Below are 49,624 nucleotides of genomic sequence, written 5' to 3' on the forward strand. Positions count from 1 at the left end.
CCACGGCCGGGAGGGCTACGGCGCCCAGGGCGCCGCGAGGGTCCAACCGCTGTCCGCCGTCAGCGTCTGCGGCCGGTTGAAGCCGGAGTCACCGCTGCCGGAGGCCACGAACACCTGCGACTCGAAGTGCCGCAGGTACGAGCCGGGCAGGTTGAGCGACTCGAACGTCACGCCCGTGCCGCCCACGCCCGGTCGGGCGCAGAACGTGGCGTCGTCGCGGAACAGCGCCGAGCCGTCGTTCGGCGAGTTCCGCACCCGGCTGGAGGCGTGCCGCAGGAACTGGTTGGGGAAGTTCACCGACTCGAACGAGTAGCACGACGAGTCGGCGAGGCCGCGCCGCACGGTGTACGTGGCGTCGGCCTTCAGCGTGGCGCTGCTGCCGCCGCCCACGATCTCCGTGTAGGCGAGGCTGTCGGCGTGCCGCAGGTAGCGGTCGGTGTGGCCCCACGTGGCGACCCGCAGCGACTGGCGCACGTTCGTGGCCAGTTGCACGGAGCTGCGCCACAGCGCCGGGTCGGTCGTGCCCCACGTCGAGTCGGCGGCGAAGCCGGTCGCGGAGTCCCAGGCGTTGGGGCCGCCGCTGCGCGCCAGGTAGGCGTTGTCCGCGTAGTGCCGCAGGTAGGAGCCGGGGAAGTTCAGCGACTCCAGCGACGTCCCGCCCGCCGCGAGGCCGGGACGGGCGCACCACGTGGCGTCGGAGTTGAACGAGCCACCGGTGCTCGCCTCCACCCGCACGCGGCTGTCGGCGTGCCGCAGGTAGCGGCCGGGCAGCGTGACCGACTCGAACGAGTAGCAGCGCGCGTCGGCCAGGCCCGCCACGGTCCGGAACGACGCGTCCTGGCGGTCGCCGTCGGCGCTGGCCGCGCTGATGACGTCCGTGCGCCCCACCGAGTTGGCGTGCCGCAGGTAGCGGTCGGTGAAGCCCGGAGTGGTCACCCGGAACGACCGGACGTGCCCGAGGGTGAAGTCCACCGGGGAGTTGAGGTTGCGCGAGGCGTTGATCAGGTCGCCGTGCGCGGCCCGGAGCTGGTTGGTGTCGACCTTCTGCACCTGGCGGTCGTAGGTCAGCAGGCCGTTGTACTCGCCCTCGACGTCGGTGATCTCCGTGTAGACGTAGGCGGAGACGCCCTTGGTGGTCATCAACTGCTTCACGTCGCGGACCATGCCGGTGTAGCGGTCGTTGAGCTGCGCCGCGCTGAACACCTGCTCGTAGGCGAAGTACTGGCCGTTCGGGCTGTACTCGTGACCGGGGTTGCGCAGCCCGATCCCGCCGAACTCGCCGAGCACGGAGACGCGGGTCGACGACGGTCGTGGCGCGTCCGGTCCGGTGTAGATGTGCCAGTCGATGATGTCCCCGGTGCCGGGATCACCCTTGGAGGCGCAGCAGTTGAAGCCGCTGTGGGCGTTCACCAGCCGGGTCGGGTCGTAGTTCTTCAGGTCGGTGGTGACCCGTCGGGTGTCGGCCAGGTTCCACTCGCCCCAGCCCTCGTTGAACGGCACGTAGGTGATGACGGCGGGCGAGAACCGGTGCTCGTCGACGATCTCGCGGGCCTCGGTCTCGAACTGCGCGATCTGCGCCGCCGTGCGGTTGGCGTCGAACGCCGGGGTGGACGGGACGTCCTGCCACACCAGCAGGCCGAGCCGGTCCGCGTGGTAGTACCAGCGCGCCGGTTCCACCTTGATGTGCTTGCGCACCATGTTGAAGCCGAGGTCCTTGTGCTTCTGGATGTCCGACGCCAGCGCCGCGTCGGTCGGCGCGGTGTACAGGCCGTCCGGCCAGAAACCCTGGTCCAGCGTGCCGACCTGGAACACGAACTCGCCGTTGAGGGTCGGGCGCAGCACGCCGTCGACGAGCTTCGTGCCGACCTCGCGCATGCCGAAGTAGTTCACCACCTGGTCGACGGTCGCCCCGGACCCGTTGCGCAGCGAGACGCGCAGGTTGTAGAGGTACGGGTCATCGGGCGACCAGCGGCGGGCGTTCGGCACCGGCACGGAGAACTCGGTGAACCCGCCGGTGGCGCTGCCCACCACGGACGTCCCGGCCATCGCCTCGGCCAGCACGGTGTGCCCGGCGGTGTTGCCGCGGGTGAAGACGCGGACCCTGGCGGTGTTGTTCGACAGGTTCGGGTAGACGTCGACGGAGAACACCGACGTCGCCGCAGTGGGTTCCAGCCACACCGTCTGCCAGATGCCCGACGACGGCGTGTAGAAGATCCCGCTGGGGTTGTTGACCTGCTTGCCGATCGGCTGCTTCTCACCGCGCCCGTCGGTCGGGTCGTAGACCCGCACGACGATCTCGTTCGTGCCGCCGTTCAACTGCGGGGTGACGTCGACCTCGAACCGGTCGTAGCCGCCCTTGTGCGTGGTGACCTGGGTGCCGTTGACCCAGACCGTCGCCTCGTAGTCGACCGCGCCGAAGTGGAGCTGCACGCGCCTGCCGTTCCACGCGGGCGGCACGGTGAACGTGCGCCGGTAGAACATCAGGTCGCGGTTGTCGTTGCGCATGATGCCCGACAGCGCCGACTCGATCGGGTACGGCACGAGCACGCGTTCGGGCAGCGTCTGCCCCAGCGGCGGCGCCGCGTTGCGGTTCACGTTGCCCGCCCCGTCGGTCGCGGGGTTGAGGAACTGCCACTCGCCGTTGAGCGACTGCCAGTCCGTGCGGAGCATCTGGGGGCGCGGGTAGTCCGGCAGCGGGTTGGTCGTGGACACCTGGTTGGTCCACGGGGTGGTCAGCGGCGGTGTCTTCGGCACGACGGCGGAAGCGCTGGTGGCGGTGGTGGCGACGAGGCCACCGGCCAGGGCCAGCACAGCCACCGCACAGGCGGCGAGGCGGCGCATCGAACTCCTTCAGGGCAGGGAGGCGCGCGGAAGCAGCACACCACCCCGGCTCGACGGCTTCGGTGACGTGCGGAGTCCGTGCGGTGGAGAACGTCGGGAACACAGGGGAACGCGGGCCTGCACCCCGCCTCGGAGCAGCACCTCCGTGGCGAGTGTGGCGAACGTAACATGAGACATTGCCAAACGGAACAACTCAGAAACAATCATCAATCAACAGGTGGAATGGGACGTACCCGACGGATCGCCGAACCCTCACAGCCCGGCCCGGTCGAGGAGGTCGCGCATGGCGTCGGACGGGAGGGCTGGATTCGTGGAAGCGGCCTCGGCGACCTCCTGGTCCTCGTCGGCCAGCAGGGTCAGCAGCACCGGGACGGGGAGGTTCCGGTGGCGGGCGACGGCGCCCCGGACGGACGCGTCGGTGTCCCTGGCCAGGGCCGTGAGCACATCGGCGGGCAGGTCCGGCCCCCGTGCGGCGAGGGAGCGACGACGGGGGTTCTCGGCGACCGCCAACCTGGTGAACGCCTCCGGCGGGAAGTTGGGGTGCTCCACCAGGAGCGGACGGTGCTTGAGCGCCTCGCCGTGCTCCGCGACCAGTGCTTCGAGCACGGCACCGGGGGTGTCCGATCGCTGCGCAACGGTCCGTCGCACCTGGACGTCCTCGTGCGAGTGCAGGCGTCGCACCACGTCCTCGGGCAGATCGGCGGACATCGCGGCGCACAGCCGGAAGCACGGGATCGGCGAGTCGAGGTGGGCGACGCGCTCGGCGAGCGGGAGGTGCGCCTCGGCTGTCAGTTCGGCGTAGGACGCCACGGCCTCGCGGGTGGCTTCGTCGGCCAGCAGGCCTGCGTGCAGGTCGACGGGAGCGGGTGGGTGCGGGTACCCCGCCGCGGCCTTCCGGACGCCCGCGTCGGGATCATCCAGCAGCTCTCGCCGCAACGCCTCGGGCATGGCGACCCACGAGTTCGCGACAGCAGCGCGCCACAGGGGATCGCCGTCACGGGCCTGGCCGACGAGCCCGCCCGGACCCGCGTGCTCCGCGAGTTCGTCGGGCGTGACCCGATCTCCGACGCCCACGCTCTGTTCGAGGAAGTCGTCGACGCCGCTGACGGCAGGGCCAGGATCCGGAGCAGGACGTCGGGGATGGCCGTGTCGTGCCTGGGGTGTGTCAGGGCGAGACCCTGACCATTCGCGGAAACACCGACAGGGGGTTGTCGTGTACGCCCGCGATCGTGGGTCGGGTCGGGAAGTGCCCGGCACGACGTGAGGGGAACGGCATGCCTGCTGTGAACGGGATCGGGTGGTTCGAGGTCGGGACTGATGAGCCGGAGGTCGCGCGGCGGTTCTACGGGGAGGTGTTCGGGTGGACGGTCGCGCGGGACGACAGCAAGAGCACGGATCCGGCGTACCAGGTGTTCAGCACGGGTGATCCGAACGGGTTGCGGGGTGGGCTCTTCGACACCAAGGGGGCGATGCCCGGTTACGCGGTCTTCACCGTGCTCGTGGACGACGTGGCGGCGGCGTGCGCGCTGGCCGAGAAGGCGGGTGGGAAGGTGCGGCGGGCGCCGGAGGTCAACCCGGTCGGGGTGACGTTCGCGCACCTGCTCGACCCGGCGGGCAACCACTTCGCGGTGTTCACGCCCCCAGCGTGAGCCGCTGGAGGACGCCGTAGCGGATGTCGAGGTCCTCGCCGCGCAGCGGGCGCGGCGGGGGCACCTCGGTGGTGGCCGAGATCGACGTGATCCGGTCGGTGCGGAACGCCCGGCGCGCGTCGCGCAGCCTGCACCAGCCCACCAGGTACCAGTGGGTCTCCTTGCCGACGTACCCGAGCGGCTCGACCTCGCGCGTCGTGACGACACCGTCCCGGTCGGCGTAGCCGATGCGCAGCACCCGGCGGGCGGCCACCGCGTCGGCGACCGCGTGCGGCACCGGCGGCGCGGCGGCCCCGTCGCCCAGCAGGTGGAAGCGCCCCGCCAGGTCGTGGGCCGCCGCGGCGTCGTCGGCCCGCATCGCCGCGACGAGCTTCCGCAGCGCCGAACCGGCCGTCACCCGGAACGGCGTGTCCTCCATGCGCCGCAACGCCAACGCCATCGCGACGGCCTCGTCCGGCGTGAGGTTGACCGGCGGCAGCGTGCGCGCCTTGTCGACGCAGTAGCCGCCCGTGCGACCGGGCTCGGCGTAGATCGGCACCCCGGACTGCTGCAACGCGCTGATGTCCCGCTCGACCGTGCGCGCGCTGACCTCGAAGCGGTCGGCGAGCCAACGGGCGCTCCTGGGCCGGGGCGCGACGGCCCGCAACTCCTCGACCAGCGCGTAGAGGCGATCGGTGCGGTTCACGCCGACCAACCTAGTCCCACGCGGCCTTGGCACAGGTCGGAGAGGTTGTTCGGCACTTGGTTGATTATCCGCGCGAGGGCGAACGTGAACAACGGTGCGCGGCTAGAACTGTTGCTCGCACGATGCGACCGGTTCACATTTCCCACAGATGGAGTTGATGGATGTTTTCCCGAAGGCGTACCAGGGTTTTCCTGCCCTTCATCGCCACAGCGACACTCCTGACCACACTCACCTCGCCCGCCATAGCCGAGGACGCGGTTCCTCTTTCCGCGTCCCAGGCACACGATCTCGTCAGCAGATACCTTGAAGATCGCGCGTTCAGGGTGACGAAGGAGGCGGACAGGGCAGGATCGAACGCCGCCCTGACCGCGGTCCCGTTGACCGCCGACATGAAGCAGCGCCTCGACGTCCAATCGCATGACCTGGACAGCGTTCGGGACTACACAGCACGCGGCCCGGTGCGCGGCTACGTGGGATTCGACGTCGACGTCGCCATCGACCGGATCACTGCCGCCAAGCCGACCGAGGTCGACGTGCAGGCCACCGAAGTCACCAAACTATTCTTCGGGCACGGCGACCCCAGGGCGCCGCAATTCGAAGGATACCGACTCCAACACGACTTCACGTTCATCAAGGTGAACGACACCTGGACCCTCGGCAACGCTAACCCGCACCTCAAGACAGGTCCTCCTCCACCCACCCAGGCCGGCGCACCGAAGAATCCTTCCGGCACCGTCCGGGTCGAAGAAAAATCAACCCCTCTCCCACCGGCGGGCGTCACGACCGCACGACAAGCACGCGCCGTGCCGAACGCGGACAAGTCGGGCACGTTCGGGAAGAACGCGAGCATCACGCCGTACGCGTACAACTACCAGGCCATGTGGGACTACGCGATTCGCTGGTTCCAGAAGCCCTACAACTCCTGGTACCGCGAATTCCCGAACGACTGCACCAACTTCATCTCCCAGATCATGGCCGCAGGCGGCTGGCAGCAGACATCGGGTTTCGCGTCGGACAACTCCAAGTGGTGGTACGACATCCACACCCAGACCTATAGCTGGGCCGGAGCGCACAACTGGGGACTCTTCGCGCAGGTGTACTCGCACCGCACCTCCCCGCTGGACTACGTCTACCAGATGCTCCAGACCGATGTCCTCCAGGTCGACTGGGATCACCCCGACGAGCAGCCAGGGGAAGAAGAAGGAAATATCGACCACACCATGTTCGTCAACGCGATCCTGGGTGAACCAGGGGCCGCGGAAGAAGTGTTCCTGGCCTATCACACCACCGACCGGTGGAATGTCGCCTTCTGGAGCACGCTGCTGCCGCAGACCGAACCGAGGGACGTGTGGTACGCCCACCGCACCTAGAGGACGTCCGACAGCGCGGTCACACCAGCACGGCCACCAGCGCCGTGATCAGCAGTCCGACGTAGGCGACGGCGTGGGCCCTGTCGGGGATCGGGGGTAGCAGTCTCCGCGACAGGGCGATGGTCGGCAGGGAGCCCGCCAGCAGGGCGGTCGCGGCGATCGGGTCGACCACGCCCGTCGGGCCGGGGGCGGTCAGGTAGATGGCCGTGGCGATGACCGCGACCGGCAGGCTGAGCGGGTTCGCCATCGCGGTGGCCTCGGTCATCGGCAGGCCGCGGCGGCGCAGCAGCGGCACGGTCATCACGCTGCCGCCCACGCCGAGGAAGCTCGCCACCACGCCGATGCCAACGCCGCCCGCCGTGGTCGTGACCCGCCCCAGCGGTCGGGGCGTGCCGCCGTGCAGGAAACCGCGCCGCAGCACGCTGTCGAGGATCGTCACCACCAGGTACGCCGCGAACAGCGCGTGCAGCAAGGAGTCCGGGGCCGCGGTGGCGGCGAGCGTGCCGATGACCGCGCCGACGGCGACGTAACCCGCGAGCGGCCACAGGTAGTCGCGCCGCAGCCTGCCCGAGCGGTGCAGGGAGAGGGTGGCGGCGAGCGAGTTCACCACCATCACCGCCGCCGACGTCCCGACGGCGACGTGCATCGCGTCCGGCCCGGTCGCGGCCACCGCGTACACGACCGGCACGGTGACGAAACCGCCGCCGAACCCGAAGAGGACGGTCGTGACGCCGCTCAGGCAGCCGAGCGCGAACAGGACCACGATCGTGGTGAGCACGTGCGTCGACGCTACCGCTGATCAGCGCGGGCCTCCATCTGGCCCTAGCGTGGGCCCGATGCGACTCCCCGCCTCGGACCGGCCGACCCGCTGCCTGGTCATGGGCGCGACCGGCTACCTCGGCTCGCTGCTGGTCCCGGCGCTCGTCGCCGCGGGCCACGACGTGAGCGCGCTCGTGCGGTCGTCGGGTTCGCTCCCCTCGCCGGTCACCGTCCACCGGGGTGACGCCACCGAGCCGAGCGCCGTGCGGGCCGCGCTGGCGGGCGTCGACGTGGCGTACTTCCTCGTGCACTCGCTGGACCGGGACGACTTCGCCGACGTGGACCGCCGCGCGGCGACCGTGCTGGCGGCGGAAGCGGCGGCGGCGGGCGTCCGGCAGGTCGTGTACCTCGGTGGTCCCCGGCCCACGGCGGAGGCCGTGTCGGAGCACCTCGCGTCACGGGCGGAGGTCGGCGACATCCTCACGGGCGGGAGCGTGCCCGCGCTGGCGTTGCAGGCGTCCATGGTCATCGGCCGCGGCTCGACCAGCTTCGACCTGCTCGGCACGGCCCGGCTCTCGCCGTGGGTGCCGGTGCCGCGGTGGATGCGCAACACCAGCAGGCCGGTCGCCGTCGCGGACGTCGTGCACTACCTCCTCGCCGCCGCCGACCTGGAACGGCCGGTCACCGGCACGTTCGACGTGTCCGGCCCGGAGGCGCTGAGCTACCTGGCGCTCGTGCAGCGGTACGCCCGCGTGACGGGTCTGCGCGTGCGGTTCCCCGTGCCCGCGCCGCTGTGGTCGCACGGCTTGGCGGCCAAGCTGACCGGTCTCGTCACGGCGGTCCCGTCTGCCGTCGCCAGGCCACTGTTCGAGTCGCTCGACCACGACCTGGAGCCCACGAACGACGACGTCACCGCCGTGCTGCCCGCGCCGCCCGGTGGGCCGACGACCGTCGACAACGCGATCCGCGACACCCTGGCGGGCTCCGGTTCCCCGACCGCGTCCGCGACCCCGTTCGTCGACGAGCTGGTCGTGCCGTCCGCCGCAGGCCCCGACGAGGTCTGGCGCACCATCACCGGTCTGGGCGGTGCCAACGGCTGGCGCACGATCCCGCTGGTCTGGACCCTGCGCGGCGCGCTCGACCACCTGGCGGGCGGCGTCGGCCTCTACCGGGGCCGGGCGCCGGAGATCACCGACGGCGACGTCGTCGACTCGTGGACCGTGCTGCACCGCGACGACGACGCCCGCCGCCTGGTCCTGCGCGCGGACATGAGGATGCCCGGCCACACCGTCCTGGAGATGGGCGTCGAGCGGCACGACGGCGGCACGCGCTACCGCCAGAAGATCACGTTCACCCCGGACAACCTCGCGGGCAGGCTCTACTGGCAGGTGCAGAAGCCCCTCCACGACGTCGTGTTCACCACGATGGCCCACGGGATCGCCCGCAGTTCCTCGTCCGAGGGACCACGGGCGGTGGTCGAGGCCCTGCGCGACGCCGCGAACCACGTGGCGGCGCGGCTCAGGTAGCCGGGTCCTTGACGGCGGTGATCATCACGACCGGCGCGAAGGCGGGCAGGTCGACGATCGGCACGCCCTTCCCGGTCACGACGTCCGCCGAGCCGAACCGGGCGCGCACGGTGTCGAGCACGTCGACGCCGGTCCACCGCGCCACCCCGCGGTAGACCAGCCCCAGCACCCGCCCGACGCCGCGGGACGGCAGGCGCACGTCGGGGGCGAAGAGCCGCCCGCCCGGACGCAGTGCCCGGTGGACGGTGTCGACGACGGCCGGGACGTCCTGGGTGGCGCTGATCGAGAACGAGGCGAGCACGGCGTCGTAGGAGTCGGGCTCCAGCTCGACCGCGGTCGCGTCGGCCTGCCGGACCTCCACGTTGTCCCAGGCACGAGCGCGGAGGGCCGCCTTGGCGACCATCTTCGGGCTGTAGTCGACGGCCAGCACGTGCCCGTCCGCCCCGACCGCCCCGCGCAGCACGGGCAGGTGCGGACCGGTGCCGCAGCCCAGGTCGAGCACGCGGTCACCGGGACGGGGCGCGAGGCTGGTCAGGATCAGGTCGCGGAAGTCCTGGCGCACGAGGACCTTCTCCGCCACTGTCATGGGCAAGCCGCTGTACCGGTTCCAGTAGGACAGGTCTCGTGGCACGGTGTCCTCCCCCTCCGTTTACGATGCGGTCGCATTGTAACCAGTTTCACAATGCGACCGCATTGGAAAAAGGGGGATCATGCCGAAGAGGATCGACCACGACCTGCGTCGACGTCAGATCGCGGAAGCCCTGTGGCGCCTGGTGGCCGCCAACGGGATGGAGGCGGTCAGCCTGCGCCAGGTCGCCGCCGGGGCGGGGGTGTCCATGGGGATGGTGCAGCACTACTTCACCGACAAGGAGGAGATGGTGCTGTTCGCGTTGAGTTCGCTGACCGAGCAGGTAGGGCGCCGCGTCGGGGAGGCGCTGGCCGACCAGGACGACCCGCTCCAGCGGGTGCGCGCGGTGCTGGTGCAGACGTTGCCGCTGGACGACGAGCGCCGACTCGAGGCGCGGGTCGCCGTCACCTTCCTCGCACGGGCGCCGGTGGACGAGAAGATCGCCGCCCACCTGAGGTCCGGCTACGCCGAGGGGCACGCCTACCTGGTCGAACAGTTGCGCGCCGCCGGGGTCCCCGACGCCGAGCAGGAGGCGTTCAGGCTCGTCGCGCTGACCGACGGGCTCACCGCGCACACCCTCGCGGGGCACCACGCGCCCGCCGAGGCGCTCGCCGTCCTCGACGAGCACCTGGCCCGGCTCTGACGCCGGAGCCTCAGGGCTCGCGGTTCGCCGTGGGCTCCTCCATCCCCGGCAGGGGCTGGTCCTGGGCGGGGGTGGGGGCGGTGCTGCCCTGGTCGATGACCTCGCTCAGGTACCGCATCACCACGGCGATGGTGGCGGCGACCGGGACGGCGAGGAACGCTCCGGCGATGCCGTAGAGGCTGCTGCCCGCCGTCACCGCGAGCAGGACGACCGCGGCGTGCAGGCGGAGGCTGCGGGACTGGAGGATCGGCTGGAGGACGCTGCCCTCCAGTTGCTGCACCACCACGACGATCACCAGCAGGATCACCGCGGCCGTGACGCCGTTGCTGACGAGGGCGACCAGGACGGCCACGGCGCCCGCGATGAAGGCGCCGACGATCGGGATGAAGCCGCCGAGGAACGTCAGCGCGGCCAGCGGGATGGCGAGCGGGACACCCAGGACGAGCATGCCGATGCCGATGAGGACGGCGTCGACGAGGCTCACGATCGCCTGGGTGCGGATGAAGTCGCCCAGCGTGGTCCAGACGCGTTCCAGCACGACGGTCAGGTGGCCGCCCGCGCGGTCGCCGACCAGGCCGCGCAGCCACGGCGTGAACCGCGGCCCGTCCTTGACGAACAGGAAGGCCAGCAGCAGCGCCAGGATGCCGGTGACCAGGCCGGACGTGACCGTGCCGACGCCGGTGATGAGGCCGTTGGCGATCGAGCCGACGCTGGCCTGGAGCTGGTCGGTGCCCTGTTGCAGGAGCTGGTCCAGCTTGCTGTCGGCCAGGTTGAACGGGGGCCCGGCCAGCCAGTCGCGCGCCTGCTGGATGGCCTCGGACGCGCTGCTGGCGATGTCCGGGACGCCGGAGGCGATCGACACCGAGATCAGCGCCAGCACACCGCCCAGGACGGCCAGTCCGACCAGCAGCACGATCGACGCGGCCAGCGCCGGGGCCAGTCCGCGTGAGCGCAGCCACCTGGCGGGCGGCCAGAGGACGGTGGTGATGAGCAGGCCGAGCAGGACCGGCATGACCACGACCCAGATCTTGCCGATGAACATCCACAGCAGGACCACGCCCACCGCGATCAGCGCCAGCCGCGTGCTCCAGCGCGCCGACCACATCAGTCCGTGACCGATGGCCTCACCCCGGTCGGTCCAGCGACGGTCTCCAGCGCCCACGGTCTTCGCCTCTCCCCCGGCGACGCGCGCACGCCGCTCGGGTGCAGCCTGCCAGACCACCAGTGCGCACGCGGTTCAGGCGGGCGGTGATCCGGACACCGGTCCCGCCGCGAACGTCCGGTGTGCGACTCGACGACCGGCTCAGGGCGATGGCGATGCACGCGACCGCGCGGTGGACCGTGCGCTACGGCGAGGGCCTGCGGTTCGCCGGGACGGACCTGCCCGCGCCGCGGGTGGTGCGGGCGCCCACGCGGCACGGATCGGTGCGCGTGCACGTCTACCGGGCCGGGGAACGGCGCGACCCGGCACCCGCGCACATCCACTTCCACGGCGGGGCGTGGCTCATGCGGTACCCGGCGATGGACGACTGGTGGTGCCGCTACCTCACCGCCACGACCGGGGCGACCGTCCTCAACGTCGACTTCCGCACCGCGCCCTACGTCGTGTACCCGGTCGCCCAGCGGCAGTGCCACGACGTGGCCGCGTGGGCCGCCGCCGGGGGCGGCGACCTGCGGCTGGACGGCGAGCGGATCACCGTGGGCGGGTTCTCGTCCGGCGGCGGGCTCGCGGCGTCGGTGTGCCTCCAGGCCCGCGACGCCGGCTCGTTCCGCCCCGCGCTCCAGGTGCTCGGAGTGCCCGCCCTGGACATGGCGGGCGACCTCCCCGAGCACGCGACGGGGATGATCTCCACCGACCTGCGACGGTTGGTCCGGCGCGTCTACTTCCCCGACGTGGCCACGCGGTCACACCCGTACGCGTCCCCTGTGCTGGCCGACGACCTGTCGGGGCTGCCGCCCGCGCTGGTGCTCACCGGCGAGCGCGACGTCCTGCGGTCCGACGGTGAGCGCTACGTGGCACGGCTGCGGGAGGCGGGGGTGCCCGCGACCCTGGACGAGACGCCGGACGTGGACCACTACTTCCTCACCGAGGACCCCCGGCGGGCTCGCCGGACGATGGCGATGGTGGCCGACGCCCTGGTGCTGGCGACCGAACGGCCGTAGCGGTCAGGCGCGCAGACCGCGAACCAGTGGGCGGACCGGCCGCTACGAATCGCCGCACGTCCGCGTCTCGGCGGGGCAGCGCTTGCCGGAGCCCACGGCCTTCGCGGCGACGGCGATACCGGTGTCCAGCCGGTCCCGGACGTCCGCGAGGTTGACCAGCATCAGGTCGACGCGCTCCCGTTCCTCCTGGAGCAGGGCGAGCACCTCCGGGGTCACGCCGTCGGAGCCGAGGTGCGGCAGGATCGCGCGGATCGACCTGCTGGCCAGCCCAGCGGAGTAGAACTGCTGGATCATCCAGACCTGGTCCACCGCGGTGTCCGGGTAGTGCCGGGTGCCGCCCGCGCTGCGCTCGGCGGCGAGCAGCCCCTGCTCCTCGTAGTACCGGAGGGCCCGCACGCTCACGCCCGCCTTCGCGGCGAGTTCGCCGATCCGCATCCCGACCTCCTCTGTGGCCCCGCTCACGAACCCTTGCATCTGACGTCAGCGGTAGATCCTAGCGTAGCGGGTGACCCACTCGAAGGAGATCGATTCCCGTGAAAACCCGTGCGGCCCAAGCACTTTCCCGTCCGATCACGCTGGGCGGGCTGACCGTCCCCAACCGGATCGTGATGGCCCCGATGACCCGCTTCGCCTCGCACGGCGGGGTGCCGCCCGAGGAGCTGGCCGCCTACTACGCCCGGCGCGCGGCGGGCGGGGTGGGGCTAATCATCACCGAGAGCACCTACGTCGACCACCCGTCGGCCGGGCAGGCGGACAGCGGGTCCCGGATCTACGGCGACGCCCCGCTGGCGGGCTGGTCACGGGCCGTCGAGGCCGTCCACGCCGAGGGCGGCCTGATCTTCTCGCAGCTCCAGCACGTCGGCATGGTCCGCAAGGACGGCGACCCGCCGCACCCCGAGGCTCCCGCCGTCAGCCCTTCCGGCGTGCCGATGGACGGCGTCCTCGACGCCTCCGGTCGACCCGTGGACGGCAACCCCCGCGCGGGACGCGCGATGACGCGGGACGACATCGACGACGTCGTCCGGGCGTTCGCCGAGGGAGCCGCCACGGCCGAGCGGCTCGGCTTCGACGGCGTCGAACTGCACGGCGCGCACGGCTACCTCATCGACCAGTTCCTCTGGTCGCGCTCCAACCGCCGCACCGACGGCTACGGCGGTGGCACCGCGTCCCGCGCCCGGTTCGCCGCCGAGGTCGTCGCCGCCGTCCGCGGCGCGGTCTCCCCCGGCTTCCCGATCGTCGTTCGGCTGTCCCAGTGGAAGAACAACGACTTCGACGCCCGCACCTTCGAAACCCCCGACGACTTCGGCACCGTCCTCGGCAGGCTCGCCGACGCGGGGGCCGACGCCTTCCACGCCTCCACCCGCCGCTACTGGCAGCCCGCGTTCGACGGCTCCGACCTCAACCTCGCGGGCTGGGCGAAGAAGCTCACCGGCAAGCCCGCGATCACCGTCGGGTCGGTCGGCCTGGACAACGAGTTCTGGGACAGCCTGAACGGCGGGGCCGTCACCGCGGCGGGCATCGACGGGCTCCTGGACCGCCTGGAGGCCGACGAGTTCGACCTGGTCGCTGTCGGCAGGCCGCTCGTCGCCGACCCGGCGTGGGCGGCCAAGATCCTCTCCGGCCGGGAGGACGAGGTCGTCGCCTTCACCCCGGCGGCGCTGGGCACGCTGCACTGACGCGGCACACGGGCTGGCCCGTGGTCAGCCCGTGTGTCCCAACGCGACGGACAGGTCGTGCGCGGCCGTGGCGACGATGCCGCCGAGCTTGTCGAGCTGGGACCCGATGCGTTCCTTCGGGGCGGAGACGTTGAGCGCGGCGACCACGCGCGAGGTGAAGTCGTAGACCGGCGCGGAGGCGGCGACGACCCCGCGTTCCAGTTCCTCGTCGGACGTGCTGTAGCCGCGGTCCCGGATCTTGGCCAGTTCGACGAGCAGCGTGTCCAGGCCGCGGATCGGGGAGTCGGCCGCGGAGGGGTGCGGTAGGACGGCGAAGCCGGAAGCGGTGGACGCGGTGTGCTCGCGCGGCTCGATGACCGGTTCGTCGCGGCCGTGTTCGGAGTACCAGAGCGCCAGCGACTCGGGGTCCCAGTCGCTGAGGAGCACCCGGCCGGACGGGGTGCACCACGCGGCGGTGGTGACGCCTTCCCAGCCGGTGGTCTTGAACTGGTTGGGGCTGAGTTCGCTCAGAAGCGTCAGCACGTTGCCGCCGCGCAGCACGCACAGGTGCGCGGTCTCCCTGGTGACCTCCGTGACGTGCTTCAGGTGCACCCTGGCCTGTCGGGCGAGTGCGCCCTCGGCGGTGCGCGCCGCCAGGGCGTAGAGCCGGGACCCCAGGCGGTACGTGAGCGTCTGGGGGTCGCGGTCGACCAGGCCGCTGTCGGCGAGCGTCGCCAGCGTGCGCGACATGACTGCCTTGTCCCGTCCGGTGAGGGCGGCGATGCGGACGACACCGAGCCCGCCCGACTCGACCGCCTCCGGTCGGCTGAGCGCCTCCAGGACCTCGATGTCCCTGGCCAGACCCGCCGAGTTGCGCCGTGAGCCGCGCTGTTCCATGCCCGCATCCTAGGTCGCTGTTGCCATATAGCCAACACATGTTGTGCATAAGGACACACGCTCCTTATCGTCCTCAGCCATCGGCAACGCGGCCGAGGAGGAGGGCACACCGTGACCGGACTTCAACTCGCCAACCTCGACGACTTCCTGGCCCGCCGCTGGGAAGACGTCGTCGAACTGGCACTGCAACACCTCGCCGCCGTGGCGATCTCACTGGCGCTGGCCACCGCGATCGGTGTCCTCATCGGACTGCTCGTCTGGGACCGGCCGGTCCCCCGCTCCGTCTCGCTCACGGCGGCGGGCATCGCGATCACGATCCCGTCGCTCGCCCTGCTGGCGCTGCTGAGCCCGGTGCTCGGGCTCGGGTGGGCGCCGACGATCGTGTCGCTGGTCTTCTACTCGCTGCTGCCGATCGTGCGGAACACCGTGGTGGGCCTGAGGGAGGTGCCCGGCCACCTGGTGGAATCCGCGCGGGGCATGGGGATGACGCCCGCGGCGGTGCTGCTGCGGATCCAGCTCCCGCTGGCCTGGCCGGTGATCGTCACCGGCATCCGGGTCGCCGCGCAGCTCACCGTCGGCATCGCGGCCATCGCCGCCTACGTCGCCGGTCCTGGTCTGGGCGTCTACATCTTCCGGGGGCTGTCGTCGCTCGGGTCGGTCAACGCCCTCAACTTCGCCCTCACGGGCACGCTCTGCGTCGTGCTGCTGGCGCTGCTCATCGACGGCGCCTTCGTCCTCATCACCCGCTACAGCACGCCGAGGGGTCTCCGTGCCTGATCCCACCGCGGGCGTCGGCATCGAGCTGAGCGACGTCACCAAGCGCTACCCCGGTCAGGAGCACGGCGCGGTCGAGGACTTCTCGCTGCGGGTCGAGCCCGGCGAGCTGCTGATGTTCGTCGGACCGAGCGGCTGCGGCAAGACGACCACGATGAAGATGATCAACCGGATCATCGAGCCGACGTCGGGCTCCATCACGATCGACGGCGAGGACGTCCTGTCGCTGGACCCCAACGAGCTGCGCCGCCACATCGGCTACGTGATCCAGCAGATCGGGCTGTTCCCGCACATGACCATCGCCGAGAACATCGCCACGGTGCCGAAGCTGCTCGGCTGGTCGAAGGCGCGCGTCGCCGACCGGGTGGACGAGCTGCTGCGCACGGTGGCGCTCGACCCCGGCGTGTTCGCCCACCGCTACCCCAAGCAGCTCTCCGGCGGGCAGCAGCAACGCGTCGGTGTGGCCCGAGCGCTGGCCGCCGACCCGCCCGTGATGCTGATGGACGAACCGTTCGGCGCGACCGACCCGATCACCCGGCTGAGGTTGCAGGAGGAGTTCCGGCGACTCCAGGCCGACATCGGCAAGACGATCATCTTCGTCACCCACGACTTCGACGAGGCCGTCCGGCTGGGCGACCGGATCGCCGTGCTCAGCGAGCGCAGCCGGATCGAGCAGTGCGACACGCCGGCGAACATCCTCGCCGACCCGGCCAACGAGTACGTGGCCGGGTTCATCGGCCGGGGCGCGGGTCTGATGCGGCTGGCCCTGATCCCGATCGGCGAGGTCCCGCTGGAGGCGCCCGACGACTCGTCGGCCGCGCTCGGCGTGCAGGACTCGCTGCGCGACGCGCTGGACCTCCTCGTGCTCACCGGGGGACAGCGGGTCAACGTCACCGACGAGTCCGGCTCGGTGGCCGGATCGCTCACCCACGCCGGGATCTCCGCCGCGCTCGGGGCGCCCCGCCTGCCGACGGGGACGGCGCCATGACCGTCCACACGGGACAGCGCAACGCCCTGCGCCGGTTCACCACCCCGATCGCGGTGGTCCTCGTGCTCGGCGCGGTGTTCGCCTGGGTCGGCACGCTGGACCTGGACTCGATCGAGTCCCGCACCCTCAACGCCGAGCACCTGCTCGACCGCACGAGGGAGCACCTCGTCCTCACCGTCGTGTCCTCCGCGCTGGTGGCGGTGCTCGCCATCCCCACCGCCGTCCTGGCGCACCGGGTGCGGTCGCGGATCGTCAAGGCGGTCGTCATCGGCCTCGGCAACATCGGCCAGGCCACGCCCGCCGTGGGCGTGGTCATCCTGCTGGCCATCGTCTGGCGGACCGGGTTCACCACCGCGCTGGTCTCGCTGGTCGCTTACTGCTTCCTCCCGGTGCTGCGCAACACGCTCACCGGCTTGGAGCAGGTCGACGCCGCCACGCGCGAAGCCGCGCGGGGCATGGGCATGACCCCGAACCAGGTGCTCTGGCGCATCGAACTCCCGCTCGCCTCGCCGGTGATCCTGGCCGGGCTGCGGACCGCGCTGGTGTTCTCCGTCGGCGTCGCCACGATCGCGACGTTCATCAACGCGGGCGGTCTCGGCGACATGATCGTCAACGGCCTCAAGCTCCAGCGGTTCTCCGTCCTGCTCGTCGGCGCGGTGCTCGTCGCCGCCATCGCCGTCCTCATCGACTGGGCCGCCGGTCTCGTCGAGGACCGCGTCCGTCCCCGCGGTCTCTAGCCCCCCTCCTCCCCCACAGCGCACCCGAAGGATTCGCCATGCCCAAAAACGCCCCCGCGCTGCTCGCCGCGATAGCCGCGAGCGCGCTCGTCCTGTCCGCATGCTCCGGCTCGTCCACCGCCGGTGGCGCGAGCAAGGGCGACGAGCTGAAGGGCCTCAGCGGCCAGATCGGCTCCAAGGACTTCGCCGAGCAGTACATCCTCGCCCACCTGACCACCAAGCTGCTCAACGCCCACGGCGCGACGCTGGAGGCCAACACCAAGCTCGTCGGCTCGGCCAACGTGCGCCAGGCGTTGGAGAACAAGCAGTTCGTCGGCTACTGGGAGTACACCGGGACGTCCTGGATCACCTACAACAAGCAGACCCAGCCGCTCAAGGACGCCAAGGAGCGGCTCGACGCCGTCAAGACCGCCGACGCCGCCAAGGGCATCGAGTGGGTCGCGCCCGCGCCGTTCAACAACACCTACACCTTCGCGATCCGCAGCGAGAAGGCCAAGGAACTCGGCGTCACCAAGATGAGCCAGATCGCCGCGCTGCCCGCCGACCAGAAGACGTTCTGCATCGAGAGCGAGTTCTCCACCCGCGACGACGGCTGGCCGGGCGTGTCCGGCACCTACGCCTTCGACGCGCCGAAGGACAACGTGAAGCTGCTCGACACCGGCGTGATCTACACCGCGACCAAGGACGGCAAGGACTGCAACTTCGGCGAGGTGTTCGCCACCGACGGCCGGATCTCCGCGCTGGGCCTGACGGTGCTGGAGGACGACAAGAAGTTCTTCCCCATCTACCAGGGCGGTTTCACCCTTCAGGCACAGGTGCTCAAGGACCACCCGAAGATCGCCGACGTCCTGTCCGCCATGGCGGGCAAGCTGACCACCGAGGAGATGCAGGGGCTCAACGCCAAGGTCGACGTCGAGGGCGACGAGCCGGACAAGGTCGCCGAGGACTGGCTGACCGAGCAGGGGCTGATCTAGGTGCTGCGGATCGGGGAGAGCTTCGTCGGCGACGGCGTCAACGCCGCCCACGTCAACACCGTCCTGGGGCACCGGGACGGCCCGGCGGGCACCGCGTGGGCGACCGCGCTGGCCACGCCCAGCGCCGGGCACGTGCCGTTCGTCGCGGTCCTGCGGCCGTCGCTGCCGGTCAAGCCGCTGACGCTGTTCGTCACGAAGGCGGCTCCGGCGAGCGACGCGCACGGGCTGCTGATCTGGGGTCCGGCGCAGGCCGGGATCGCCGCGGGCGTGGCCGACGCCGTCGCCACCGGGTCCATCCCGGAGGCCGACACGTCGACCCACGTGCTGATCGCCGCGGTGTGGGTCAACCCCGCCGCCGACGACGCGGACGCGGTGTACCGCAACAACCGCGAGGCCACGCGGACCGCGCTGGCCAACGGCGCGGCCGACCTGCCGCCGCTCGACGCGGTGCTGGCCGCGCGCGACGAGCCGTCCAACCCGTTCTACACGCCCGCGAAGGAGAGCACCGCGTGACAGGCAACGCCCTGCCGACCGTCGGCTTCATCGGTCTGGGCAGCATGGGTTCCGGCATGACGCGCAACCTGCTGAAGGCCGGCTTCCCGTTGGTGGTCAACGACATCCGCCCCGAGCAGGCGGCCGAGCTGGTCGACGCCGGGGCGCGGTGGGCCGACACGCCCGCCGAGACCGCGGCGCGCGCCGACCTGGTGATCACCATGCTGCCGACGCCCCGGCACGTCGCCGACGTGCTGAACGGCCCGGACGGCGTCCTGGCCGGGATCGCGGACGGCGGCACGTGGATCGACATGTCCACGTCCGTCCCCGAGGTCGCCGACGGCGTCCGCCTGGCCAACCCCGGACTGCGCGTCCTGGACGCCCCGGTAAGCGGCATGTCCACCGGCGCGGCGTCGGGCACGTTGCAGATCTTCGTCGGCGGCGACGAGCCGGACGTGACCCGGCTCCGACCGGTGTTCGAGGCGATGGGGTCCCCGGAGCGGATCCTGCACGTCGGCGGGCACGGCGCGGGCTACGTCGTGAAGCTGATGATCAACCAGTTGTGGTTCTCCCACCTGGTCGCCACCGCCGAGGTGCTGGCGGTCGGGGTCAAGGCGGGCGTCGACCTCGGTGTGCTGCGGTCCTCGCTGGTCGCCAGTCCGGCCAACAGCGCGTTCGTGGAACGCGACGTGCTGTCCGTGCTGGAGCGGGGCGACTACGACGAGGGCTTCGCCATCGCGCTGGCGTGCAAGGACCTCGGTCTGTCGATCGACCTGGCCCGCTCGGTCGGCGTGCCCACCGAGCTGTCCGCGCTCGTCGAGCAGGTCTACCGGCGGGCCCGCGCCAGCTACGGCGACCGCGCGGGCGAGATGACGCCGATGCGGCTCTACGAGGACCTCATCGAACGGGAGCTGCGGCTGTGACCACCGCTGAACAGGACCTGCTGGGCCGGGTGCCCACCGGGCTGCACGTCGACGGCGCGTGGAGCGCCGCGACCGGCGACCGCGTGTTCGCCGTGCTCGACCCCTCCACCGAGGAGGTGCTCGCGACCGTGGCCGACGCGAGCCCCGCCGACGGCCTGCGCGCGCTGGCCGCCGCCCACACCGCCCAGGCGGCGTGGGGTCGGACCGCGCCGCGCGAACGTGCCGAGATCCTGCGGCGGGCGTTCGAGATCGTCCTCCGGCGGACCGAGGAGTTCGCGCTCCTGATCACCCTGGAAATGGGCAAGCCGCTGGCCGAGTCGCGGGCCGAGGTGGCCTACGGCGCCGAGTTCCTGCGCTGGTTCTCCGAGGAGGCCCCCCGGATCTCCGGCCGGTTCACCACCGCGCCGGACGGCCGCAACCGCCTGCTGGTGACCAAGAGGCCGGTCGGGCCGTGCCTGTTCGTGACGCCGTGGAACTTCCCGCTGGCGATGGCCACCCGCAAGATCGCGCCCGCGGTCGCGGCGGGCTGCACCATGGTGCTCAAGCCCGCCGAGCTGACCCCGTTGACGGCGCTGCTGCTGGCCGAGGTGTTCACCGAGGCCGGGTTGCCGCCGGGGGTGCTCAACGTCGTACCGACCACCGACCCGGCCGGGCTGACCGGCCCGCTGCTGGCCGATCCCCGGCTGCGCAAGCTGTCGTTCACCGGGTCCACGGCGGTGGGCAGGCGGCTCATCGCGGGCTGCGCCGACCAGGTCCTGCGGATGTCGATGGAACTGGGCGGCAACGCCCCGTTCCTGGTGTTCGAGGACGCCGACGTGGCCGCGGCCGTCGAAGGGGCGCTCGTGGCCAAGCTGCGCAACGGCGGCGAGGCGTGCGTGGCCGCGAACCGGTTCCTGGTGCACACGGCGGTGGTCGAGGAGTTCACCTCCCGCCTGGTGGCGCGGATGCGCGAGTACCCGGTGGGCCGGGGCACCGAGGCGGCGACCAGGATCGGGCCGCTGGTCGACGAGAAGACCCGGACCAAGGTCTCGGAGCTGGTGCGGGACGCCGTCCACAAGGGAGCGACCGCGCCGATCGGCGGGAACGCGGTGCCGGGCAAGGGGTTCTACTACGAGCCGACCGTGCTGGTGGACGTGCCGGCCGACGCCCGGATCCTGGCCGAGGAGGTCTTCGGGCCGGTCGCGCCGATCACCACCTTCGGCACCGAGCAGGAGGCCGTGCGACTGGCCAACGCCACCGAGTACGGGCTGGTCTGCTTCGCCTACACCCGCGACCTGGACCGGGGTCTGCGGCTGGCTGAGGACCTGGAGACCGGGATGCTCGGCCTCAACACGGGTGTGGTGTCCAACCCGGCGGCGCCGTTCGGCGGGGTCAAGCAGTCCGGGCTCGGCCGGGAGGGCGGGGCCGAGGGCATCGAGGAGTACCTCGAGACCTGCTACGTGGCCGTGTCCGACCCGTTCGCGACCCGGACCGACGAGAAGGCGGGGGACGTCTGATGGGCTACCAGGACTTCGGCCTGGACCTGTTCTCCCTCAAGGGGAAGAGCGCGATCGTCACGGGCGGCAACACCGGGCTCGGGCAGGCGTTCGCGCTCGGGCTGGCCAAGGCGGGCGCGGACGTCTTCGTGCCCAGCGTGGTCTCCGACGACGGCGAGACCCGGCGGCTGGTGGAGGCCGAGGGCCGCCGCTACGGCTCCACGACGGCCGACATCACCCGGCCCGGCGTGTGCGCGGAGGTGGTCGACATGTGCGCAGACCACCTGGGGTCGGTGGACATCCTGGTCAACTCGGCGGGCATCAGCCTGCTGGACGACGTCGAGTCGTTCGACCGGTCCAGGTGGGACCCGATGGTCGCGGTCAACCTCACCGCGGCGTTCGAGATGGCGCACGAGGCGACCCGGCACATGATCCCGCGGAAGTCCGGGAAGATCATCAACATCGCGTCGCTGTTCTCGTTCCTCGGCGGCCGCTCCTCCCCCGCCTACGCGGCGACCAAGCACGGCATCGTCGGGTTCACCAAGGCCTACTGCGACGAACTGGCCGAGCACAACATCCAGGTGAACGCGCTGGCGCCGGGCTACTTCAGCACGAAGATCACCGAGGCGACGCGGGCCGACCCCGAGGCCAACCGCCGCGTCGTCGAGCACATCCCCGCCGGGCGCTGGGGCCGGGTCGACGACCTGATGGGCTCCGTCGTCTTCCTCGCGGGCCGCGCGTCCGACTACGTCAACGGGCACGTGCTGGTCGTCGACGGCGGCTACCTCGTCCGCTGAGCCACCCCCGAACCGAAAGCGAGACCGCACCGATGACCACCATCCCCGCCCCGACGCCGTCCACGGCGTCGGCGTCCGACCTGGACCGGGCCGAGATCGTCGCCGGGCTCGTCGACCTGCTCGGCCGCTCGAAGGTCGGCGTCGACGAGCAGGAGCTGCGCGAGGCGAGCGTGGACCGCTTCCGCAAGTACACCGCGGTGCACGGCATCTTCGACGGCCCGATCCCGGCGGCCGTGGTCCGCCCGTCGAGCACCGAGGAGGTGGCGGCGGTGCTCGCCTTCGCCGACCGGCACCGGGTCAACGTCGTGCCGCGCACCGGCCGGACCTCCACCGAGGGCGGGCTGGAGACGGTCGTGCAGGACACCATCGTGCTCGACGCGTCCACCATGGACGCGATCCTCGCCGTCGACCCGGTCAACATGATGGTCACCGCGCAGTGCGGGGTCCCGTTGCAGCGCCTGGAGGACGCGCTGCGGGAGCAGGGGCTGACCACCGGCCACTCGCCGCAGTCCAAGCCGCTGGCCCAGATGGGCGGGCTCGTCGCCACGCGCTCGATCGGCCAGTTCTCCACGCTGTACGGCGGGATCGAGGACATGGTGGTGGGCCTGGAGGTGGTGTTCCCCGGCGGTGCGATCAGCCGGATCAAGAACGTGCCGCGCCGCGCGGCCGGTCCGGACATCCGGCACGTCGTGATCGGCAACGAGGGCGCGCTCTGCGTCATCACCGAGGTCACCGTGAAGGTGTTCAAGCACCAGCCCGAGCACAACCGCTACTTCGGCTACCTGCTCGACGACTTCGGCGCGGCCGTGGAGGGCCTGCGCACGCTGATCACCGACGGGTACCGGCCGTCGGTGTGCCGCGCCTACTCCCCCGAGGACGCCGGCCAGCACTTCGCCCACTTCTCCCGCGGCAAGAACGTCGTGGTGCTCGTCGCCGAGGGGCCGGAGGGCATCGCACGGGCCACCGGGGAGGCGATCGAGAGGACGTTCGCCTCCGCCGAGGCCGTCGACCCGCGGTTGGTCGAGGACTGGTTCGCCGACCTCAACTGGGGCCAGGACAAGATCGACGCCGAGAAGCGCGCCATGCTCGACACCCGGCACCTCGGCTACACCACCGAGGTGTCCGTCGACTGGTCCTCCGCCGCTCCGCTCTACCGGGCGGTCCTGCACCGGATCCGCACGACGTTCCCGCGCGTGGACGACCTCACCCTGCTCGGCGCGCACTCGTCGCACAGCTACCAGACCGGCACGAACCTGTACTTCGTCTACGACTACCGCATCTCCTGCCCGCCCGATCTGGAGATCACCGAGTACCACATCCCGCTCAACGCGATCATCGTCGAGGAGGCGCTGCGGCTGGGCGGATCGATGGTGCACCACCACGGGATCGGCAAGTACCGCACGCCGTGGACCCGCGAGGAGCACGGCACCGCCTACCCGATGCTCGAGGTCCTCAAGCGCGGCTTCGACCCCAACGGGATCATGAACGCGGGCACCGTCTTCCCGCTGGAGAGCCCGTGACGGCCTACCTGATCGCGATCGACAACGGGTCGCAGAGCACGAAGGTGTCGATCGTCGACGAGGCGGGGAAGGTGCACGCGTCGGCCCAGCGCCCGCTGCGGCCGTACCTGCACCCCGCGCCGGGCCGGGTCGTCCACCCCGACGACGACGTGTGGGACTCCATCGCGAGCACCTGCGCGGAGGCGATGCGCGGCTTCACCGGCGACGTGTCGCGCGTGGCCGGGGTCGGGCTGTGCACGATCCGGTTCTGCCGCGCCCTGCTCGACCGGGACGGCGGGTTGCGCGAGCCGCTGCTGAGCTGGATGGACGAGCGGCTGGCGCGCGCACACGAACCCGATCCGGAGGTCCGGTACGTCACGACGTCGTCGGGCTACGCGACCTACCGGCTGACCGGGCGGCGTAAGGACACCGCGGGGAACTACCAGGGCGTGTGGCCGATCGACCACACCACGTGGCGCTGGTCCACCGACCCCGCGCGGTACGCCGAGGCGGGGATGGACCGGGACCGGTTGTTCGACCTGGTCGACCCCGGCGACCTGCTGGGGCACGTCACCGCGGAGGCGGCGACGGCGACCGGGCTGCCCGCCGGGCTCCCGGTGTTCGCCACCTCGAACGACAAGGCGGTCGAGGCGCTGGGCAGCGGGGTGCGCCGCGACGACGAGGTGCTGGTGTCGCTGGGCACGTACATCGCCGCGATGACCACGGGCGACCGCCACGCCGTCGACGACTCGGGCCGCTACTGGACCAACTTCGCCTCCGTGCCCGGCCGGTACCTGCACGAGAGCGGCGGCATCCGCCGGGGCATGTGGACGGTGAGCTGGTACCGCGACCTCGTCGGCGCCGACCTGGCCGAGCTGACCGCGGGCGCGGAGGAGGTCGAACCGGGCAGCGGCGGGCTGATGGCGGTCCTGGACTGGCTCGCGCCCACCGACCACCCGTACCGCCGGGGCGCGCTGCTCGGATTCGACGGCACGCAGGGCAGGTACCACGTGTACCGCTCCGTCCTGGAGGCCATCGCGCTGACCGCGCACCGGCACTGCGCCGCCATGGCGACCGCGCTCGGCCGGGACTTCACCGACGTCGTCCTGTCCGGCGGCGGTTCCCGGTCGGACCTGGTGGCGCGGATCTTCGCCGACGTGTTCGCCCGACCCGTGCGCCGCACCAGGATGAGCGACGCCGCGGGCCTGGGCGCCGCGATCTGCGCCGCCGTCGGCAGCGGCGTCCACCCCGACTGGGACACGGCCGTGCGGGCGATGGCGACCACGACCGACCTGGTCGAGCCCACCGCCGAGGGCGTCCGCGCCTACTCCTCGATCGCGCCGCGGTTCGCGCGGATCACCGACTTCACCGACCCGCTGTTCGCCGAACTCGCCGCGCGCTGATACCGGGGTCGTCGGCGCCGCGGCTGACTACGCTGGATCGGTGAGCACCGAGCTGGCCCTGCTGTCGCGGGTGGCCTACCGCGACCAGGAGATCACCAGGCCCCGGTTGCGCGCGCTGCTCGCGCTCCTCGCGGGTGACCTGCGGTCGGGCTGCGGCACCGCCCGGCTGGTCGAAGGGATCTGGCCGGAGGAGCGGCCGGAGAACCCGCCGAAGGCGCTCCAGGTGCTCGTCTCCCACGCCCGCGCCCGCCTGGGTCCCGAGCTGATCGTCACCACGCCCCTCGGTTACCGGCTCGCGTTGGGCGAGGACCAGGTCGACGCCTCCGCCATCCTGCTCAGGGCGGCCTCCAGCGCCCGGCACGCGCGGGTCGGCGACCACGGGGCGGCCCTGGAGCACGCCGAGGCCGGGCTCGCGCTGTGGGAGGGGCCCGCCGCGTGGGACTCGGGCGGGCGCGACCCGCTGTCGGAGCTGCGCGCGGAACGGGCGTCGACCTACCGGGCGCTGGTCCGCGCCCGCGCCCTCGCGCTGGCCCGGTCCGGTCGCCACGCCGAGGCGGCCGAACCGCTCGCCGCACTGGCCCACGAACGCCCGCGGGACGAGGAGGTGCTGGCCGAGCTGCTGCGCTGCGAAGCGTCGGCGCTGGGGCCGTCCGCGGCGCTGGCCAGGTACGAGGTGTACCGGACGGAGCTGCGCGAGGAGCTGGGCAGCGACCCCGGCGCCCGGCTCCGGGCCGTGCACCACGACCTCCTCCAGGGTGACGCGCCCGTCGTCCGGCACCGCGTGCCGCACGACCCGAACCCGCTGCTCGGCCGGGAGGACGCCATCGTCGCGGTGACCGAGCTGCTGCGCGCGTCCAGGGTCACGTCGATCGTCGGACCGGGCGGGCTTGGCAAGACCCGCCTCGCGCACGCGGTCAGCCGCCGGGCGGAGCAGCGGGTGGTGCACTTCGTCGCGCTGGCGGGCGTCACGGCCGAGGGGGACGTGGCCGGTGAGGTCGCCGCCGTCCTCGGCGTCCGGGAGGCCGGGCTCGGGCCCCTCGCCCGGCCCGCCGCCGCGCAGGACGTCGTCGCCGCCGTCCTGACCGCGCTGGGCACCGGTCCGGCGCTGCTGGTGCTGGACAACTGCGAGCACGTCGTGGGCGGTGCCGCCGAGCTGGCGCACGCGCTGGTGTCGGCGAGCGACGACCTCCGCGTGCTGACCACCAGCCGCGCCCCGCTCGGCCTGTCGTCGGAGTCGGTGTACCTGCTGCCGGAGCTGAGCCTGCCCACGGCGGTCGAGCTGTTCCGGCAGCGCGCGACGGCGGTGCGGCCCGGCGTCGACTTGCCGGACGCGGTGGTGCGGGAGCTGTGCGGGCACCTGGACGGGCTGCCGCTCGCCGTGGAGCTGGCGGCGGCCCGTGTCCGGGTCCTGTCGGTGGCCGAGATCGCCCGCAGGCTCGATGACCGGCTCGCCCTGCTGCGCGGCGGGGCGCGGGACGCCCCGGAGCGGCACCGCACGCTGCACGCCGTCATCGACTGGAGTTGGGCCCTGCTCGACCCCGCCTCGCGGGCCGCCCTGCGCGCGCTGTCGGTGTTCCCCGGCGGGTTCACCGCCGACGCCGCCCGGTACCTGGTCGACGACGACGTCGAGCGGGTGCTGGAGCAGCTCGTCGCCCAGTCGCTGCTCAAGGTCTCCGACACCGAGCCCGGCGCGCGGTTCCGCATGCTGGAGACGGTCCGCGAGTTCAGCGCCTCGCGGCTCGACGAGGCGGGTGGCACCGCCGCGGCGACCGACCGCTTCCTCGCGTGGGCCCGCGACTTCGGCCTGGCGCACCAGGATTCGCTGTTCGGGGTCGACTTCTCCCCCGGCGTCGGGCGGATCAGGCCCGAGCAGGACAACCTCGTGCGGGCGCTGCGGCACGGGATCGACCGCGGGGACGGCTCGCTCGTCGCGACGACGACGGCCGTGCTGGGCGGCCTGTGGACGATCGAGTCCAACCTGACCCGCATGGCGACGCTGACCGGGGACCCGGTCCGGGCGCTCTCGCACTACCGACCGGACCCCGCTTTCGTGGAGGTGACCCGGACGGCCGCGGTGCTGTGCGCGGTGAGCGGTTTCCTGTTCGTGCGCGGGCCCGCCCCGGTGCGGGCCCTGCTCGTCCTCCACCGGCTGCCGCCCACGCGGCCGACCACCCTGCTCCGGGCGGCGGACGTGGTGATGCGGGCGCTGAGCGGGCCCGACGCCGACGAGTCCACTGTGGACGAGCTGTGCGACAGCGACAACGCGCTGGTGGCGGGACTGGCCAACAGCGTGGTCAGCTACGGCCGGGAGAAGGACAACCACCCGGAGGAGGCGCTGGCCGCCGCCAGGAGGATGCTCGCGGCGTTCGAGCGCCGGGACGTCCTCTGGATGCGGGCCGTCGCCCACTCCCGGATCGGCGAGCTGTGCCTGCGGCTCGATCGCGGGGCCGAGGCGCGGCGGCACTTCCGCACGATGCTGCCGATGGTGGAGCGCCTGGGCGCCACGACCAGCGCGACCCGTGTCCGCTGGGCGATGGTGCTGGCGAACCTGCAACGCGGCGCGCTCGACGAGGCGGAGCACTGGCTGGAGCAGGTGGCGCTCGACGGCGAGGACGACACGGTCGACGTGCTGATGTTCGACTTCGGGGTCCGCGCGGAGATCCTGCTCGCGCGCGGTGACGTCGAGGCCGGGCTGCACCTGTGGCGCCGGGCGTCCGACCGGCTGAGGACGGCGGGCCTGCCCGACGAGGCGGCCGACCAGGGGGCGTGGGCGCTGGAGGTCCACGCGGCGGCGTTGGTCGCCCACGCGCGGCACGGCAGGGTGGACCTCGTCGAGGAGGTCGTCGGCGAACTGCCGGACACGCTGACGACGATGCTCACCCAGTCCGCCGGGACGTCGGCGACGCCCTTCGCGGAGTACCCCGTGCACGGCGCGGTGCTGCTGGCGCTGGCCGCGGTGCAGTTCGCCCACGGCGACGCGCGCGCCGCGGAGTCGGGAGCGCGGCTGACCGCGCTGGCCGAGCGCGTCGGGTTCCCCTGCGGGTTCCAGCCGACCATGTCGCCCGCGCTCGCGAGGCGGGCCGCCGAACGCGCCGACCGGGCGGCGTACGAGGACGCGGTGTCCTCGTACGCCGCCCTCGACGACGCGGCGCTGCCGGAAGCCGCGCTGGCGGCGTTGAAGGCGCGGCCCCCTACCCCGTGGGATCGCGCTTGAACAGCGCCTTCGCCCAGAGGTAGCCGCCCAGCGCGATGCCGACGCACCACGCGACGGCGGCTCCCGCGTCGCCCCCGACCGGCGTGCCGAGCAGCAGGCCCCGCAGCGTGTCGATCACCGGGGTGAACGGCTCGTGCTCGGCGAACCAGCGCACCGCGCCCGACATCGAGTCCGGCGGGACGAACGCGCTGCTGGTGAACGGCAGGACCTGGACCAGGAGCGTGAACATGCTGACGCCCTCGGCGTTGCGGGCGGCGAGGCCGATGGCGACCGCCAGCCAGGTGAGCGCGAGGACGAGCAGGGTGAGGACGCCGATCGCCGCGATCCACGCCCCGAGGTCGGCGGCGGGCCGGAACCCCATGAGCAGCGCGACGACGAGGACGAGCCCGACGCTCACCAGCGTCCGGGTCGTGGCCGCGACGACGTGGCCGATCAGGATGGACGACCGGGAGATCGCCATGGTGCGGAACCGGGCGATGATGCCCTCGGTCATGTCCTTGTTGACGGCCAGCGCCGTCGTCGTGGCCCCGTAGCCCGCGGACATGATGACGATCCCCGGCACGAGGTAGTCGATGTACGGGCCGCCGTGCGCCGCGCCGCCGAGCCCGGCGCCCAGCGCGCTGCCGAACACGCCGACGAACAGCAGCAGCAGGATGACCGGCAGCCCCAACGACATGAGCAGCACGTCGGGGAAGCGCAGGACGTGCCGGAGGTTGCGCCGCAGCATCGTCGCCGAGTCGGTCGCGGTGCGGGAGAGGGTGGTCATCGTGCGCCGTCCTTCTCGGTGGTGGGCTGCCCGGTGAGGGCGAAGAACACGTCGTCGAGGTCCGGGGTGTGGATCGACAGCTCGGCGACCTCGGTCCCCGCGCGGTCCAACCGGTCGAGCAGGTCCCGCAGCGCCCGGACGCCGCCGTCACCGGCGACCTGGAGGACGAGGTCGTCCTCGTCGCGCGACACCTCGCCGAGCACGGCCGCCGCCGCGTCGAGACCGGCGGTGTCGGGGAACCGCAGGCGGACGTGACCGCCGGGGACGCGGCTCTTGAGCTCGCCGGGGGTGCCCTCGGCGACGACTCGGCCGTGGTCGATGACCGCGATCCGGTCGGCGAGCTCGTCGGCCTCCTCCAGGTACTGCGTCGTCAGGAGGACGGTGACGCCGTCGCCGACGAGCTCGCGGATGATCTCCCACATCGTGCGGCGGCTCCGCGGGTCGAGACCGGTGGTCGGCTCGTCGAGGAAGATGACCCTCGGGTCGCCGACCAGGGTCATGGCCAGGTCGAGGCGCCGCCGCATGCCGCCGGAGTACGTCCCGACCCGCTTCCCCGCCGCGCCGACGAGGTCGAACCTGGCCAGGAGTTCGGCGGCCAGCCGCCTGCCCTCCACCCGGCCGAGGTGGCGGAGGTCCGCCATCAGGACCAGGTTCTCCGCACCGGTCAGCAGGTCGTCCACGGCCGAGAACTGCCCGGTGACGCCGATCGCGCCGCGCACCCCCTCGGGGTCCCCGGCCAGGTCGTGGCCCGCGACGCTCACCTCGCCGCCGTCGGCGCCGATCAGCGTGGACAGGATCCGCACCGCGGTGGTCTTGCCCGCGCCGTTCGGGCCGAGCAGCGCGAAGACGGTCCCCGCGGCGACCTCCAGGTCGATGCCGTCGAGCACTACGTGGTCGCCGAAGGACTTGCGCAACCCGGCGACCTTGACCGCCGGTCGGGACGCGGTGGTGGTCACGGTTCTCCTCTCCTGGCGGCGGCCTGGTCGGCCGCGACGGGGAGAGCGTGCGCGCCGCGGGGTTCACCTCGGTTGCACCGCGGTTCAGCGCGGTTCAGCCGCCCACTCCGCCGCGTGGTCGTGGACGAACTCGGCGAAGGTGCGGGGCGGCTGGCCGGTCAGGTCCAGTAAGGCGGTGCTGACCAGGTCCTCCCGACCGGCCGCGATGCTCGTCTCCACGGCGGCGAGCGCGGACGCGAACGCGGCGGGCAGGCCCGCGTCCCGGTTGTGGGCCGCCACCTCGTCGACCCCGAGGTGCGCCACCCGGACCGGCCGCCCGGTACGGGCCTCGATGATCGACGCCGCCTCCCCGAAGCTCAGCGCCCTCGGACCGGTGAGCAGGTGCTCGCCCGCGTGGTCGTCGGGGGCCACCAGCAGCGCGGCGGCGGTGGCCGCGACGTCCCGCGCGTCGATCCAGCCCAGCCGACCGGTCCCCGCGGCGGTGCGGATCTCGCCGTGCCGCCGGATCCGCTCGCCCAGCGGGTGCGGGCGCAGGAAGTTCTGCATGAACCCCGACGGCCGCAGCACCACCCACCCCGGCCGGTCCAGCACCCGCGCGGCCATCTCCACCGCGCCGGGGGCGTTCGGCAGCACGACGGCGGACCCGAGCAGCACCACCCGGCGCACGCCGCGGCGTTCCGCCTCGGCCAGGAACGGCCCGACCAGCGGCAGCGGGTCGACGGACAGCGGCGGCGGCACCAGGTACACGCGGTCCACCCCGCGCAGCGCGACCGGGAAGGTGGCCGGATCACCCCAGTCGAACCGGACCGCGCCCGGATCACCGACCGGAGGCGTGCGGGCGGCCACCCTGACCGACATCCCGCCGCCCCGCAGCAGGTCGACGAGCGCGCTGCCGGTCTTCCCGGTGCCGCCGGTCACCAGCACGCCGGTCATCGCGCGACCTGCTCGGTCGCGGACGACGCGCCGGCCGCTTCCGCTGCGGCCACCGGGTTCCAGTAGTCCCGGTAGTCGGTGATCAGGCCGTCCCGCGTGGTGATCACGGTGATGTAGCGCAGTCGGTACGGCTCGCCGGTGCTCACCGTGAGCCCGTCCGCGGTGAACTCCACGACGATGGTGTCCGGCTCTAGCGTGTGGTGCACGGTGACCGTCGGGATCGCCCGCACGTCCATCAGGTCCGGGTAGCCCGCCAGGTAGGCGCGGACCGCCTCGCGTCCGTCCAACCGCTTCGGCGAGGCTCCTTCGGCGAACGGGAACTCGGCGGTGCCGTTCTCGGCCCACAGGTCGGCGACGGCGGTCATGTCCTTGGCCAGCAGCAGGTCCAGCAGCCTGCGGAACGTTTCCTCTGGCGTGCTCGGCACGGTGGTCCTCCAGCGTCCGGTGGGCAAGTGCGACCACCCCAGGCTGGGCGGGGCGCCACCGTCCGGGAACGGACGGGTGAGCCCCGGACCACCCGTCCGTGGCTTGCCGCCGCGCGGCCGTGGCACGCTGGTCGGATGAGCAGAGCCGAGTTGGCCGACTTCCTGCGCCGCAGGCGGGAGGCGCTGCACCCGGACTCGGTGCCGAACGCCCACCCGCCCGGTCGGCGGGCCCGGCGCACCCCCGGACTCCGCCGGGAGGAGGTGGCCGACCTCGCCGGGATGTCCACCAGCTACTACGAGCGGCTGGAGCAGGCCCGCGCGCCGCGGCCGTCGCCGCAGGTGCTGGCCGCGCTGGGAACGGCGCTGCGCCTCACCCCGGTGGAGCGCGAGCACCTGGCCCGGCTGGCCGGGCAGCTCCCGCCCAGCACGGACGCCGATCGCGCGCCCGTCCCCGCCGATGCCCTCGCCCTGCTCCACCGGCTCGGGCCGGTGCCCGCCTACCTGGTCGACGAGCGGGAGGACGTCGTGGCGTGGAACAGCGCGGCGGCGGCGCTGATCATCGACTTCGAGAGCCTGCCCGCGGAGGAGCGCAACACCGTGCGCCTGTCCATCCGGCTGGGCGGCACCCTCTGCTCGGCGCCCGCCGGGGCCGAGGGCGACTTCGCCCGGCAGGCCGCCGCCCACCTGCGCGCGACCAGCGCCCGCCGCCCGGTGGAACGCGTGCTCGGCGAACTGGTCAACGAGTTCGCCGCCCACAGCCCGGACTTCGCGGCGGGCTGGCGCAGCCACGACGTGCGCCCCCGCCTGACGCTGCGCAAACACCTGCGCCACCCCGAGTTGGGCGACCTGGAACTGGACCGGCAGACCCTGCTGGTGCCGGGCACCGACCTGCGACTCGTGCTCTACACCGCCGATCCCGGCAGCCCGAGCGCCGCCGCGCTCGCCAGGGCGGCGCGGACCTCCTGACGCACACCCGGTCCCGGAACGACGAATCCCGACGACACGGACATCGCCGGGATTCGCTCACTCACCAGGGCCGGTGTTACCTCTGGGTGAAGGGATCGGTGAAACCGGCGGCCGCGTCGGTCGCGGTGGTGCCGAAGTCTTGCGCGGTATCGGTCGCGGTGGCACCGAAGTCCTGTGCGGTGTCGGTCAGGTTCTGCCCCGCTTCGCCCGCGAAACCCTCCGCCGTCTGCGTGACCTGATCAGCGGATTGGGTGAACTGCTCCACGACCTCGGAGCCACCGAAGAGCTCGGCGGCCTTGTCCTTGAACGCATCAAAAAGGCTCATATCGGACATTACACCAGATTTAGGGATAAAGAGGGTGCACCGCCCCGCGTGCAGCGGCCGTGGCACCGCCCACCCCTTCCCTGTGAGGAGTGCCCGCGGTGTCCGCATCGGGGCTGACGTTTTCGGTGTCCGCCGCGCAGAGCGTCACGACAGCACCGATGTGGCGAACAGCCGTCGTCCCCGACTGTCCGAAAAGGACACCAGAACCCGGCGTGAGCCGTGGCAGCGACCGCGTGCAGGCCGTCGTGTACGCGTACGAAACGGGCATCGTGGCACCGCCGTGACGGCCCCTGGTCGGCGGCCGACCCGTTCCCCAGTGGAGGATGGGGTCATGAAGACGCAGGCCGGTCCATCGAGCGTGCCGCGGTGAGCGTCCGGAGCGACCCCTACGCGCTCACCTTCCCCGTCGTCGCCCTAGTCGCCTCCGCGGGCGGGCTGGCCGCGCTGTCCACGGTGCTCGCACCCCTCCCCGCGGACCTGCCCGCCGCGCTGCTCGTGCTCCAGCACCTCAGCCCTGAGCACCCCAGCCGCCTGGCGCAGATCCTCGACGACCGCACCGCGCTGGAGGTTCGCGCGGCGGGCGACGGCGACGAGCTGCGGACGGGGACGGTGCTGGTGGCGCCGTCCGCTCGGCACCTGCTGGTCACCTCGGAGGCCCGACTCGGCCTGATCGACTCCGACGACCTGCCGCCCGCGCGCCCGTCGGCGGACCTGCTGCTGGCCACCCTCGCCGTCACCTGCGGCCCCCGCGCGCTCGTGGTCGTGCTGACCGGCAGGGGCACCGACGCCCAGGCGGGCATCCGCGCCATCTCCCACTGCGGTGGCACCGTCTACGCGCAGGACGAGGACAGCTCGGCGTACTTCGGCATGCCCGCCGCGGCCATAGACACGGATCTCGTGCACCGCGTCCTCCCGCTGGCCGACATCGCCCAAGCCATCCAGTCCCACGTCCTCACCCACCGGTGACCGAGGGCGGAGGTGCGGGACTCGCCCGTCGTGTGATCCACCGCCGATACCCCACGGGTATCTTCCCAGTGTGGAGCTACGCACGCTGCGGTACTTCGTCACGGTCGCCGAGGAACTGCACTTCGGCCGCGCCGCCGCCCGGCTGCACATGAGCCAGCCGCCGCTGAGCCGGGCCATCCAGCGGCTGGAGGCCGACGTCGGCGCCCCGCTGCTCGACCGGTCGGCGGCGGGCGTCTCCCTCACCCCGGCCGGGGCCGTGCTGCTGGACGAGGCGCGGGCCCTGCTCGACCAGGCCGACCGGGTGCGCGTTCGGGTGGCCGCGGCGGCGGGTACCGCGACCATCACCATCGGCATCCTCGGCGACAGCACCGACCAGGCCGCCACCAACCTGGCCGCCGCGTACCGCCGCGAGCACCCCGGCGTCGACGTCCGGGTCCGCGACACCGACCTGACCGACCCAACCTGCGGCCTGCACGCCGGGCTGGTCGACGTGGCGCTGACGCGCGCGCCGTTCAACGACACCGCTTTGGCCGTCCGCGACCTGCGCGCCGACCCGGTCGGCGCGGTGCTGCGCGCCGACGACCCGCTGGCCGTCCGCGACCACCTGACGCTGGCCGACCTCGCCGACCGCCGCTGGTTCCAGTTCCCCCGCGGCACCGACCCGATCTGGCAGTCGTACTGGAACGGCGGCGAACCGCGCGAGGGCCCGGTGGTGCGCGTCGTCCAGGAGTGCCTGCAAGCCGTGCTGTGGAACGGCACGATCGGCATCGCCCCGCTCGGCCACGACCTCCCCGAGCACCTGGCCGTGGTCCCCCTGGTCGACATGGCGCCCAGCCGCGTGGTGACGGCGTGGAACGAGAACGACACCAACCCGCTGATCCGGTCCTTCGTCCGGATCGCCACGGCCGTGTACCGCGACTCCCCGCCGCTGAGGGCACCGTCCGCCCGGAGGGCCTCGGCGTCGTAGGCGCCTCAGCCCAGCTTCATCTGCCTGCGCAGCACGCGATCCAGGAGTCGGTCGGGCATGAACCGCACGAGCCGGACCAGCACGGCGGCGTCGCGGCCGACCGTGTAGCGCGTGCGCGGCTTCCGCGCGGTGATGGCCCGCGAGACCACCGCGGCGGCGCTCTCGGGTTCGACGCCGTCCTTCCCGAAGGCCTCGATCTGGCCGAGGAACGCGGTCGTCAGCTTGTCGTAGCGGACGTGCTGGTCGGGGGTCATGGCCTCGGCCAGCCGGGTGGCGGTGGCGACCCCGCTCTCGTTCATGGCGGTCCGGACGGCGCCGGGGACGACGACCACGACCCGCACGCCGAACTCCTCGACCTCGCGGCGCAGCGCGTCGCTGACGGCCTCCATGGCGAACTTCGCGGCGGCGTACGGGCCGAAGCTCGGCATGGCGACCTTGCCGCCGACCGACCCGATGTTGACGATCCGGCCGCCGTGCGCGTGCAGGGCGGGCAGCAGCGCCTGGATCACCGCGATCTGCCCGAAGACGCCGACCTCGAACTGCCGCCGCCACTCGGTCAGCGCCAGCGCCTCCACCGCCGCGTTGACCGCGATGCCCGCGTTGTTGACCACCGCCCGCAGCGGCCGCCCGCCGGGGTCCCGCGCCACCCGTTCGGCCAGCGCGGCCACGTGGGCCTCGCTGGTGATGTCGAGGATGACCGGCTCGACGTTCTCGGCGGCCAGGCGGTCGGCGTCGACCTGTCGGCGCACGCCCGCCAGGACGTGGAAGCCGTCGGCGGCGAGGCGCTTCGCGGTCGCCCGGCCGATGCCGGTGGAGGCGCCGGTCACCACCACCAGTTCCGCGGCCCTCCCCTGGGTCCGTGGTGGGCGGGTGGTGCGGGGCGTGGGCCGTTCGTCGGCGTGCTGCGGTCGGTTCATGCGGTCCACCGTCCACCGCCGGGTTCGGCGGTGGCAGCCACGGATCGTCCTGGTACAGCCGGTACCAGGCTGCGTCCGGAGTCCTGCGCGACACTGGGCGGATGAACGACCTGGGTTCCGCGCTCCGCGCCTGGCGAGACCGGCTCGCCCCCGAGGCGGTCGGGTTCACGCACAACTCGCCGCGCCGCGCCCGCGGGCTGCGGCGGGAGGAACTGGCCGTCCTGGCGGGCATCTCCATCGAGTACGTGGTCCGGCTCGAGCAGGGCCGGGCCACGACCCCGTCGGCGCAGGTGTGCTCGGCACTGGCCCGCGCGCTGCGGCTGTCCGACGAGGAGCAGGCCCACCTCATGCGCCTGGCGGGCCACACCGCGGACCCGAACCGGATACCGAGGCTGATACCGGGGAGCGTGCACCGGATCATGGACCAGCTCGCCGGGCACCCGCTGTCGGTCTACGACGCCACGTGGCAGCTCCTGCACTGGAACCCGCTGTTCGCGGCGACCTTCGGCGACCCCTCCGCCCTGTCCCCCGACGACCGCAACCTGCTGCTGCGGCAGTTCGAGGGCAAGACCAGCCGGGTGCGGTTCACCCCGGCCGAACTGGCCTCGTTCGAGTCGTCGCTGGTGGCGGACCTGCGGGCCACCACCAGCCGGTACCCGGACGACCAGGACCTCGACGCGCTGATCAGGCGGCTGGACCGCGGCGCGCGCTTCCGCGAGCTGTGGGCGCTCCGGACGGTCGCCGCCCACCAGAGCGGGCACAAGGTCGTCGAGCACCCCGAGGTCGGCCCGGTCGACCTGGACTCCGACACCCTCACCACGCAGGGCTCGAACCTGCGCGTGGTCGTGTACACACCACGTCCCGGAACGGACGCCCGGAGCAAGCTCGACCTCCTCGCCGCCATCGGCACCCAGGAGCTGTCACCACGGGCCGACTGATCCGCCGCTCACGCCCGCATGACCGCGGCGATGGGGATGCGGGCGGCGCGGATCGCGGGGACCAGCCCGCCGAGCACCCCGGCGGCCACTCCCGCGACCACCCCGGCGACACCGGCCTGCCACGGGAACGAGATGCCTTGCAGCGCCGGGTAGCTCGGGCCGAGCAGGGCCGACCCGACCTTCACCCCCGCGGCGCCCGTGCCAATCGCCGCCACGGCGGTCAGCAGCCCGGTCAGCAGCGTCTCCGCGAGCACGATGCCCGCCAGCAGCAGGCGCGACGTGCCGACGGCGCGGCGCAGGGCCAGTTCCTCGACGCGCTCGCCGACCGTCGCGAGGCCGACGTTCAGGATGCCCGCGACGCCGATCAGCAGCACCAGCGCCGCCATCCCCAGGAAGATCAGCCGCACCAGGGAGAGTTGGCCCTCCAACTCCTCCCGCGAGTCGATCGGGTGCGCGTCCAGCTCGTCCGCGGGCACGCCGACGCCGATCAGCCGGGAGCGCAGCGTCTGCACGAGGTCGGTCGCTGAGGGCGACAGCATCACCTGGACGCGGGAGCCGCCGCGGGACGTGTCGGCGTTCGACGAGCCGGGCGGCCACGTGCGCAACTCGTCCATCCGCACGTAGACCGAGGGCCGCGGGCTGCCGTCCTCGACCACGCCGACCACCTGCGGCGTGACGTGGACCGCCGCGCCGGGCAGCGCCATCTCGCCGGGGACCCGGTGCCGCCGCAGGCCGATCGCCGCCTCCTCGTTCACCACGATCCTCGGGGCCAGCGCCGGTGCCGAGGCGAAGTCCAACCACTGCCCCGAGACCTGGCGGAACGGCCGGAACCCGCGGACGTCGCCGGTGAGGGCTTCGAGCTGCACCTCGATCGCCTGGCCGTCCGGTTTGCCGGAGCCGCCCTCCGGACCGCCGACGCGCGGGTGGTCGAACGGCACCGCCCCGTCGTTGATCGGGCGCACGCCGGGCTCGCCGATGATCGCGTTCATGCCGACCACGGCCACCCCGTCGGACCTGCCGGCCAGCGTCCGCTCCACCACCCCGAGCGCCGGTTCCTCCTGGGGCACGAACATCTGGAGCGTGCCGTCCTTGCCGCGGGTCAGCTCGACGCCGGAGAGCATCGCGCGTTCGGCGATCTCGGCGCCCGCCTGCACCGTCAGCACCGCGAGCACCCCGAGGAACAGGCTGGTCATCGACAGGAACGTGCGCAGCTTGCGGGCGCGGATGCCCTGACCGCCGATGACGAGCGCCGAGCGCAGCTTCCCGGAGCCCATCAGGCGAACCGCCCTTCGCGCAGTTCGAGGACGTCGTCCATCTTGCGTGCGTGGTCGCGGTCGTGCGTGACCAGCACCAGGCCGCAGCCCCGGCTGGTGGCGTCGCGCAGCACGTCGACGACGAGGGCGCCGGTCTCGGTGTCCAGCGCGCCGGTCGGCTCGTCCGCGAGCAGCACGCGCGGTTCGCGGACCAGTGCCCGTGCGATGGCGACGCGCTGCTGCTCGCCGCCGGACAGCCTGGGTGGCCGGTGCTCGGCGAGGTGCGCGATGCCGACCAGGTCCAGTGCCGCCATCACCCGCGCCCTGCGCTTGCCCCTGGGGAGCCATCCCTGGCCGTTGACGAACGCCATCGCCACGTTCTGCGCCGCGGTGAGGTGCTTGAGCAGGAAGAAGCGCTGGAACACGAAGCCGAACTCCGCGCTGCGCAACGCCGCCGCCCGCTGTTCGGGAAGACGGGTGATGTCCTTGTCCCCCAACAGGTAGCGCCCGCCGTCGGCCCGGTCGAACAGGCCGAGGACGCTGAGCAGGGTGCTCTTGCCCGAGCCGGACCGGCCGAGGATCGCGACGCTGCGCCCCGCGTGCAGGGTGAGGTCCACCCCGGACAGGATCGAGCGCGGCTCCCCCTGGCCCTTCAAGGTCTTGGTGATGCCGGTCAGGTGGATCAACGGTGTCATCGTCGCTGTCCCGTCGGGGTCGTGGCGCCGTCCTGGGCGGGATCGGGCAGGTCGGGTCCGGGCACGGCCAGTTCCTCGTCGCCGGTGAGACCGGAGGTCACCTCGACGACCTGGCCGTCGGTGAGGCCGAGCACCACGTCGGTCGTCCGGCGCGAGCCGTCCGGCAGGAGCACGTCGACCCTGCCCCGGTCCCGCCTGCCCGCGACCGCCTCGACCGGGACGGCGAGCGCGTTCGCCGACCGGCCGGTGACCAGTTCCACCGAGGCCGAGGCCCCGTTGATCAGCGTCACGTCACCGGGAGCGGCGCAGACGACGCGCAGGCCGGTGGCCGCGCTGCGCGACGCGGGCTCCCCCGACGGCTCCGGGGTCGACTCGGGCGCCGTGCCCGCGGGCAGGGCCGCGATGGTGCCGAGCACGGCGCACGGGAACGGGCCCGGACCGTTCTCGATCTGCGCGCGCACGTCCGAGGTGGCGCCCGAGACCTGGTACGCCTGGCCCGCGTCGAGGCCGGCCACGATGCCGTAACCGGTGTGCTCCGCCGACGCGATCGGCATGCCCGCGGTGACCGTCGCCCCGTCGTCCACGAGCCGTCCCGCGAACACCGTGCCCGCCGGGATCTCGACGGGGTGGGCCGTCCCGTCCGCCGAGACGGTGGCGACGCGAACCGGTGTGGTCGAGGGGGTGTCGGAGGCGGGCAGGTCGACGAAGCGGACCTTCCCGGCCACCGGCGCGACCAGCCCGATCGTCGGCCGCATCGTCACCGTCCCGGCCAGCGACAAGGTCGTGGTGAGGTCTTTCCTGGTCGGCTTCACCCTGGTCAGCGCCGTGCCCCGCGGCGAGAGGTCGGGGTTCGCCCCGTCCGGTCCGGTCGCCTGGCAGGCGGTGGTGGTCATCAGCAACGCGCACAGGGGCGCGATGGCGTTGACGCGCATCGAAGTCCTCTCCATGTCCGGCTAGTCCCCGTGGGGGTGGGTCGTGGCCGTGACGCCTCGGAGCGCCACCCCGCAGGCCGTGGCCGCGATCAGCGAGACGAGGAGCCCCGCGGCGGCGGGCGCGGCGATCCACGGCGTCAGCGGCGTGTCCAGGTCGTGCGGGAGGCCCGGTGTGACGGACAGCAGCCCCAGCCCGACGCCGAAGCCCGCGCCGCAGGCGAGGAGCGTCGACGCGAACACCGGCAGCACGACCTCGCGCCGCAGCACCCTGCGCAGCAGGGGGACGGGGGTCCCGGCCACCACCAGCGCGCTGAACGTCCGCCGCCGGTCGATCACCGAGCCCACGGCGGACACCGCCGCGCCCGAACCGCCGAGCAGCGCGGCGATCACCAGCCCGATCACCACCGCGCGGCGGAGGTCCTCCAGGATCGTGGCGCCCACCGCGTCGGCGCGTTCGCCGTCCTGCAACGACACCCCCGGTATCGCCCGCACGAGTGCGGTGTGGACGGTGTCGCGGTTCTCGGGTGTGGTCAGCACCGCCACGCTGTTCGGCCGCGCCGCCACCGTCGGGACGAGTTCCGGGTCGACGACGACGTAGGAGGCGCTCCGGTGGGCGCGGACCTCGACGCCCACGGGCAGTTCGACCTTCGCCGAGCCCTGGCTCCCGGCCACCCGGAGTGGACGGCTGGTGTCCAGCGGCTGCGGGGCGTACACCGCGGGCCCCGGTGCGCAGGTGAGTCCGGTGAGGACCTTCGCGACGTCCGCGCACCGGCCGACCAGCGCGGAGTTCGACCGGCCGCCCGCCGTCAGCAGCCCGGTGACCATCGGCAGGACCGGCGCGTCCGTCGCCGAGCGCAGCGCGTCGATCCGGCCGGGGTCGGTGATGTCGTGCGCGACGATCGCGTCCGGCGACCACGTCCCGTCGTCGAAGCGGACCTGCCGCTCCAGCGCCGTCACCATGGTCAGCGCCAGCGATCCGGTGAACACGGCGATGACCACGCCCGCCGAGCCGCGGAACGCCGCGACCGGGTCGCCGACGAGCCGCCGTCCCGCGAGCAGCGTCGCCGGTCCGCGCCAGCACCCGACGAAGAGCCGCCCGACCAGCCACGTCACCACCGGCCCGGTGAACACCAAGGCCAGCGCGACCCCGGCGACACCCGCCAGCACCACCTCGAACCGCCTCGGCCCACCGACCTCCCGCGCGACCGCGATGCCCGCGAAGAACAGCGCGAACGCCCCGCACCCGATGAGCAGCCGCCGCCACCGCACCACGCGGACCCTCACCTCTCCCGGCGCACGGGCGACGACCCTCCAGTGCCCCAGCACGGCGGCGCCCACGACCAGCACCGGCGCGCACACCGCCGCGACGAAAGCCACCAGCGGGTCGGGCGCGAAGTCGGCGGGGAACCAGGTGCCGCCCTCCCACGGGACCAGCGCGGCGAGGTGGCTCGACGGCCAGGCCAGCGCCACGCCGAGCGCGCTGCCGACGACTGCCCCGACGGCGATCTCCACCGCGATCACCACGACGGCCTGGCGCGGCGTGGCGCCCGCCAGCCGCAGGGCCGTGAGGCGGTGTTCCCGTTTGGCGGCGGTGAGCCGCCCGACCGACGCGACGAGCACCAGGCAGGGCACCACCAGCACCACCAGACCGATCCTGGTGAGCAGGAACAGCGCCGTGCCCGACTCGTCCACCTCCACGCTCGACCCGAGCAGGTCGCGGACGTGGCGGCCATCGACCGCGCCCGGCGGGTGGCCGACGATCGCGACCAGCTCGTCCGGGAACCGCAGCGCTCCCTCACCCAGCAGACCGACGACGGCGCCGGGGAAGCGGTCGCCGAGCCTCGCCGCGGGCACGGTGCCCACCAGGTCGGCGAGCGCGGGTGAGAGCACCACCTCGCCGGGGCCGGGCAGGCGCGGAATCCCCTGGGCCACGGCGACTTCCCCCGGTTCGGCCGACGCGACGTCGAAGCGCGCGATCAGCCTGCCGCCGAACTCGTCCGCGGTGGACGCGACCGTCACGGACCCCTCCGGGCCCGCCTCCCGCCACGCGACGCGGTCCTTCCGCGCCTCCAGGGCGTTCGGCGCCGCGAGCAGCCAGAGGACGAGCAGGACGCCCACGGCCACGCCGGAGGCGATGAGCGCGGCGGAGACCCGGCCGCGCCGGTCCCCGCGGAACAGGGTGATCGCGAGCCTCACGCGGGACCACCGTCCCGGAGCCGGACCACCGGGTCCCGCTCCACGTCCACCCCGCCGACGGCGGGCTCGACCGATCCACTCGACACCGGACTCATGCCGTGGATCCTGTCGAGCGGGCGGCGGTCCCCGCCTCGGTCGACCCGCCATTCCGGGTCGGTCAGGTGACCGAGGTGGGAGGTGGGCGGAATCAGTACCGTTTCCACTATGGACGGATTTCGCAGGCAGTGGCCGACCGTGCTCGCGCTCGGCGCGCTGCTCGTGACGGAACTGGTCTGGCTGGTGCCCGTTCGCGGCCCGGCGATCTGGTCGTGGCTGCTGTCCCTGCCCGTCTGCGTGGCCGCGGTCACCGCCCACCGCTTCCCGGCCGCGTCGACGGCGGTGGCCGCCACGTCGGTGGTGCTGGCCTCGTTCGCCGATCAGGCGGGCAGCCACCAGTCGGAAGCCGCGTTCGGCCTGCTGTCGCTCTCCGAGACCGCGGCGTGCATGGCACTGGTCGCCGCCGTGGTGCGGTACGCGGCCTTGAGGACGGCCGTCACGAGCGTGGGCGTGCTCATGGCGGTGAGCCTGCACGCGGCGGTGGCGCGCGACCTGTCCTGGACGGAGTCGAACATCGTCGGGTCGTTGCTGCTGGGTGTGGTCGCGGTGGGGACAGGCCGGTACTTCCGGGCGCGGGACGCCGAACGCGAGCGCGTGCTGTCCGCCTCGGTGTCCGGCGCGCAGCGCGAGGAGCGCATCGCGCTGGCCCGCGAACTGCACGACGTCGTCGCGCACTACGTGACCGGCATGCTGGTGCAGGCGCAGGCCGCGCTGGACGTGGCCGACGAGGACCCGAAGGCGGCGCACCGGCTGCTGCCCGGCATCATCGACAGCGGGACGACGGCGGTGGGCGCGATGCGCAGGCTCGTCGGCACGCTGCGCGAGGGCGGCCCGGAGGTGGCGACGACCGACCTCGGCGCCGACGTCCTGGCCGTCGTCGAACGCTCCCGCGACCAGGGTCTGCCGGTCCGGCTGCGTATCGACCTCCCACCCGAACTGCCGCCCGAGCTGGGCCGGTCCGTGCTGCGGCTGGTCCAGGAGTCGCTGACCAACGCGCACAAGCACGCCGTCGAGGCGACCGAGGTCGCCGTGGAGCTGTCCCGGACACCGACGGCGCTGCGCGTGGTCGTGACCGACGACGGCAGGCAGGCGTCGACGCGGGCCTCGGGCTACGGCCTGGTCGGCATGCGGGAGCGGGTCGACATCCTGGGCGGGCGGTTCTCCGCCGGTCCCGGCGAGACCGGGTGGCGGGTCCTCGCCGAACTGCCGTGGGAGGGGCGCGGGTGATCTCGGTCCTGATAGCCGACGACCAGGAGATGGTGCGCGTCGGGTTCCGGATGATCCTGGAGAAGCGCCCGGACATCACCGTCGTCGCCGACGTCGCGGACGGGGTCGCGGCCGTCACGACGGCCCGCGAACTGCGGCCGGACGTGTGCCTGGTGGACATCCGGATGCCGGGGCTCGACGGGCTGGAGGTGACGAGGCAGCTCTCGCCGACGTCGAAGATCGTCGTCGTGACGACCTTCGGCCTGGACGAGTACGTGCACACCGCGCTCCAGCACGGGGCCAGCGGGTTCCTGACCAAGGAGGCGGGCCCCGAACTGCTGGTGGAGGCCGTCCGGGCGGCGGCGCAGGGCAACGCGCTGATCTCGCCCCAGATCACCCTGCGGCTGCTGGAGCGGTTCACCCGACCGGGCGAGAAGGTCGAGCGGCACAAGCTCACGGCGCGGGAGCAGGACGTCGTGCGCGAGGTGGCGCGCGGCCTCACGAACCAGGAGATCGCCGTCGCGCTCCACATGTCGCTGTCCACGGTGAAGACGCACCTGACCTCGGTGCTGGCCAAGCTCGGCGCGCGCAACCGCGTCGAGATCGCGTCCTGGGCCTGGCGGGTGGGCCTCGCCGGGTCGTGACCGCCGCGCGGCCGGGCCCCCGCTCCACGGAAGGGTGATTCACCGGAATTCCGAACCGTCTCCGAATATCTGCGGAGAGATCGCCGAATCGTCGTGCCACCATCGCGTCGGAAACGGTTTCGCGGGGAAGTGGACGGTTCGCAATGCGGTTCGGCGCTCGACGACCGCGGTCCCGATTACCCTCGGCCGCTCAGATCCCGTGGGCGCGGATCATCGGCGCCATCAGCTCGGCGCGCACCCTCCACATCGGACGGCGGGCCGTGAGGACGGTGGCGAACAGCAGCAGGTTGCCGAGCACGGCGGTCACGACGACCAGCGGCACGCTCTCGACGACACCGCCCAGCACCGCTCCGCCGACGGCGACGACCGCGGCCACCGCGCACAGCGCCGCCGTGCGCACCGGCTCGTCCCAGCGGAAGCCCCGTCCGCGCTCGACCTCGGCGATCAGCTCCCCCGCCCGCCGGGCGACGTCCCGGTCGGCGGGGTCCAGCCCGGCCAGCCGGTCCGCCGCCTTCGCGCACTCGACGAACTGGGCGGCGTTGGCGATCTCCAGGTCACCGTCGCGGGTGACCGACCGGGAGGTGTCCGCGACCGCGAGCAGCGCCGCCGCGAGCCGGTCCGCGTCCACCGGCGCCGACTCGGCCCTGGCCACCTCCGCCCAGCGCTCCGCGAGGGTCCACTCGATCCGATTCCGCACGTCTGCCTCCGTTTCCCGTTCCAGGAGAAGGGTTCCATGAGCGATCCGCTCGCCGCGAACATAGCGGAGGACGAGACCGGGGACCGCCGTCCACCCGTGTCGAACCGCGAACGGGCCCGTCGGTCGACGCCGCCGGGGTCGCTCTGGTTCGCCGCGACGGCGGCGGCGATCGGCGTCGTGGTGAGCCTCTGCGCGGGCCTGGGGACGATCTACGTCCCGCAGCTCTGGCCCGCCGCTGCCGGCACCACTCCCCCGCCGCCCGCCCTCTCGTCGACGTGGCCGCTCAGCGGCTCCCCGACGAGGTCGACCACCGCGACGCCCACCGTCCCCAGTGGACCGCCCACCGGGTTCTACCGCCACACCGGCCCGCAGGGCCTCGTGACCGTGCTGCCGGACTCGTTCGTCCCCGGCAGCGGCAAGGTCAAGGGGACGCTGGTGGCGAAGGACCCCGCGGACCCCGACGTCGAGGTGCGCTTCGGCGGTGACCAGCAGGGGCCCGACAGCCTCCTGGAGACGATCACCAGTGCCGCGAACGCCGAGGCGGCCAGCCCCGAGTACACGCGGGTGGCGCTGACGAGCACCACCCACCAGGGCCTGCCCGCCGTCGAGTGGGAGTTCGTGAAGCCGAACGCGAACGGGGCCGTCCGGCACACCCGTGCGCACTACTGGCGGGCGAACGGCGTCGAGTACGTCCTGCTCGTCACGGCGCCGCCCGCCCGCTTCCCCGACGCCGCGCCGATCCTGGCCGCGATGACCCGCTACAGCGAAACCCCCTGAGGAGCGTCACCGGAGATGGTCCTGGCCACCACGAGGTGGGCTCGGTTCGCCCCGCAGCCCGACCGCGCCGATCCCGACCGCCACGAGGCCACGCGCCACCTGTGCGCCGCCGCCCACCTCAGCCGCGACTTCGCGGACGCCGCGCTGCGGGAACTGCTGGTGGAGCCGACCCGGCCCGCCGCGCCCGCGCCGGGCGTCGACTCCGCCGCCGTGCTCACCGAGGCGCTGGCCGCCCGGCTGCGCACGGACGTGGTGGACGTGCTGGTGCTGGTGGTCCTGGTGCTGGCGTTCTCGCTCGTCTTCCCGCTGGCGGCGGTGTGGGGCCTCGTGGCGCTGCTGCTGAGCCTGCCGAAGCTCATCCGCTCCTGGCGCGACGCGCAGGCCCGGCGCGGTGCCGCCCGCCCGATCCGGCCCGTCCGCACCGTCCTGGTCGTCCTGCTCGTCGTCAGCTCGATCGGGTGGGTGATCGACTCGGCGGGTTCCGGCCGCCGCTCGACCGACCTCTCCGGGATCGTGCCCGACACCACGTCCGACAACGTGACCGCCGCCGTGCTGCTCGCGGTGGCGCTGCTGGTCCTGCTGACCAACCGCCTGCTCATCGCCCACCACGTGACCGACCGCTTCGGTCCGCTCAACCACCGGCCGTCGCGCCCCGTCGACCGCGCCCTGCTGAGCCTGTCCCCGACGCTGGCCGCGCGCGTCGAGGAGCACCACGGCGCGAACAAGCGCCTCCGCCGCGGGGTGTCCGAAGAGGATGGACTGGTCCCGCTGCTGGTGCACCGGGGCTACAAGCCGTTCGTCGGCGCGGGCGACATCCACGAACCGTGGACCATCGCCGTGCCGCTGGAGCGCAAGGCCGACGCCCCGCCCAACGTCGAACCCCTCGACACCGCGATGCTGCTGGACGGCATCACCAGCAAGGTCACCGACCTGCGCGACGCGCCCCTGCTCGCCCCCAGCGCCCGGCTGGGCTCGCTCGGGGTGGACGACTACGTCGTGGTCGACGCGCAGGGCCTGGTGGACAACCTGTCCAGTCCGCCGTCCGCGCACTACCTCAAGGACCCCGGCGTGCCGCCGTACACGCACGTGCCCCGGTCGCACGCGCACGACCTGCGCGACAGCCCGCTCGAGTGGTCCCGCTTCTACCGCCGCTTCTCGCTGGTGACGTGGGAGCACGACCTCGTGGTCTCGGTCTTCGTGCACGTGGCGATGGACGAGTCGACGCTCTACCTGGAGTGGACCCCCTGCGTGCTGCGGCCCATCAACGCCGAGCTGATGGCCGTGGACACCGAGCCCGCGTCGCCGTGGGTGCCGGTGGGCCGCGCGCTGAAGGACCTGGTGCTGCTGCCCGCGAGCGCGCTGTCCCGCGCGTCGCGCCTGGTGATCCGCCCGCGCGCGCTCCGGCCGGACCGCGGCCGGGTGAACCCGGACCGGTACGGCGCGCTGCTGACCCTGCGCGAGATGGCCGCCGACGTCGAACTCCGCAGCTACTTCCAGCAGGCCGACGTGGAGCGGTACACGCACCTGCTGCGCACCCGCGTGACGCTCGCCGTCGCGGAGATCCTGCGCACCGCCGGCTACCACACGGCGTCCTTCGACCAGCAGGTCCAGTCGGTCGTCAACACCACCGTCAACACGGTCACCATCGCCGACGGCGGCACCGTGACCGGCCACGTGCTGCAAACGGGGTCGCTGAACGGCGACGTCGACATCACCGGCTGAACCGGCTGACGGCGAAGCGACCCGGTTGTGCCCTCCGCCGGGACGGCGATACGGTCGCCGCGGCGGAACGGGTCGAGAGGACACCACAGATGATCACGGAGCCGACGCTCCTGCGGATCGGCGAGGCCGTGCAGATCGGCCACGGGGGCGACCGGGAGGCGGCCCGCCTCCTCTTCGCGGAGATCTGGGCCGAAATCGGCGGCGAGCGGGGAGATCCCCTACACGTGTGCACGCTCGCCCACTCGATGGCCGACATGCAGGACGACGTGCGCGAGGAACTGGTCTGGGACCTGCGGGCGCTGGCGGTGGTCGACCTGCTGACCGACGAGCGCGTGGCCGAGGCGGGCGTGCCGCTCACGGTCGCGGGCCTGCGCCCGTCGTTGCACCTGAACCTGAGCGAGTGCTACCGCAAGCTGGGCGATCTCGACCGCGCTCGCGAGCACCTCGGGCACGCGCGGGCCACGATCGACGCGCTCGGCGACGACGAGTACGGGCGGCTGATCAGGAACGGCCTGGAGCAGGTGGCCGAGGGCCTGCGCTGACCCGACCGCACTGGCCGCGGGTCGATCAGGAGGCGGCCGTCAGCGGCCGGATGGCGTTGTCGATCTCCAGGTCGATCAGCCGCTGCGCCTCGATGGTGGCGTTCTCGAACACGCCCGCGAGTTCGAGGCTGACGATCCCGTGCACCCGCGTCCAGATCAGGATCGCCGCGGCGGACGCGGCCGGGGTGGTCTCGGGCATCCGCTGGGCACCGGCCCACAGGCGCAACTGCCCGTCCAGCGCGCGGTCACCGCTGGTGGTCCCGCCGGGCGCCGCGTTCTGGATGGTCACCAGCAGGTCGACGAGCAGGGCCATCCCCTGGTGCAGCGGGGTCCGCTCGTCCCCCTCGGCGAGCACGCCGTCGGTCCGGTCGGCGAACAGCATCCCGTAGCGCCGTCGGTGTCGGAGCGCCCACTCGCGGTAGGCCGCGACCAGCAGCCCCACCCGCGTGCGCGGTGCCCGCCTGCCCCCTTCGGCGGCCTGGCTCATAGCCGCCGTCAACTGCTCGTACGACACCGTGATGAGGTGCGCGAGCAGCGCGTCCCGCGAGGTGAAGTAGCGGTACACCGCGGGAGCGGACATCGCCATGCTCCTGGCCAGTGCCGCGATCGTCAGCGCGTGGACGCCCTCGGCGTCGATGATCGCGAACGACGAGTCCTCGATCTCCTGGAACGTCTGGGCCCGCAGTCGGTCGCGCCTGCTCAGCGCAGGTGGCTGGTCGGTCATCGGCGCATCGTAACGGCCCGTGCGGGCCGGGACAGGTCATTCGACGCGCTACGGCCCGTAGCGCGTCGACCGGGCAGTCACGCCGTGGCGCCGTACCGGTGGCCCACACCGGCCAGCATCGCGTCGACCTCACCCTCGTAGAGCAGCGCCGGATCGATGCCGGTGGCCGCCAGGTGCTCACCCAGTTCGAGGCTGATCAGCCCGTGCAGCCTGCTCCACCACACCAGCCCGAAGCGCAGCACGTCCACGGGCAGGTCGTGGTGACCGCCGCTGTTCCAGCGCAGGATCTGCCGCTCCAACCCGGCGGGCACGGGTGGACCGGACGGCCGCCCGACCTCGGCGACCACCGCGAGCAGCACGGCCATGCTCCGCTGCGCGGCGGGCACGATGCGGTCGCCCGCGTGGTCCCGCCCCGAACCGTGGGTGGACCCGTGCGCAAGGCGGTAGGCGTGGGGATGGGCCAGCGCCCACTCCCGGTAGGCGTTCGCGACCGCGCGAACCCGCGCCACCGGGGACGCCGGTCGACCGGCGGCGGCCTCCAGCGCCTCGGCCAGGTCCAGGTGGACGTCGACGGCCAGGTCGGCGAGCAGCGCGTCGCGGCTGTCGAAGTAGCGGTACAGCGCCGCCATCGACATCGCCATGGTCCGCGCTATCGCGTTGAGGGACAACGACTCCGAGCCCGACTCCCGCACCTGGTCCATCGCCGCGGCCTTGATCTCCGCCACGGTCCGGCGCCGGATCCTCTCCCGACGGGTCGGCTCCTGCTCGGCCATCGCCACCACCTCACTCGACGCAACGGGTTGACACACTATGACACATCGCCGCATAGTTACGACCATTAACACCGCGATGCGTGATCGCCCGCGTCCCCTGGGCGACCGCGACGGCGTCACCCGCTCCCCACCGGAGGAACCCCGGCATGAAGATCACCATCTCCGGCGCGTCCGGCCTCATCGGCGGCAGGCTCGCCGCCCGCCTCCGGGACCGCGGCGACGAGGTGACGGTGCTCTCCCGCTCCGCGAGCACCGACCTGGCCGCGTGGCGGTGGGACCCGCTCGCCGGACCCGCGCCGGTCGGCGCGCTGGCCGGTCGGGACGCCGTGGTGCACCTCGCGGGCGAACCCATCGCCCAACGCCTGACCGACGAGGTCAAGGACCGCGTCCGGCGTTCGCGCGTGGACGGCACCCGCAACCTCGTCGACGGTCTGCGCACCACCCCCGAAGCCGACCGGCCGCGGGTGCTCGTGTCCAGTTCGGGCGTCGCCTACTACGGACCGCGCGGCGACGAGGAGATCACCGAGGAGACCCCGCCCGGTGGCACGTTCCTCGCCACCGTCTGCGCCGAGTGGGAGGAGGAAGCCGCCAGGGCGGCGGAGTTCGGCGTCCGGGTGGTGCGGATGCGCACCGGTGTCGTCCTCGACGCCTCGGGCGGCACGCCAAGTCGCTGCTCGCCACCTACCGGATCGGCCTGGGCGGGCCGATCGCGGGCGGCGCGTTCACCGTCCCGTGGATCCACGTCGACGACATCGTCGACCTGTACGCCAAGGCGGTCGACGACACGTCGTGGACCGGCGCCTACAACGGCACCGCGCCCGAACCCGTCACCCAGCGGGAGTTCGCCAAGGCACTCGGCAGGGCCCTGCGCCGCCCGGCCGTCCTGCCGACGCCGGGGTTCGCGCTCAAGCTGGCGCTCGGCGAGATGGCCGACGTAGTGACCACGGGCCAGCGCGCCGTCCCCCGCCGCGCGCTCGACGGCGGCTACACCTACCGGCACCCGCGCCTGGACACCGCGCTGGCCGCCGCGCTGAGCTGAACTCGACCGTCCACTCCGGACCTGGCGGGGGGGGGGGCGGGGCCCCGGCCCCCGCCCCCCCCCCCCGGGGGCGGCGA

48 protein-coding genes and 1 pseudogene are annotated in these 49,624 nt (G+C 72.8%); 28 read left to right on the plus strand and 21 right to left on the minus strand.

Features of this window, described 5'->3' with window-relative positions:
* Positions 1–15: 15 nt before the first annotated feature.
* Both NZH93_RS12715 and NZH93_RS12720 read right to left on the minus strand, forming a co-directional pair.
* On the minus strand, positions 16–2,841 hold the full coding sequence (locus NZH93_RS12715; RefSeq protein ID WP_259623233.1) for an AbfB domain-containing protein: 2,826 nt from the start codon (positions 2,839–2,841) through the stop codon (positions 16–18).
* Between the two features lie 252 nt (positions 2,842–3,093).
* On the minus strand, positions 3,094–3,915 hold the full coding sequence (locus NZH93_RS12720; protein WP_259623234.1) for a hypothetical protein: 822 nt from the start codon (positions 3,913–3,915) through the stop codon (positions 3,094–3,096).
* 200 nt (positions 3,916–4,115) lie between these two features.
* On the opposite strand from NZH93_RS12720, the gene NZH93_RS12725 reads away from it, so the two are divergent.
* Positions 4,116–4,490, plus strand: a complete 375-nt coding sequence (locus NZH93_RS12725) for a VOC family protein (RefSeq protein ID WP_259623235.1) — start codon at positions 4,116–4,118, stop codon at positions 4,488–4,490.
* On the opposite strand, the gene NZH93_RS12730 is transcribed toward NZH93_RS12725, so the two are convergent.
* Complete coding sequence (locus NZH93_RS12730) at positions 4,474–5,175, minus strand: helix-turn-helix transcriptional regulator (protein ID WP_259623236.1); 702 nt, start codon at positions 5,173–5,175, stop codon at positions 4,474–4,476. The two genes, NZH93_RS12725 and NZH93_RS12730, sit on opposite strands and share 17 nt — an antisense overlap.
* 161 nt (positions 5,176–5,336) lie before the next feature.
* Here NZH93_RS12730 and NZH93_RS12735 point away from each other — a divergent pair, with 161 nt between their 5' ends.
* Positions 5,337–6,545 carry an amidase domain-containing protein gene (locus NZH93_RS12735; protein ID WP_259623237.1) on the plus strand — a complete coding sequence of 403 codons (1,209 nt, stop codon included), beginning with the start codon at positions 5,337–5,339 and terminating at the stop codon, positions 6,543–6,545.
* 19 nt (positions 6,546–6,564) lie between these two features.
* On the opposite strand, the gene NZH93_RS12740 is transcribed toward NZH93_RS12735, so the two are convergent.
* A complete protein-coding gene (locus NZH93_RS12740; protein ID WP_259623238.1) occupies positions 6,565–7,323 on the minus strand; it encodes a sulfite exporter TauE/SafE family protein in 759 nt (252 codons plus the stop codon).
* Positions 7,324–7,381: 58 nt separating this feature from the next.
* Between NZH93_RS12740 and NZH93_RS12745 the strand changes: the two genes are divergently transcribed.
* A complete protein-coding gene (locus NZH93_RS12745) occupies positions 7,382–8,830 on the plus strand; it encodes a DUF2867 domain-containing protein (protein ID WP_259623239.1) in 1,449 nt (482 codons plus the stop codon).
* Here NZH93_RS12745 and NZH93_RS12750 read toward each other — a convergent pair.
* Positions 8,823–9,461 (minus strand): class I SAM-dependent methyltransferase, encoded by a 639-nt coding sequence (locus tag NZH93_RS12750; protein ID WP_259623240.1) that lies wholly within the window; start codon positions 9,459–9,461, stop codon positions 8,823–8,825. The two genes, NZH93_RS12745 and NZH93_RS12750, sit on opposite strands and share 8 nt — an antisense overlap.
* Positions 9,462–9,540: 79 nt before the next feature.
* On the opposite strand from NZH93_RS12750, the gene NZH93_RS12755 reads away from it, so the two are divergent.
* Positions 9,541–10,101 carry a TetR/AcrR family transcriptional regulator gene (locus NZH93_RS12755; protein WP_259623241.1) on the plus strand — a complete coding sequence of 187 codons (561 nt, stop codon included), beginning with the start codon at positions 9,541–9,543 and terminating at the stop codon, positions 10,099–10,101.
* Between the two features lie 10 nt (positions 10,102–10,111).
* On the opposite strand, the gene NZH93_RS12760 is transcribed toward NZH93_RS12755, so the two are convergent.
* The gene (locus tag NZH93_RS12760; protein ID WP_259623242.1) at positions 10,112–11,263 is read right to left on the minus strand and encodes an AI-2E family transporter; all 1,152 of its coding nucleotides are present in this window, start codon (positions 11,261–11,263) and stop codon (positions 10,112–10,114) included.
* Positions 11,264–11,349: 86 nt separating this feature from the next.
* Between NZH93_RS12760 and NZH93_RS12765 the strand changes: the two genes are divergently transcribed.
* The gene (locus tag NZH93_RS12765; protein WP_259623243.1) at positions 11,350–12,264 is read left to right on the plus strand and encodes an alpha/beta hydrolase; all 915 of its coding nucleotides are present in this window, start codon (positions 11,350–11,352) and stop codon (positions 12,262–12,264) included.
* Between the two features lie 42 nt (positions 12,265–12,306).
* On the opposite strand, the gene NZH93_RS12770 is transcribed toward NZH93_RS12765, so the two are convergent.
* Positions 12,307–12,699: a MerR family transcriptional regulator gene (locus tag NZH93_RS12770; RefSeq protein ID WP_259623244.1), complete on the minus strand. Its 393-nt coding sequence runs from the start codon at positions 12,697–12,699 to the stop codon at positions 12,307–12,309.
* Between the two features lie 98 nt (positions 12,700–12,797).
* Between NZH93_RS12770 and NZH93_RS12775 the strand changes: the two genes are divergently transcribed.
* Positions 12,798–13,940 (plus strand): NADH:flavin oxidoreductase, encoded by a 1,143-nt coding sequence (locus NZH93_RS12775; RefSeq protein WP_259623245.1) that lies wholly within the window; start codon positions 12,798–12,800, stop codon positions 13,938–13,940.
* A 24-nt stretch (positions 13,941–13,964) separates the two neighbouring features.
* On the opposite strand, the gene NZH93_RS12780 is transcribed toward NZH93_RS12775, so the two are convergent.
* Positions 13,965–14,816, minus strand: coding sequence for an IclR family transcriptional regulator (locus NZH93_RS12780; protein ID WP_259623246.1), 852 nt, complete (start codon positions 14,814–14,816; stop codon positions 13,965–13,967).
* Positions 14,817–14,927: 111 nt separating this feature from the next.
* Between NZH93_RS12780 and NZH93_RS12785 the strand changes: the two genes are divergently transcribed.
* The 11 genes from NZH93_RS12785 to NZH93_RS12835 are packed head-to-tail and all read left to right on the plus strand — an operon-like array spanning position 14,928 to position 28,092.
* The gene (locus tag NZH93_RS12785; RefSeq protein WP_259623247.1) at positions 14,928–15,593 is read left to right on the plus strand and encodes an ABC transporter permease; all 666 of its coding nucleotides are present in this window, start codon (positions 14,928–14,930) and stop codon (positions 15,591–15,593) included.
* Entirely contained in the window at positions 15,586–16,578 is a 993-nt protein-coding gene (locus tag NZH93_RS12790; protein ID WP_259623248.1) for an ABC transporter ATP-binding protein, read from the plus strand. Before NZH93_RS12785 ends, NZH93_RS12790 begins: the two co-directional genes overlap by 8 nt.
* Positions 16,575–17,315, plus strand: a complete 741-nt coding sequence (locus NZH93_RS12795) for an ABC transporter permease (protein WP_259623249.1) — start codon at positions 16,575–16,577, stop codon at positions 17,313–17,315. The genes NZH93_RS12790 and NZH93_RS12795 overlap by 4 nt, the downstream gene beginning before the upstream one ends.
* Before the next feature lie 38 nt (positions 17,316–17,353).
* Complete coding sequence (locus NZH93_RS12800) at positions 17,354–18,289, plus strand: glycine betaine ABC transporter substrate-binding protein (RefSeq protein ID WP_259623250.1); 936 nt, start codon at positions 17,354–17,356, stop codon at positions 18,287–18,289.
* Positions 18,290–18,802, plus strand: a complete 513-nt coding sequence (fae, locus tag NZH93_RS12805; protein WP_259623251.1) for a formaldehyde-activating enzyme — start codon at positions 18,290–18,292, stop codon at positions 18,800–18,802.
* Positions 18,799–19,704, plus strand: a complete 906-nt coding sequence (locus NZH93_RS12810; RefSeq protein WP_259623252.1) for an NAD(P)-dependent oxidoreductase — start codon at positions 18,799–18,801, stop codon at positions 19,702–19,704. Before fae ends, NZH93_RS12810 begins: the two co-directional genes overlap by 4 nt.
* Positions 19,701–21,200, plus strand: coding sequence for an NAD-dependent succinate-semialdehyde dehydrogenase (locus NZH93_RS12815; RefSeq protein ID WP_372506618.1), 1,500 nt, complete (start codon positions 19,701–19,703; stop codon positions 21,198–21,200). The genes NZH93_RS12810 and NZH93_RS12815 overlap by 4 nt, the downstream gene beginning before the upstream one ends.
* Complete coding sequence (locus NZH93_RS12820; RefSeq protein WP_259623253.1) at positions 21,200–21,976, plus strand: SDR family oxidoreductase; 777 nt, start codon at positions 21,200–21,202, stop codon at positions 21,974–21,976. Before NZH93_RS12815 ends, NZH93_RS12820 begins: the two co-directional genes overlap by 1 nt.
* 32 nt (positions 21,977–22,008) lie before the next feature.
* Entirely contained in the window at positions 22,009–23,496 is a 1,488-nt protein-coding gene (locus NZH93_RS12825; protein ID WP_259623254.1) for an FAD-binding oxidoreductase, read from the plus strand.
* A complete protein-coding gene (locus NZH93_RS12830; RefSeq protein WP_259623255.1) occupies positions 23,493–24,878 on the plus strand; it encodes an FGGY-family carbohydrate kinase in 1,386 nt (461 codons plus the stop codon). Before NZH93_RS12825 ends, NZH93_RS12830 begins: the two co-directional genes overlap by 4 nt.
* A 40-nt stretch (positions 24,879–24,918) precedes the next feature.
* On the plus strand, positions 24,919–28,092 hold the full coding sequence (locus tag NZH93_RS12835; RefSeq protein WP_259623256.1) for an ATP-binding protein: 3,174 nt from the start codon (positions 24,919–24,921) through the stop codon (positions 28,090–28,092).
* Here NZH93_RS12835 and NZH93_RS12840 read toward each other — a convergent pair.
* The 4 genes from NZH93_RS12840 to NZH93_RS12855 all read right to left on the minus strand — a co-directional run bounded on the left by NZH93_RS12840 (position 28,070) and on the right by NZH93_RS12855 (position 31,172).
* Positions 28,070–28,858 carry an ABC transporter permease gene (locus tag NZH93_RS12840; RefSeq protein ID WP_259623257.1) on the minus strand — a complete coding sequence of 263 codons (789 nt, stop codon included), beginning with the start codon at positions 28,856–28,858 and terminating at the stop codon, positions 28,070–28,072. The genes NZH93_RS12835 and NZH93_RS12840 overlap by 23 nt on opposite strands.
* Entirely contained in the window at positions 28,855–29,814 is a 960-nt protein-coding gene (locus tag NZH93_RS12845) for an ATP-binding cassette domain-containing protein (protein WP_259623258.1), read from the minus strand. Before NZH93_RS12845 ends, NZH93_RS12840 begins: the two co-directional genes overlap by 4 nt.
* Before the next feature lie 84 nt (positions 29,815–29,898).
* The gene (locus NZH93_RS12850) at positions 29,899–30,747 is read right to left on the minus strand and encodes a Rossmann-fold NAD(P)-binding domain-containing protein (RefSeq protein ID WP_259623259.1); all 849 of its coding nucleotides are present in this window, start codon (positions 30,745–30,747) and stop codon (positions 29,899–29,901) included.
* A complete protein-coding gene (locus NZH93_RS12855) occupies positions 30,744–31,172 on the minus strand; it encodes a nuclear transport factor 2 family protein (RefSeq protein WP_259623260.1) in 429 nt (142 codons plus the stop codon). The genes NZH93_RS12850 and NZH93_RS12855 overlap by 4 nt, the downstream gene beginning before the upstream one ends.
* 135 nt (positions 31,173–31,307) lie before the next feature.
* On the opposite strand from NZH93_RS12855, the gene NZH93_RS12860 reads away from it, so the two are divergent.
* Positions 31,308–32,138: a helix-turn-helix transcriptional regulator gene (locus tag NZH93_RS12860; protein ID WP_259623261.1), complete on the plus strand. Its 831-nt coding sequence runs from the start codon at positions 31,308–31,310 to the stop codon at positions 32,136–32,138.
* Positions 32,139–32,214: 76 nt separating this feature from the next.
* On the opposite strand, the gene NZH93_RS12865 is transcribed toward NZH93_RS12860, so the two are convergent.
* Positions 32,215–32,472, minus strand: a complete 258-nt coding sequence (locus tag NZH93_RS12865) for a hypothetical protein (RefSeq protein ID WP_259623262.1) — start codon at positions 32,470–32,472, stop codon at positions 32,215–32,217.
* 357 nt (positions 32,473–32,829) lie between these two features.
* On the opposite strand from NZH93_RS12865, the gene NZH93_RS12870 reads away from it, so the two are divergent.
* Both NZH93_RS12870 and NZH93_RS12875 read left to right on the plus strand, forming a co-directional pair.
* Positions 32,830–33,429 carry a chemotaxis protein CheB gene (locus tag NZH93_RS12870; protein WP_259623263.1) on the plus strand — a complete coding sequence of 200 codons (600 nt, stop codon included), beginning with the start codon at positions 32,830–32,832 and terminating at the stop codon, positions 33,427–33,429.
* A gap of 70 nt (positions 33,430–33,499) precedes the next feature.
* The gene (locus NZH93_RS12875) at positions 33,500–34,396 is read left to right on the plus strand and encodes a LysR family transcriptional regulator (protein WP_259623264.1); all 897 of its coding nucleotides are present in this window, start codon (positions 33,500–33,502) and stop codon (positions 34,394–34,396) included.
* Positions 34,397–34,401: 5 nt separating this feature from the next.
* Here NZH93_RS12875 and NZH93_RS12880 read toward each other — a convergent pair whose 3' ends face one another.
* A complete protein-coding gene (locus tag NZH93_RS12880) occupies positions 34,402–35,313 on the minus strand; it encodes an SDR family NAD(P)-dependent oxidoreductase (protein WP_259623265.1) in 912 nt (303 codons plus the stop codon).
* A 101-nt stretch (positions 35,314–35,414) separates the two neighbouring features.
* Between NZH93_RS12880 and NZH93_RS12885 the strand changes: the two genes are divergently transcribed.
* Positions 35,415–36,251, plus strand: a complete 837-nt coding sequence (locus NZH93_RS12885) for a helix-turn-helix transcriptional regulator (protein ID WP_259623266.1) — start codon at positions 35,415–35,417, stop codon at positions 36,249–36,251.
* 8 nt (positions 36,252–36,259) lie between these two features.
* On the opposite strand, the gene NZH93_RS12890 is transcribed toward NZH93_RS12885, so the two are convergent.
* The 4 genes from NZH93_RS12890 to NZH93_RS12905 are packed head-to-tail and all read right to left on the minus strand — an operon-like array spanning position 36,260 to position 41,327.
* Positions 36,260–37,525, minus strand: a complete 1,266-nt coding sequence (locus tag NZH93_RS12890) for an ABC transporter permease (RefSeq protein ID WP_259623267.1) — start codon at positions 37,523–37,525, stop codon at positions 36,260–36,262.
* A complete protein-coding gene (locus NZH93_RS12895; protein ID WP_259623268.1) occupies positions 37,525–38,199 on the minus strand; it encodes an ABC transporter ATP-binding protein in 675 nt (224 codons plus the stop codon). Before NZH93_RS12895 ends, NZH93_RS12890 begins: the two co-directional genes overlap by 1 nt.
* Positions 38,196–39,146 carry an efflux RND transporter periplasmic adaptor subunit gene (locus NZH93_RS12900; protein WP_259623269.1) on the minus strand — a complete coding sequence of 317 codons (951 nt, stop codon included), beginning with the start codon at positions 39,144–39,146 and terminating at the stop codon, positions 38,196–38,198. The genes NZH93_RS12895 and NZH93_RS12900 overlap by 4 nt, the downstream gene beginning before the upstream one ends.
* A gap of 6 nt (positions 39,147–39,152) precedes the next feature.
* A complete protein-coding gene (locus NZH93_RS12905) occupies positions 39,153–41,327 on the minus strand; it encodes an FtsX-like permease family protein (RefSeq protein ID WP_259623270.1) in 2,175 nt (724 codons plus the stop codon).
* A gap of 204 nt (positions 41,328–41,531) precedes the next feature.
* On the opposite strand from NZH93_RS12905, the gene NZH93_RS12910 reads away from it, so the two are divergent.
* Together NZH93_RS12910 and NZH93_RS12915 are read left to right on the plus strand one after the other, a co-directional pair.
* Positions 41,532–42,650: a sensor histidine kinase gene (locus NZH93_RS12910; protein WP_259623271.1), complete on the plus strand. Its 1,119-nt coding sequence runs from the start codon at positions 41,532–41,534 to the stop codon at positions 42,648–42,650.
* Positions 42,647–43,273 (plus strand): response regulator, encoded by a 627-nt coding sequence (locus NZH93_RS12915; RefSeq protein ID WP_259623272.1) that lies wholly within the window; start codon positions 42,647–42,649, stop codon positions 43,271–43,273. Before NZH93_RS12910 ends, NZH93_RS12915 begins: the two co-directional genes overlap by 4 nt.
* Before the next feature lie 190 nt (positions 43,274–43,463).
* Here NZH93_RS12915 and NZH93_RS12920 read toward each other — a convergent pair whose 3' ends face one another.
* Entirely contained in the window at positions 43,464–43,970 is a 507-nt protein-coding gene (locus NZH93_RS12920) for a hypothetical protein (RefSeq protein WP_259623273.1), read from the minus strand.
* Between the two features lie 36 nt (positions 43,971–44,006).
* Here NZH93_RS12920 and NZH93_RS12925 point away from each other — a divergent pair, with 36 nt between their 5' ends.
* The 3 genes from NZH93_RS12925 to NZH93_RS12935 all read left to right on the plus strand — a co-directional run bounded on the left by NZH93_RS12925 (position 44,007) and on the right by NZH93_RS12935 (position 47,011).
* On the plus strand, positions 44,007–44,747 hold the full coding sequence (locus tag NZH93_RS12925; RefSeq protein WP_259623274.1) for a serine/threonine kinase C-terminal domain-containing protein: 741 nt from the start codon (positions 44,007–44,009) through the stop codon (positions 44,745–44,747).
* Between the two features lie 15 nt (positions 44,748–44,762).
* Positions 44,763–46,469, plus strand: coding sequence for an AbeC-like domain-containing protein (locus NZH93_RS12930; protein ID WP_259623275.1), 1,707 nt, complete (start codon positions 44,763–44,765; stop codon positions 46,467–46,469).
* 89 nt (positions 46,470–46,558) lie between these two features.
* Positions 46,559–47,011 (plus strand): hypothetical protein, encoded by a 453-nt coding sequence (locus NZH93_RS12935; protein WP_259623276.1) that lies wholly within the window; start codon positions 46,559–46,561, stop codon positions 47,009–47,011.
* 25 nt (positions 47,012–47,036) lie between these two features.
* Here the strand turns inward: NZH93_RS12935 and NZH93_RS12940 are convergent, their stop codons facing one another.
* Both NZH93_RS12940 and NZH93_RS12945 read right to left on the minus strand, forming a co-directional pair.
* A complete protein-coding gene (locus tag NZH93_RS12940) occupies positions 47,037–47,735 on the minus strand; it encodes a TetR/AcrR family transcriptional regulator (protein ID WP_259623277.1) in 699 nt (232 codons plus the stop codon).
* A gap of 77 nt (positions 47,736–47,812) precedes the next feature.
* Positions 47,813–48,508 carry a TetR/AcrR family transcriptional regulator gene (locus NZH93_RS12945; RefSeq protein ID WP_259623278.1) on the minus strand — a complete coding sequence of 232 codons (696 nt, stop codon included), beginning with the start codon at positions 48,506–48,508 and terminating at the stop codon, positions 47,813–47,815.
* Positions 48,509–48,654: 146 nt separating this feature from the next.
* On the opposite strand from NZH93_RS12945, the pseudogene NZH93_RS50645 reads away from it, so the two are divergent.
* Both NZH93_RS50645 and NZH93_RS50650 read left to right on the plus strand, forming a co-directional pair.
* Positions 48,655–49,080 (plus strand): annotated as a pseudogene (locus tag NZH93_RS50645) (NAD-dependent epimerase/dehydratase family protein); the annotation flags it as partial.
* Positions 49,080–49,547 (plus strand): DUF1731 domain-containing protein, encoded by a 468-nt coding sequence (locus NZH93_RS50650; RefSeq protein ID WP_259623279.1) that lies wholly within the window; start codon positions 49,080–49,082, stop codon positions 49,545–49,547. The pseudogene NZH93_RS50645 and the gene NZH93_RS50650, both read left to right, overlap by 1 nt.
* The last annotated feature ends 77 nt before the right edge of the window (positions 49,548–49,624 follow it).

It is taken from the genome of Umezawaea endophytica, from assembly GCF_025061645.1.
GTDB lineage: Bacteria > Actinomycetota > Actinomycetes > Mycobacteriales > Pseudonocardiaceae > Umezawaea > Umezawaea endophytica.

Coding starts and splice junctions, on each gene's coding strand:
- NZH93_RS12715 (WP_259623233.1), bottom strand. CDS start 2,841: ATGCGCCGCCTCGCCGCCTGTGCGGTGGCTGTGCTGGCCCTGGCCGGT.
- NZH93_RS12725 (WP_259623235.1), top strand. CDS start 4,116: ATGCCTGCTGTGAACGGGATCGGGTGGTTCGAGGTCGGGACTGATGAG.
- NZH93_RS12735 (WP_259623237.1), top strand. CDS start 5,337: ATGTTTTCCCGAAGGCGTACCAGGGTTTTCCTGCCCTTCATCGCCACA.
- NZH93_RS12745 (WP_259623239.1), top strand. CDS start 7,382: ATGCGACTCCCCGCCTCGGACCGGCCGACCCGCTGCCTGGTCATGGGC.
- NZH93_RS12755 (WP_259623241.1), top strand. CDS start 9,541: ATGCCGAAGAGGATCGACCACGACCTGCGTCGACGTCAGATCGCGGAA.
- NZH93_RS12770 (WP_259623244.1), bottom strand. CDS start 12,699: ATGCGGATCGGCGAACTCGCCGCGAAGGCGGGCGTGAGCGTGCGGGCC.
- NZH93_RS12780 (WP_259623246.1), bottom strand. CDS start 14,816: ATGGAACAGCGCGGCTCACGGCGCAACTCGGCGGGTCTGGCCAGGGAC.
- NZH93_RS12795 (WP_259623249.1), top strand. CDS start 16,575: ATGACCGTCCACACGGGACAGCGCAACGCCCTGCGCCGGTTCACCACC.
- NZH93_RS12800 (WP_259623250.1), top strand. CDS start 17,354: ATGCCCAAAAACGCCCCCGCGCTGCTCGCCGCGATAGCCGCGAGCGCG.
- NZH93_RS12820 (WP_259623253.1), top strand. CDS start 21,200: ATGGGCTACCAGGACTTCGGCCTGGACCTGTTCTCCCTCAAGGGGAAG.
- NZH93_RS12825 (WP_259623254.1), top strand. CDS start 22,009: ATGACCACCATCCCCGCCCCGACGCCGTCCACGGCGTCGGCGTCCGAC.
- NZH93_RS12840 (WP_259623257.1), bottom strand. CDS start 28,858: ATGACCACCCTCTCCCGCACCGCGACCGACTCGGCGACGATGCTGCGG.
- NZH93_RS12850 (WP_259623259.1), bottom strand. CDS start 30,747: ATGACCGGCGTGCTGGTGACCGGCGGCACCGGGAAGACCGGCAGCGCG.
- NZH93_RS12860 (WP_259623261.1), top strand. CDS start 31,308: ATGAGCAGAGCCGAGTTGGCCGACTTCCTGCGCCGCAGGCGGGAGGCG.
- NZH93_RS12865 (WP_259623262.1), bottom strand. CDS start 32,472: ATGTCCGATATGAGCCTTTTTGATGCGTTCAAGGACAAGGCCGCCGAG.
- NZH93_RS12880 (WP_259623265.1), bottom strand. CDS start 35,313: ATGAACCGACCGCAGCACGCCGACGAACGGCCCACGCCCCGCACCACC.
- NZH93_RS12885 (WP_259623266.1), top strand. CDS start 35,415: ATGAACGACCTGGGTTCCGCGCTCCGCGCCTGGCGAGACCGGCTCGCC.
- NZH93_RS12890 (WP_259623267.1), bottom strand. CDS start 37,525: ATGGGCTCCGGGAAGCTGCGCTCGGCGCTCGTCATCGGCGGTCAGGGC.
- NZH93_RS12895 (WP_259623268.1), bottom strand. CDS start 38,199: ATGACACCGTTGATCCACCTGACCGGCATCACCAAGACCTTGAAGGGC.
- NZH93_RS12900 (WP_259623269.1), bottom strand. CDS start 39,146: ATGGAGAGGACTTCGATGCGCGTCAACGCCATCGCGCCCCTGTGCGCG.
- NZH93_RS12910 (WP_259623271.1), top strand. CDS start 41,532: ATGGACGGATTTCGCAGGCAGTGGCCGACCGTGCTCGCGCTCGGCGCG.
- NZH93_RS12925 (WP_259623274.1), top strand. CDS start 44,007: ATGAGCGATCCGCTCGCCGCGAACATAGCGGAGGACGAGACCGGGGAC.
- NZH93_RS12930 (WP_259623275.1), top strand. CDS start 44,763: ATGGTCCTGGCCACCACGAGGTGGGCTCGGTTCGCCCCGCAGCCCGAC.
- NZH93_RS12935 (WP_259623276.1), top strand. CDS start 46,559: ATGATCACGGAGCCGACGCTCCTGCGGATCGGCGAGGCCGTGCAGATC.
- NZH93_RS12940 (WP_259623277.1), bottom strand. CDS start 47,735: ATGACCGACCAGCCACCTGCGCTGAGCAGGCGCGACCGACTGCGGGCC.
- NZH93_RS12945 (WP_259623278.1), bottom strand. CDS start 48,508: ATGGCCGAGCAGGAGCCGACCCGTCGGGAGAGGATCCGGCGCCGGACC.